Here is a 50,701-nt window from a genome sequence, read left to right on the forward strand (position 1 = left end):
GTGAGCTCAACCAATGTTGGCCAGAAGCCAAAGATGGCTTCCTCGAATAGGCCTTATACATAGATGCAACCGGGTAGCAGTGTTTAAAAAGCAGGTAGACAGTGGGGGCGAGTCCATACATAGGAGCGAGCTTGCTCGCGATGGCGGTGTGTCTGGCGGTACTTCTGTTGGATGTGCAGGCCTCATCGCGAGCAGGCTCGCTCCTACAGGGTTGCTGGGTGTGACGGGCATTTGTGTCTAACCACACATTGGTTTTGTGTTGGGCAGGCGGGTAATATGTCGGCCCTTCCCTGCAGCCTTTTCTGCACCCGCCGAATAAGCCGATCCCATGCCTTTCGAACTCAGTGTTGACCTCTCCACCCTGGCCATTCTGGCCCTTGTCGCTTTTGTTGCCGGTTTCATCGATGCCATCGCCGGTGGTGGCGGTCTGCTGACGACCCCGGCCCTGCTGACGGCCGGCCTGCCACCGCATCTGGTGCTGGGCACCAACAAGCTCAGTTCGACCTTCGGCTCAGCCATCGCCAGCTTCACGTTTTACCGCCGCAAGCTGTTCCATCCCGCGCAATGGGTTCACGCCATCGTCGGTACCTTGGTGGGTGCACTGCTCGGCGCCATCGTCGCGCATTACCTGCCGGCGGAATGGCTGAACAAGATGCTCCCGGTGATCGTCTTCGCCTGTGGCGTTTATCTGTTGTTTGGCGGCACACCCAAGGCACCGCTGGACAGCAACGCACCGATCAAGAAAAAGTGGCAATCGACCCAAGGCTTCAGCCTCGGCTTCTATGACGGCGTGGCCGGTCCGGGCACGGGCGCGTTCTGGACCGTCAGCAGCCTGCTGCTCTACCCCATCGACCTGGTGAAGGCCAGCGGCGTGGCGCGCAGCATGAACTTCGTCAGCAACGCAGCGGCGCTGTCGGTGTTCATCTTTTCCGGTCAGGTGGACTGGATCATCGGCCTGTGCATGGGCTCGTCGCTAATGGTCGGCGCATTCTTCGGCGCCCGCACCGCCATCAGTGGCGGCGCGAAGTTCATCCGCCCGGTGTTCATCACCGTGGTGCTGGCCCTGACCGTCCGTTTAGCCTGGCAGCACTGGTTCAGCGTGGCCTAAGCGCCGCGCCACATAGACGTCGATCAGGTAACGGGCAATCGAGCGTGACGCTGGCAACGGCGGCAGCGCATGTACGTTGAACCACTGGGCATCTTCGATTTCGTCTTCCTGACAGACGATCTCGCCCCCGGCGTATTCGGCATGGAAGCCGAGCATCATCGAGTGCGGAAACGGCCAGCACTGGCTGCCCAGGTATTGGATGTTCTTGACCTCGATGCTCACCTCCTCGCGAACCTCGCGGATCAGGCAATCCTCGGCCGACTCACCCGGCTCGGCAAACCCCGCCAGTGTGCTGTAGACCCCCGTGACGAAACGCGGTGAACGCGCTAGCAGGATTTCATCGCCACGGGTGACCAGCACGATCATGCTCGGCGAAATGCGTGGATAACTGCGCAAATCACACGGCTGGCAATACATCGCCCGCTCCCGCGGCACTTGCGACATGGCCTGCCCGCAATTGCCGCAGAAACGATGCTCGCGAGCCCAGGTGCCGATCTGCGCGGCGTAACCCAGCACTTTATAAACCGTGTGATCGCCGTCGAGCATGAACGCCCGCAAACCTTTCCAGTTGCAGCCCGGCACTTCGCTGTGGCTGCGCAGTTCCAGCAGGTAGACCGGCTCGCCATCCAGATGACCGATACCGTGCTCCGCCAGAATCGACAGGTCCTGACGCTTGAGCCATTCCCGCGGGAACAACGCGCCATTGTCGTCGAACAGAAAGCCTTCGGGGCTGCGTGCGACGGCCCAGCCGCCGGGTTGGTCAGTGTCCAGTACTGCGGTGGTCCAGCGAGCGATCATGGTCAATCAATCCAGGAATTCAGGTTTCTGTTTGCTCATATGGGCGGCCATGGCCACGCGCAAATCGGTGGATTGCAGCATGGCGGCGTTCCAGGTAGCGACGTATTCGAGGCCGTCATCGATGCGGTGATCGCGCATGTAGCTGATCATTTCCTTGGTGCCGGTGACGGCTATCGGCGACTTGGCGGCGATTGTGTGGGCAATGCCCATGACACCGTCGAGCAGGCTGGCGGCGTCGCTGTAGACGCGATTGACCAGGCCCATGTCCCGCGCTTCGTCGGCACCGAAGGTGCGCCCCGTGTAAGCCAATTCACGCAGCATGCCGTCCCCGATGATTCGCGGCAAGCGTTGCAGCGTCCCGACGTCGGCGGCCATGCCGATGTCGATTTCCTTGATCGAGAATTGGGCGTCCTCTGCGGCATAACGCATGTCGCAGGCGGCAATCAGATCGATTGCACCGCCCAGGCAATAACCCTGAATCGCCGCGATCACCGGTTTGCGGCAGTTATCGACGGCATTGAACGAGGCTTGCAGGTTGAGGATCTTGCGCCGCAGCAGGCGTGCGTTGCGCCCTACGTCCTTGCCGAGCTCGTTGGCCACACCGGCCAGCATCATCAGGTCGATACCCGACGAAAAATGCTTGCCCGCCCCGCTGAGGACCACCACGCGCACTTCATCGGTGTCGTCGATCCATTGGAAAATCTCGACGATCTCGCTCCAGAACGCAGCGTTCATCGCGTTGATCTTCTCCGGACGGTTGATCTGCACATGGGCGATTTTATCAACCAGCTCGACGTTGAACGCAGTGTACTGAGACATGCCAATGATCCTTTTGCGGGCAAAAATGAGGCCCGAACTATACAAGGCACCAAGGTGGGGAGTAAGGCAGTGGTTCGGCCAAATGCGGGACTCGCACGAGACGCACCATTACAGTGCATTACCGCAAAATCATGTCGCACATTTATGTGACTGCACGGTGACTTTTTGAGGCCGAAACGCAAAAAAAGCTGCACTTCGTCGGGGCGTCCGCACCGTGATCAGGCACGTTCGTACCGCCTTAAACCGATTGTCGAACAATTTTGCCATCAGCCCTCAGACGCTCTAAGTTCTGGCCTAGACTCATTTTCTCAAGATGAGACCGGTCGGTCACAAAGCGGAAAAAAAATCGAAACTTTTGCCATTCCCGATCGGTCATCTGAAAAGAAGGTGCGTTGCGACTGGTGCAATCTTTGCAATGGCTCATTCACCCCTTTTGCTTCAACGCATTGGGCAGCGCTTGCTCACTGATGCGTAGCGCGTTCGCGCCCGGCCACGGGAATTGGCCATGGAACACCGTTTGCCAGACCTAAAAATTAGATCAACAACACGGGAGATTCATATGATCAGTACGGCTTTGGAGATACAGGGAGAGCGTCCTCATCAGGTTGGCGAATCGAGCGCCGTTACTGCCGCCAATACTCAACCGATCAACGTCCCCGTCACCAAGACGTTGGCGCCGGTGGTCAGCCAGAACCCCAACCGCAAGAAAGTCCTGTTCGTCACCTCGGAAATTGCCGATCTGGTGAAGACCGGTGGCCTGGGCGACGTGTCCGCCGCACTGCCGCGCGCCTTGGCCCATCTGCACGATGTGCGGGTGTTGATTCCCGGTTATCCGCAGGTGCTGAACAGCGAAAACCCGATTCATGTCATCGGTGAGCTGGGTGGTCACGCGGCGCTGCCACCGTGCAAGGTCGGGCGCATGGACATGCCCGACGGTCTGGTCATTTACGTGTTGATCTGCCCCGAACTCTACGAGCGCGAAGGTTCTCCCTACGGCGCCAACAACGGCCGCGACTGGCCGGATAACCATATCCGCTTCGCCCGTCTGGGCCTGGCCGCTGCCGATATCGCCGCCAACCTGGCGCAAATTCACTGGTGCCCGGACCTGGTGCATGCCCATGACTGGCCGGCTGGCCTGGCCCCTGCCTATATGCACTGGCGCGGACAACGCACCCCGACGTTGTTCACCATCCATAACCTGGCGTATCAGGGCGTGACCAGTCTGGGGTCGTGCCCCGAACTGGGCATCCCGCACCACGCGCTGCAACAGGAAGGCATGGAGTTCTACGGCAAGATGTCGTTCCTCAAGGCCGGCATGGCCTATTCGAGCCACATCACCACGGTCAGCGCGACCTACGCACAGGAAATCACCACCCCGGATTTCGGCTGCGGTCTCGACGGCTTCCTCGCCGCCAAGACCCAGCAAGGTTTACTGAGCGGTATTCCCAACGGCATCGATGAGAGCTGGGATTCCGCCACCGATCCACACCTGTTCTGCCCGTTCGGCATTGGCGAATGGGAAGGCAAAGCCGTGAATGCCGCCCACGTGCGTGAGTTGTTTGGTCTGGAAGACTCCCAGGGCCCGCTGTTCGCCGTGGTGTCGCGACTGGTTTACCAGAAAGGGCTGGACCTCACCGAAGCGGTGTCCGAGTACATCGTCAAAAACGGCGGGCAGATCGCGATCATCGGCCGCGGCGAGCCGGAAGAGGAGCAGGCCATGCGTGAACTGGCCCTGCGCTTCCCTGGGCAGATCGGTGTGCGCATCGGTTTCAACGAAACCGATGCCCGCCGCATGTTCGCCGGCAGCGATTTCCTGCTGATGCCATCCCGCTACGAACCGTGCGGCCTGAGCCAGATGTACGCCCAGCGCTTCGGCTCATTGCCGGTGGCGCGCAATACCGGTGGCCTGGCCGACACCATCGAAAACGGCGTGACCGGGTTCCTGTTCGACGAATCCACGGTGGCTAGTTATCAAGAGGCGTTGAGCCGGGCGTTCAAGGTGTTTGCCTTCCCGGACCTGCTGAACGCCATGCGCTGCCGGGCAATGGCGGCGCCGTTCAACTGGTGCAAAGCGGTCGAACCCTACGCCGAACTCTACGAACAGCTTGTGGCTAAAGCGTTGGGGAAATCGAACAAACAGTAAGAGGCCAGGAAAAATGCCGTTTCGGACCCTTGAGACCTGGCCCCACGGCGCGATCATGCTGGACACAAACCACACGCAGTTTGCGTTGTGGGCGCCAGATGCGTTTTACGTCAGTGTCGAACTGGAAAATGGACAGTCCTTGCCGTTGCTGCCTCAGGCCGACGGCTGGTTCGTGATCAACACCCGATGCCCGGCGGGGACGCGTTACCGCTTCTGCATCGATGGTGAGTTGGAGGTGCCCGACCCGGCCTCCCGCGCCCAGGCGGGCGATGTTGACCGCCACAGCGTGGTGGTCGATCCGCTGGTTTATCAGTGGCGACACGCGGGATGGCGCGGGCGACCGTTGAACGAGGCCGTGATCTACGAGTTGCACGTCGGTGCGCTCGGCGGCTTCGAGGCCGTCGAGCAGCATCTGGCGCGGCTGGTTGAACTGGGTGTCACCGCGATCGAACTGATGCCCGTGGCGCAGTTCCCCGGCGAGCGCAATTGGGGCTACGACGGCGTCCTGCCCTTTGCACCTCAGGCCTCGTATGGTTCGCCGGAGCAACTCAAGCACTTGATCGACAGCGCCCATGGTCATGGTCTGGCGGTGATTCTCGACGTGGTCTACAACCACTTCGGGCCGGATGGCAACTACTTGCATCACTACGCCAAGGCCTTTTTCCGCGACGACAAGCACACGCCCTGGGGCGCAGCCATTGATTTCCGTCGTCGTGAGGTGCGGGACTTCTTTATCGAAAATGCGTTGATGTGGTTGCAGGTGTACCGTTTCGACGGTTTGCGCCTGGACGCCGTGCACGCCATCGATGACCCGAACGTGCTTCAGGAACTGGCGCAACGGATACGACAGCAGACCGATCCTGCGCGCCATATCTGGTTGATGCTGGAAAACGAGCACAACGAGTCCAGCCTGCTGGAGCAAGGTTACGACGCACAATGGAACGACGACGGGCACAACGCCTTGCACGTCTTGCTGACCGGAGAAACAGACGCCTACTACGCTGACTATGCACACAACCCTACTGAACAGCTGGCGCGCTGTCTGACCCAGGGTTTCGTGTTCCAGGGTCACCTCAACCGTCATGGTGTACCGCGTGGCGAGCCCAGCGCACACCTGCCGCCCAGTGCGTTCATTCTGTTTTTGCAGAACCACGATCAGATCGGTAACCGCGCATTCGGCGAACGCCTGCATCAACTGGCCCATCCGCAGGCGTTGCGGGCAGCCACGGTGTTGTTGCTGTTATCGCCGATGATTCCGCTGTTCTTCATGGGCGATGAATACGCAGTCGAGCAACCCTTCCTGTTTTTCACCAGCCACAACGGCGAGTTGGCGAAGCTCGTACGCGAAGGACGTCGCAACGAATTCGCCGCGCTCAGCGCGTTCGCCGATCCGCAGCAGCGCGAGCGTATTCCCGATCCCAATGCGCCACACACCTTCGAGGCCTCCCGCCCGGTGATGCCAACGACCGTTGATAGCGCGATGTACGACCTGTATCGCCAGCTGTTGCAGATCCGCCATCGACACATCACCCCGCGCCTGTCCGGCACTCAGGCGCTGGACGCCAAAGTATTGGGCGATGGCGCAGTCAGTGCGTCCTGGCGCCTGGGCGATGGCAGCTTGTTGCGCATTGACCTGAACCTCGGCGAAAAACCCGTGTTCCACGCCCCACAAGCCAGCGCTGAGCTATTGTTCGAACATCCGCCCCGATCCGCCACCTTGCTGGATCAAGGCACCCTTGCCCCCCATTGCGCGCTCGTCAGCCTTTCGGCCGCAGCCCCTTTGCTACCCCTTACGGAGAGCGTCCATGAGTGATGCGCAACTGGAAATCCTGGCCAGCCGGGCCGGCCTCGCGGTCGATTGGATCGATGCCAATGGCCGCGCACAAAAAGTCGCGCCCTCGGTACTGCGTAACGTACTGACCGGCCTCGGACACCCCGCCGGCAGCGCTCAGGAAATCGACGCCAGCCTGCTGGAACTGCAAGCGGCGCAACAGGCCTCGCACCTGCCGCCCTTGATCACCGCCGACGTCGGTGTCGGGCTGAATCTGGCGCGTTACTTTGCACCTCAGACCCCTTGCGAAATCCATCTCGAAGACGGTTCGCGCCTCAACCTGAAACTGGATGCGGACGCGGTGTTGCCGGGGCTTGTCCCTGTTGGCTATCAGCATGTCAGCATCGATGGACAAACCTTTACCCTCGCGGTGGCCCCGGCCTGTTGCTACAGCGTGGCCGACGCGGTCGACAGCCCGATCCCGCGGGCCTGGGGCCTGGGCGTGCAACTCTATAGCTTGCGTCGACAGGGCGATGGCGGTTTCGGCGACACCCAGGCGCTGGAAGACCTTGCCCGAGTGGCCGGCGAACGCGGTGCAGATGCGCTGGCAATCAGTCCGCTGCACGCGATGTTCTCCAGTGACACCCAACGCTACAGCCCTTATTCACCGTCCAGCCGTTTATTTCTCAATAGCCTCTACTGCGCACCCGGAGCGATTCTGGGTGAGCGCGCTTTGCGCACCGCCATCGATGCCACCGGCCTGGCCGATCAGTTGAAGGCGCTGGAAGACCGCCCGCTGATCGACTGGCCGACCGCCGCCGAGGCCAAACACCGGATATTGCAGGCGTTGTACGAAGGTTTCGTTCAGGGCGAGCACCCGTTGCACGCCGACTTCGGCAGTTTCCGCCATGCCGGTGGCGAAGCCCTGGAAAACCATTGCCGCTTCGAAGCCATTCAAGAAGCGCGTGCCGCCCGGGGTGAAAACCTCGACTGGCGTCAATGGCCCGAGCAGTGGCGCAATCCACGCAGCGCCGCGTTGGCCGAATTTGCCGAAGAAAACGCCGGCCGCATCGGTTTTTTTGCATTCTGCCAATGGTTGATCACCCGCTGCCTGGAGCGAGCCCAAGCCGCCGCCCGCAGCAGCGGCATGAACATTGGCTTGATCACCGATCTGGCGGTCGGCGCCGACGGTGCCGGCAGCCAGGCCTGGAGTCGCCAGGACGAACTGCTCGCCTCACTGACCGTCGGTGCACCGCCGGACATTCTCAACCGCAACGGTCAGGGCTGGGGGATTTCCGCGTTCTCCCCGGAAGGCCTGATGCGCAATGGCTTCCGCGCGTTCATCGAAATGCTGCGGGCCAACTTCGCCCATGCCGGTGGCTTGCGCATTGACCACGTCATGGGCCTGCAACGCCTGTGGGTCATTCCCAACGGCTCGCCGCCCGCCGACGGTGCCTACCTCTATTACCCGGTGGACGACTTGCTGCGTCTGTTGACCCTCGAATCCCATCGTCATCAGGCCATCGTGCTGGGTGAAGACCTCGGCACCGTGCCGGAAGGACTGCGGGAAAAACTCATCGCCCGCTCGATGCTCGGCATGCGCGTGTTGTTGTTCGAGCAAGACAACACCCACTTCAAACCGATTCTCGACTGGCCGGACAACGCCTTGGCGACCACCAGCACCCACGACCTGCCGACGCTCAACGGCTGGTGGCATGGTCGCGACATCGACTGGAATGCACGGCTCGGCATGGTCGATGCCAGTGGTGAAATTGAATGGCGCCAACACCGCGAGCGCGAGCGCGAAGGGCTGCGCCGGGCCTTGAGCCAGGACCCGCAGAATTTTCGGGAAGAGTCGCACGAGACCGATCAGATCCTCGATGCCAGCGTGCGTTTCCTCGGCCACACCCGTGCGCCGCTGGTGCTGCTGCCGCTGGAAGATGCGCTGGGCGTCGAGCAACAGGCCAACCTGCCCGGCACCATTGATGCGCACCCCAACTGGTCGCGACGGCTTGCCGGCTATAGCGAAGCCCTGCTCGACGGCCCGGACGCTGCCCGGCGCCTGGAGCTGCTCGCCTGCGCGCGCCTGCAAGCCGCCGAGCGTGATCGATGACAAAAACGCTGACCCCGACGCTTCGCGCCACCCTGCGGCTGCAATTTCACAAAGGCTTCACGCTTGACGATGCGGTGCCGCTGGTGCCGTATTTCGCCCGTCTGGGCATCAGCCATGTCTACGCCTCGCCTCTGCTGCGCGCTCGCTCGGGTTCAATGCATGGTTATGACGTGGTGGACCCGACCCGGGTCAATCCGGAACTGGGCGGTGAAGTGGCGCTGCGGCGCCTGGTCAGTGCCTTGCGCGAACACAACATGGGGCTGATCCTCGACATCGTCTCCAACCATATGGCGGTGGGCGGCGCTGATAACCCCTGGTGGCTGGACCTGTTGGAATGGGGACGGCTGAGCCCCTACGGCGAGTTCTTCGATATCCAGTGGCACTCACCCGATCCGCTGATGGAGGGCCAATTGCTCCTGCCGTTCCTTGGCAGCGATTACGGCGTCGCCCTGCAGGACGGAACCCTGCCGATACGCTTCGACGCCTGGCACGGTGCGTTCCATGTTGAACACTACGACCACCGGTTTCCGATTTGCCCCAGCGATTACGGTGAATTGCTCAGGACCGATGCGCCACTCGAGGCACCACAGGCCGAACAACTCAAGACCCTGGCCGACCGATTCAGCAGCCTGAGTTACCAGACCGATGCACACAGTCTGGCGATCCCTCTGAAAGCCGAGCTGCGGGATTTGGCCAGCGACCCGCTGATTGCCCGCGCCCTCGAAGAGCACCTCAAGCGCTACGACACCCAGACTGCCGAGGGTTTCCAGCGCCTGCACAACCTGCTGGAACGCCAGAGCTATCGCCTGGCCAGTTGGCGCACCGCCGCCGATGACATCAACTGGCGGCGTTTTTTCGACATCAACGAACTGGGTGGCCTGCGTGTTGAACGTCCGGCGGTGTTCGAAGCGACCCACGCGAAAATCTTCCAGCTGGTGGCTGAAGGGCTGATCGACGGGCTGCGCGTCGACCATATCGACGGCCTCGCCGACCCTCGGGGTTATTGCCGAAAGCTGCGTCGACGGGTCGACAGTTTGTCGGCGGGCCGGCACTTGCCCATCTACGTCGAAAAGATCCTTGGCGAAGGTGAAACCCTGCACCGCGACTGGTCGGTGGATGGCACCACCGGTTACGAGTTCATGAACCAACTCTCGCTGTTGCAACACGATCCACTCGGCGAACAGACGCTCGCCGGGCTTTGGCAGCGTGACAGTGAACGTCCCGCCGATTTTGCTCAGGAGGCTCTGCTGGCGCGACAGCAAATCCTCAACGGCTCCCTCGCCAGTGACTTTGAAAGTGTCGCCCAGGCCTTGCTGCAAGTGGCCCGGGACAACCTCATGACCCGCGACCTGACCCTCGGTGCGATTCGCCGGGCGTTGCAGGCGTTGATCGTGCATTTCCCGGTGTACCGCACCTACATCAGCGCTGAGGGTCGCTCCGGGCAGGATGAGGTGTTTTTCCGGCAGGCCATGGAAGGTGCGCGACCAACCCTTGGCGAAGGTGACTGGCCGGTGCTCGATTGCCTGGCGGGCTGGCTTGGGGGAGAGTCTTGGCGGCGACGCCCCGCCGGGCGCGAGCGCAAACGCCTCAAGCACGCCTGCGTACGCTTTCAGCAACTGACTTCACCTGCCGCAGCAAAAGCGGTGGAAGACACGGCGCTCTATCGTTCGGCGGTGCTGCTGTCGCGCAATGACGTGGGCTTCAGCACCAAGCAGTTCAGTGCGCCAGTCGAAGCCTTTCATCTGGCCTGCATCGAGCGCCGCCAAACCTTTCCCGACAATTTGCTGGCCACTGCCACTCACGATCATAAGCGCGGTGAAGACACCCGCGCGCGCTTGGCCGTGTTGAGTGAACGCAGCGTCTGGTATGCCGATCAGATCGGTTTGTGGCGCGCCCTCGCCCGCCCGCTACGCAACGACGATCAAATGCCATCGGCGGGCGATGAATTGATTCTGTATCAAGCCATTCTTGGGAGCTGGCCGTTGGAATTGCGGGCTGACGACCACGCGGCGCTGCAAGCCTATGGCAAGCGCCTGTGGCAATGGCAACGCAAAGCGCTGCGTGAAGCCAAGCTGCAAAGTAGCTGGAGTGCGCCCAACGACGCCTATGAACAAGCGACCGAAGACTTTCTCCAGCACCTGCTGCTGAGCCCGGAAGGTGAACCGCTGCGCACCGCCCTCGAAAAGGCTGTCCAATCAATCGCCACGCCCGCCGCCCTCAACGGTTTGGCGCAAACTTTGCTGCGCATGACCGTGCCTGGGGTGCCGGACCTTTATCAGGGCAATGACTTCTGGGACTTCAGCCTGGTCGATCCGGATAACCGCCAACCGGTCGATTACACCCGCCGCCAACAGGCGCTGCAGCAAACGGTTGACCTGCCCGAGCTGCGGGCGAACTGGCGTGACGGGCGCATCAAGCAGGCCTTGATTGCGCGCACGTTGAGCCTGCGTGCCGAACAGGCGCCGCTGTTTCGCCGAGGCACTTATCAGGCCTTGGAAGTGCTGGGCAGCCAGGCCCATCGCGTACTGGCGTTTGTGCGTGAACACGAAGGAACACGCGCCATCGTGATTGTGCCGATTCGTTGCGCGCCACTGCTGGGAAACAGTGCCGAACCACAGATCGACGCGCCGCTGTGGGGCGATACACGCGTCAACTTGCCATTCGCTGAGCCTGAGGAAAATCTGAAGGGACTTTTTTCGAGCGTCGCAGTCACAAAACACAGAGAGCTGATGATCAGCGCCGCGCTGGGGGATTTCCCGGTCAATCTCATTATTCAAAAGACCCACACTTGAGTTCAGTTCAGGAGCATTGCGATGAGTACCGACGATAAACGCATCCGCGAATTCGCTTATCAGATCTGGGAATCAGAAGGAAAACCCGAAGGTCAGGAAACCCGCCACTGGGAGATGGCCCGCAAGCTGGCCGAAGCCGAAGCCCTGGCCCCGAGCAAATCCCCCAAAGCCACCGGCAGCAAACCCGCCGTAAAGAAAACCGGCGACGGCAAGCTCACCGATGGCAAAGCGCTGAACGGCGCCGCACCAAAAGCCAAGGCCAAGCCTGTGGCGGCATCAAAAGTGATCCCGCCGGGGGAAAAAGCCGCCGAGAAAAAGCCCCGGGCTGCGCGAAAACCGCCCGCGGTCTGATTGACACAGCGTTGTTCCTGAATGACGCCGTGGCGGGCCCGCTCGCCACCGTGGTTACGCTCGTCCGAAAAAACCTGTAGGAGCGAGCCTGCTCGCGATCGCGGTTCAACATTCAGCCTCTGTGCAGGCTGACACACCATCGCGAGCAAGCTTGCTCCTACAGGTTAAACGTTTGCCGGAGATTTTATGACCAGCCCCAAGAAAGCCACCGCACCCGCTCCCCATGCCGAGGCCACGCGAATCCGCGAGGGTTTGCCCTTTCCGCTGGGTGCGACCTGGGATGGCCTGGGGGTCAACTTCGCGTTGTTTTCCGCCCACGCCACCAAGGTGGAATTGTGTCTGTTCGACGACACCGGCGAAGTCGAACTCGAACGCATCGAACTCCCGGAATACACCGACGAGATCTACCACGGCTACCTGCCTGACGCCCACCCGGGGCTCATCTACGGCTACCGGGTCTATGGCCCCTACGACCCGGCGAACGGCCATCGTTTCAATCACAACAAATTGCTGATCGATCCTTACGCCAAGCAACTGGTCGGCAAACTGAAATGGTCTGAAGCGCTGTTCGGCTACACCATCGGCCACCCCGACGCCGACCTCAGTTTCGACGATCGCGACAGCGCGCCCTTCGTGCCCAAATGCAAGGTGATCGACCCGGCGCACACTTGGGGCCACGACCATCGCGTCAGCGTGCCGTGGGACAAAACGATCATCTATGAAACCCATGTCCGCGGTTTCACCATGCGTCATCCGAGCGTCCCCGAGAACGTACGCGGCACGTTTGCCGGGTTGATGGTCGATGACGTGGTGGAGCACATTCGCAAGCTCGGGGTGTCGAGCGTAGAGTTGTTGCCGATTCACGCCTTCGTCAATGACCAGCACCTGCTGCACAAAGGCATGACCAATTACTGGGGCTACAACAGCATCGCCTTCTTCGCCCCCGATCCGCGCTACCTGGCCAGTGGCAAGATCGCCGAATTCAAGGAAATGGTCGCGCACCTGCACGAGGCCAATCTGGAAGTGATCCTCGACGTGGTCTACAACCACACCGCCGAGGGCAACGAGCAAGGCCCGACCCTGTCCATGCGCGGCATCGACAACGCGTCGTACTACCGCTTGATGCCCGACGACAAACGCTTCTACATCAACGATTCCGGCACCGGCAACACCCTGGACCTCAGTCACCCTTGCGTGCTGCAAATGGTCACCGACTCCCTGCGTTACTGGGCCACGGAAATGCACGTGGACGGTTTCCGTTTTGATCTGGCGACCATCCTCGGGCGCTACCACGATGGGTTCGACGAACGCCACAGCTTCCTCGTGGCCTGCCGCCAGGACCCGGTGCTGCGCCAGGTCAAATTGATTGCCGAACCCTGGGACTGCGGCCCCGGCGGCTATCAGGTCGGCGGATTTCCACCGGGCTGGGTTGAATGGAACGACAAATTCCGCGACACCGTCCGCGCGTTCTGGAAAGGCGATGACGGGCAACTGGCGGACTTCGCCAGCCGCATGACCGCCTCTGGCGAAATGTTCAACCAGCGTGGACGGCGGCCCTATTCATCCGTCAACTTCATTACCGCCCATGACGGTTTCACCCTCAACGACCTGGTGTCGTACAACGACAAGCACAACGAAGCCAACGACGAGGACAATCAGGACGGCAGCAACAACAATCTGTCGTGGAACCACGGCATCGAAGGCCCGACCGACGACCCCGAGATCAACGCCCTGCGTCACCGGCAAATGCGCAACTTCTTCGCCACCCTGCTGCTCGCCCAGGGCACGCCGATGCTGGTGGCCGGCGATGAGTTCGCGCGCACCCAGGACGGCAACAACAATGCCTATTGCCAGGACAGCGAGATCGGCTGGGTCAACTGGGACCTGAGCGAAGACGGCAAGGCATTGCTCAAGTTCGTCAAACGCCTGATCAAGTTACGCCAGACTTATCCGATCCTGCGCCGCGGGCGCTTTCTGGTGGGTAATTACAACGAGGACATCGGCGTCAAGGACGTGACCTGGCTGGCGCCGGACGGCACTGAAATGAACACCGAGCACTGGCACGATGCGCACAATCGCTGCCTGGGCATGCTGCTCGACGGGCGCGCCCAGGAAACCGGGATTCGTCGCAAAGGCGTCGACGCCACATTGATGCTGGTGGTCAACGCCCATCACGACATCGTCAACTTCCGGTTGCCGGAAGTGCCTGACGGCGGTTTCTGGACTTGCATGATCGACACCAACCAACCGTCGGTTCGCGGCCAGGAGCGCTTTGAATTCGGTCATGAATATTCGATCACCGGACGGTCGCTGCTGTTGTTTGAACTTCAGCGTGAGGAAGAAGAATAAAAGCGACCGGAGGTCCGGAAAAATGACGTCTCAGAGGGTTTCGCGACGCGACGAATAGCCATTCATGGACAATACTCGGTGACGCGGCAATCCAGGATCGGGAATGCCGTACAGGTCATCAACCAGCCTTCACGGGTCTGACGGGCAGGAGTTGAACAAGCACCGCGCATGACTTAAGGCCAAGCAGAACAAGGACGTAACCTCATGAAATCCGTATCTATCCTCGAAACCGCCGCAGCCGCCCAGATCTGGAACAGCGCGGCACAGCTGGACAACATCCCGGTCATCAATACCCAGTCCCTGGTGCCTGCCGGTGCGCGCGCCGTGTTCATTGCCCCGCACCCCGGTGATGAAGTCGTGACGTGCGGCGGCCTGCTGCAACTGCTCAGCCAACTGGGGCATCCCCTGCAATTGATCTCGATCACGGACGGCAGCGCCAGCCATCCGGGGTCTCAGCAATGGTCGGAAAAACGCCTCAGCGTTTTTCGCCCACAGGAAAGCGTCGAAGCCCTGCGGCGGTTGGGGTTGCCGATGCATAGCCTGAAGTGGATCCGCGGCGGTTTCACCGACAACGCCCTGGTTGAGCGCGAAGAACAGATCAGTCAGTTCATAGCCCGTTATTTGCGCCCCGGCGATGTGGTGTTCAGCACCTGGCGCGAAGACGGCAACGTCGACCACGACACTGTGGGTCGCGCCAGTGCAAAAGCCGCTGCCAGCATCGGCGCGTCATTCAACGAAGTTCCCGTTCGCGCCTGGCACTGGCCGGCACGGGATCGAGAACACATTCCATGGCATCGAGCGCGAAAGGTGCGTCTCGACACCTGGACCGTCGCCCGCAAAAGCCACGCCACCCACGCATACGCCAGCCAGCTCGAAGGCGAGCCCGCCCTCGGCCTTGCCCCCATGCTGCCGCGCGTGTTGCTCGAACGCATGCGTTTACCCTATGAAGTCGTCTTCATCTGAGCCCGTGTTTTGGGCGCTGGAAAACTGAACTGCCCGTCATCGCATCAGTCGCATGCATAAGCAGCCCTGAGTCAGAGGAGCCAACGTGGCCAGTCATCCGAAGCAGCAGGCAACGGAATCGTTGCCGTTGGATCCCCCCGCCGCGATTCATCGGCTGTGCGTGCTGACGGTCAATACCCACAAGGGTTTTACCGCGCTCAACCGGCGCTTCATTCTGCCGGAGCTGCGTGAAGCGGTGCGCAGCACATCGGCGGATCTGGTGTTTCTGCAGGAAGTTGTCGGTGAACACGAGCGTCACTCCTCACGCTTTAGCGACTGGCCGCAAACCTCTCAATACGAGTTCCTCGCCGACAGCATGTGGAGCGACTTTGCCTATGGCCGCAACGCCGTGTACCCCAACGGCCATCATGGCAATGCCCTGCTGTCGAAGTACCCGATCCGCGAATACCGCAATCTCGACGTGTCCATCACCGGCCCCGAACGTCGCGGCCTGCTGCATTGCGTGCTGGATGTCCCCGGCCATGCCGAAGTGCATGCGATTTGTGTGCACCTGAGCCTGCTCGAAAGTCATCGCCAACTGCAATTGCAGTTGCTCTGCCAATTGCTCGAATCCCTGCCTGAGGATGCGCCGGTGATCGTCGCCGGCGATTTTAATGACTGGCAGCTACAGGGCAACGCCACCCTCGCCCGCCACGATTACCTGCACGAAGCCTTCGAGCGCCACCACGGCCGACCCGCCAAGACTTACCCCGCGCGTTTTCCCTTGCTGCGCCTGGACCGCATCTACCTGCGCAACGCCAACAGTCATAAGCCGCGAATCCTCGGGAATAAACCCTGGACGCATCTGTCCGATCATTTGCCGTTGGCGGTGGAAGTGCATCTTTGAATTCAATGCGGCGCAGCGCAGCTGTGTTTCGTGATGCCGATACCCCATCGGCGACTCCAGCATTATCGACAGCAGCCAGCCACGGTGAACAAACGGCAACCCAGGCGTGAGGGCCCGCTGCCCATCGCGAAAAAGGCTCTAGCACGCAGTTTTTTTGACGTTTCATCTAACAAACAAGAGCTTAGAGACGCGCCGTAAATCAGTCACTTAAATGACCTGAAATACCAATACCGCTTATCGGCCATTTTCTTGACGCAGCGGGTTGGGTCTTCTTGACTTCACGTTACTACCCCGGAAGTAACATCAGGACAAGCCATCGGCGCCCGTAAAAACGGGCAGCTTATGGCGTGCCCTAATCCATTCGGTCGCCCCTCACTCGGGGTAGGAGAGACGCCATAAGCGAGATCCAGCATGCGATTGCAAGGTAGACCTCCATGAAAACCACCCTCACCCCAAAAGAGATCAAAGTCACTTTTTGCACTGTCTCGAGTTCACTCCTGCTGTGTTCGTCCATGGAAGTGCAGGCCGACCCTGCCGAAGAAGACACCCTCCCGTGGTACCAGCAGGAAATCCCGACGCTCAGCCTGTCTACCCTTGCAACCACCTACCCTCACCAGTTCAGCGCCCGTCCCGACCTGCGAAGTTCGAAACTGACCGTCGAAGACGCCGCGCCTTCGGCCTGGGACCAACTCTATGGCCAGGCTTCACGCCAGGCGCAAACCGACTACCTGTCGCTGGACTCTGCCGGCCATGGCGCCAGTGACCTCAAGGGCCCGGCGATCCTGACCCTGCAAAGCACCAGCGGGCATACCCAGCGTGTGGGACTGGTGGGTGGCACACACCAGATTCAGTTCAATGGCAACGGCGTACGAACACCTGCCGCACTGTCCGATCCCGCCAGCGACATGCTCAACCTTCAAGGCCAGAGCCTGGGCGCCTATTGGAGCTTGACCGGGCCTCAAGGCTGGCACGTCGACTTGACGGCAAGCGGTGGCCGGGTCAACGGTTTCAGCCGCAATGAACAAGGCGCCCGCCAAGCCACCGAAGGCAGCGCAGTGACGCTGTCGGTCGAAGGCGGCTTCCCGATCGGTCTGGGTGACAACTGGGTGATTGAACCCCAGGCGCAGTTGATCAATCAGCGCATCACGCTGGACACGCCCTACGCGGGCTCGGGCAACGCTTCATCCACTGACGTGACGTCCTGGAGCGGCCGGGTCGGTGCGCGTTTGAAAGGTAGTTACGACATCAGCGGTCTGCCCGTCGAACCCTACGTGCGGACCAACTTGTGGCACACGGTGTACACCGGCAACACGGTGACACTCGATGAAGTCGACAAGATCAGCAGCAGCCGCAAGTCGTCGACCGTCGAACTGGGCCTGGGCCTGGTCGCCAGGGTGACTCCGGCGGTGAGCCTGTACGTCAGCGCCGATTACAGCAGTGACGTGGATGACAATGATCTGAACGGGTTGATCGGCAGCCTGGGTGTGCGGATGCGCTGGTGAGGCTTGTATTGGCCGGGCTGACGTTATCGCGAGCAAGCTCGCGCCTGCAGGCATCACACCAAACCCTGCAGGAGCGAGCTTGCTCGCGATGAACGCAACGCGGTTTCGGATCAGTCTCCCGGCCGCAGAATCAACACCGCCAACGGCGGCAAATTCAGGGCCAGCGACAACGCCTGACCATGGCTTGGCGTCTCCTCGGCCAGAACCCCGCCTTCATTGCCGTAATTGGACCCGGCATAGGTCGCTGAATCGCTGTTCATCAATTCCTTCCAGCGCCCGGCAAACGGCACGCCTACGCGATAGGCCTCACGAGGCACCGGCGTGAAGTTGGCCACCACGAGGATCGGCTCGCCCTCCTTGCTCCAGCGCAACCACGCATAGACGCTGTTGATCGCATCGTCGCCGATCAGCCACTGGAAACCCTGCGGCACGTCATCCTGCTCGTGCAGCGCCGGCTCTTCCCGGTACAGGCGATTGAGGTCGGCGACCAGTTTCTGCACGCCTTGGTGCTCGGGGTACTGCAACAGATACCAATCCAGTTGCTGATCGTGGTTCCACTCGCGCCACTGGCCGAACTCGCAGCCCATGAACAACAGCTTCTTGCCCGGATGGGTCCACATGAAACTCAGGTAGGCCCGCAGGTTGGCGAATTTCTGCCAGCGGTCGCCGGGCATCTTGTCGATCAGCGAGTGTTTGCCGTGCACCACTTCATCATGGGAAATCGGCAAGATGAAGCGCTCGGACCAAGCATAAACCAGGCCGAAACTCAGTTCATTGTGGTGATGCGCGCGGTACACCGGGTCTTGCTGGATGTAATGCAGCGAATCGTGCATCCAGCCCATGTTCCATTTATAGGCAAAGCCCAAACCGCCCTGCTGCGTGCTCTGGCTCACGCCCGGCCACGCGGTGGACTCCTCGGCAATCACCAAGGCACCCGGCGCTTCCAGGGCGACGACGTCGTTGAGATGACGCAGGAAGTCGATGGCTTCCAGATTCTCCCGGCCGCCATGACGGTTCGGCACCCACTCACCGGCCTTGCGCGAATAGTCGCGGTACAGCATCGACGCCACGGCATCGACCCGCAGGCCGTCGACATGGAAATGCTTGAGCCAGTGCAGCGCCGACGCCAGCATGTAGCCGTGCACCTCGGTGCGGCCAAGGTTATAGATCAGCGTGTCCCAGTCCTGATGAAAACCTTCCTGGGGGTTACCGTATTCATAGAGTGCGGTTCCGTCGAACTGCGCCAGACCGTGGGTGTCGGTAGGGAAATGCGCCGGCACCCAGTCGAGGATCACGCCGAGCCCCGCCACGTGACAGGCGTTGACGAACGCCGCGAATTGATCCGGCGTGCCGTAGCGCGCACTCGGGGCGAATTGCGCCAGCAGTTGATAACCCCAGGAGCCACCAAACGGGTGCTCCATGATTGGCATCAGTTCGATATGGGTAAAACCCAGTTCCTTGACGTACGGAATCAAACGCTCGGCCAGTTCCGGCCAGGTGTACTGGCGGGCCACTTCGCCCAGATCATCCAGTTCGCATTGCCACGATCCGGCGTGCAGTTCATAGATCGACAAAGGCGCGCCAGGGTGATGGCGATCGCCTCGGGACATCATCCAGTCCTGGTCCTGCCAATCGACTTGCAGCGGCGAAGCGACTTTCGACGCTGTGTCCGGCGGCAGGGTCGTTGCCAGTGCCACGGGGTCGGCCTTCAGCGGCAGAATCCCCTGGGCGCCAAGGATCTCGTACTTGTAGGCCTCTCCCGCTTGCAGGCGCGGGATGAACAATTCCCAGACGCCGGTGGGATGGCGCAGGCGCATCGGATGACGACGCCCATCCCACACGTTGAAATCACCGACCACCGAGACCCTTCTGGCATTCGGTGCCCACACGGCGAAACGCACGCCATCGACGCCGTCGACCGACTTCAGTTGCGCGCCGAGGCAGGCACTCAGATCGCGGTGATTGCCCTCGGCAAACAGGTACAAATCCATTTCGCCCAGCAACGCGCCGAAGCTGTAAGGGTCTTCGGCCAGTTGCTCGCCACCCGCCCAGCGTGTACGCAGCAGGTAAGGCTGAGCCCGCTCGAAATGCCCGACAAACAACCCCGGCGTCTGTGTGTGCTCAAGGTCGCCAAGTTCGTCGCCGGTCGCTTTGTCCACCACCTGGACACTCAGGGCGTCAGGCAGATAAGCCCGGATAAACTGCCCGCCGGCACCATCGCCGTGGGGACCGAGAATGGAAAACGGGTCGATGTGTTCAGCGCGTACCAGCGCATCGATATCCCGCGCCCTGGGTAGCAGCGCTGCTTTGTGATCACCCTGTTCCTTGTTCGAGATACTCATGACTACTCTCCACCAAGATCGGAAAAGGGTTTAAGCCCACTCAGTAATCCATACAAACCGTGCAACGGCACAGGTAGCCAGGTCGGGCGATTCTCAGCCTCGTAGGCTACTTCATACGCCGCTTTCTCCAAACCGAACAACGCCAGCGCGGCATCTTCACTGTCCGGATCTTGCCATGCATGGCCAAGACCGGCAGCCGCTAGCCGATAAGCGTCGACGAACGACTTCCGCGCCTCCTTCAAGTAGCGCTCGGCAACCCGCACGCGTGCCGCATCGGCCACCGCGGTGTTGTCGACGCTGTGCACGTTCATCGTCATCGCCGCAGCGTAGTCGAAGGAGCGCAACACGCCGCTGACATCTTTGTAGGGGCTGTGTTTGGCCCTTCGTTCATGCAGCGGTCGTGCCGGTTCGCCCTCGAAGTCGATCAGGTACGCATCGCCCTTGATCACCAGCACCTGCCCCAAATGCAAATCGCCATGCACGCGAATCTGCAAGCCACCCGCGGTCTTTTTGCCCAATGCCTGGACATGCCCGAGGATGGCTTTTTTGTTGTCCAGCAAACGGCTGACCAGGGTTTTGTCCGCCGGGTCCAGTTCGTTTTGATGATGTTTGAGCAACGTCAACGCATGTTCGATTTGCGCCGCAACGTGCTTGGCCGAAGCCAGTGCATCTTTCTGTGTAGTGACCTGCGGAGCAAAGTCCGGGTTGGCACTCGGCGCCGCCAGCACCTGATGCATTTCCCCCAGGCGCTGGCCCAGCATGCCGGCGAAATCTTTCAATTCGCCGAGCGCGTTGTAATGCTGTGCCTGTTCGGACACAGCGTCAGCCAGTTCATCGCGCAGCGCCCGCTCGAGGTTGTTCTGCGTCCATTCCCAGGCGTCGCCCTGGTTGCTCAAATAGCCTTGGGCGATCATCAGCAAATTGTCTTCACCGGCACCATCGCGACGCACCACGGCACCCAGCAGCGGCGAAATATGCTGGAAGCCCGCTGCCGTCAGGCAGGCGCTCATTTCCAGTTCCGGGTGCACGCCGGATGCGACTTTGCGGATCAGCTTCAACACCAGGCTGTTGCCGATCACCACGGAACTGTTGGATTGCTCGGCGGACAGATAACGCACCGGCGATTCGGCGTTCAGGCCAAGTTTTTCCAGCTCGGCGGTGGCTTCGAAGCGAATGTCACCCTCGCTCGACTGCAACACCGTGCCGGCCTGAATGCCTTGCAGCACGGCGTGGACAAAGGTTTCCAGACTGAAGGCATCCGTGATCAAGCCGACCTGACGCACGCGCCGAACCCGAGACAGGGCCAATTGCTGCGGCAGCGCCGCGCCGACTTGCTCCTCCGGAATAAAGCCGAACGGCAACAGGTAACGGCTGGTCTGCCCAGCGCTGGTGACTTCGACTTCACTGAGCAACACCGGATGTTCCGAATCGCCAAAACGCACGCCGTAGGCCAGATTCACCTGTTCGATGGCCGTATCCTTGCCGGCGAACCAGCGGCGGTTCTGCAGCCAGCTCGGCAGGATCTGCTGCTCCAGCGCGGTGCGGGACGGCGCTTCGAGCAGTTCTTCCATGCGCTGTTTCAGCACCAGCGTGGTGAAGTCCGGCAGGCTTTGCGCCGGTTCCACATGCCAACTCGGCATCTGGTTTTCTGCCGCCAGGCCGAACCAGTAGAAACCGTAGGGCGGCAGCGTCAGCAGGAAACTCAACTGACCGATGGGCGGGAACGCGTTACCGCCCAGCATCTCCACCGGCACCATGCCGACGTAGGCCGACAAGTCCAGCTCTGCCGCCTGGGCACTGCGCGATACGTTGGCCACGCACAGAATGATTTCGTACTTGCCGTCCAGCCCGGTGTATTCGCGGGTGTACGCCAGAATCCGCCGATTGCTCGGCGACAGCATCTTCAATGTCCCGCGCCCGAACGCCTTGGATTGCTTGCGCACGGCGAGCAGACGCCGGGTCCAGTTCAATAGTGAATGCGGATCGCCGGCCTGGGTTTCAACGTTGACCGACAGGTAGCCGTACTGCGGGTCGAGAATCGGCGGCAACACCAGGCTGGCCGGGTCGGCACGGGAGAAACCGCCGTTGCGGTCGATCGACCACTGCATGGGTGTGCGCACCCCGTCGCGGTCGCCGAGGTAGATGTTGTCGCCCATGCCGATTTCATCGCCGTAATACAGGGTCGGCGTGCCGGGCATCGACAGCAGCAGGCTGTTGAGCAGCTCCACGCGGCGACGATCACGCTCCATCAACGGCGCGAGACGGCGGCGAATCCCCAGGTTGATTCGCGCACGACGGTCAGCGGCGTAGTAATTCCACAGGTAGTCGCGCTCCTTGTCGGTGACCATTTCCAGGGTCAGCTCATCGTGGTTGCGCAGGAAAATGGCCCACTGGCAGTTGGCAGGAATATCCGGTGTCTGGCGCAGAATGTCGGTGATCGGGAAGCGATCTTCCTGGGCCAGTGCCATGTACATGCGCGGCATCAACGGAAAATGAAACGCCATGTGGCATTCATCGCCGTTCAGGCCTTTCTTGTCGGAGTCGCCGAAATACAACTGCGTGTCTTCGGGCCATTGATTGGCCTCGGCCAGCAGCATGCGGTCGGGGTAATTGGCGTCGATTTCAGCGCGGATCTTTTTCAGGACGTCATGGGTTTCCGGCAGGTTTTCGTTGTTGGTGCCGTCGCGCTCGATCAGGTACGGAATGGCGTCCAGCCGTAGGCCGTCGATGCCCATGTCGAGCCAGTAACGCATGACCGACAGCACCGCTTTCATCACCTGCGGGTTATCGAAATTGAGGTCTGGCTGGTGGGAGTAGAAACGGTGCCAGAAGTACTGGCCGGCGACCGGGTCCCAGGTCCAGTTGGACTTCTCGGTGTCGAGAAAGATGATGCGGGTACCGTCGTACTTTTGATCGTCATCGGACCACACGTAGAAATCCCGCGCCGCCGAGCCCTTTTTGGCCTTGCGCGCTCGCTGGAACCAGGCGTGCTGGTCAGACGTGTGATTGATGACCAGTTCGGTAATCACCCGCAGGCCACGTTTATGCGCCTCGGCGATGAAGCGCTTGGCGTCGGCCATGGTCCCGTAGTCGCTGTGCACACCGCGGTATTCGGCAATGTCGTAGCCGTCATCGCGACGGGGCGACGGGTAGAACGGCAACAGCCAGATGGTGTTGACGCCCAGATCGGCGATGTAATCGAGCTTGGCGATCAGGCCGGGAAAGTCGCCGATTCCGTCGTTGTTGGAGTCGAAATAGGATTTAACGTGAACCTGATAGATCACCGCATCCTTGTACCAGAGCGGGTCCTTGATGAAGGTGGCTGCTTTGGGTTTCTTCGCCATTTGAAACTCCTGCTCAATTCAGTCGGGCAATTATGCAAGCGACGCCGGCCCTCTGTAGGAGCCGGCTTGCCGGCGATAGCGGTGTATCAGGCCTCATCCATGTAGATTGATGCGCAGCCATCGCCAGCAAGCCGGCTCCTACAGGTCTATGTTGCCCTCTCGCCACGGGTGTCTGTGATGTATTTATGAGGCGCTAATCCGCCAAATCCCGAAGGGTTGATACGCCGGGTCGATCCGCATGAACTGGTACTTGCCGTGCCACGTCCAGCGATGGCCGTTCATCAAGTCTTCGCCCTGGGTATTGGCGTCGTCGGGCAAGCCCATTTCCCACAACGGCAACTCGAAATTCGCCTCCTGGACGTTATGCGGATCAAGGCTGACCGCCACCAGAATGAAGTTGCTGCCATCGGCGCTGCGTTTGCCGAAGTAAAGAATGTTGTCATTCCAGGCGTTGTAGATTTTCAGGCCCAAATGCGTGTGCAACGCCGGGTTCTGGCGGCGGATGCGGTTGAGCTGGGCGATCTCGGCAATGATGTTGCCCGGTGCATTGAAGTCCCGGGGACGGATCTCGTACTTCTCCGAGTCGAGGTATTCCTCCTTGCCCGGTACCGGTGCGGATTCGCAGAGCTCGAAACCGGAATACATGCCCCACAGGCCCGAGCCCATGGTCGCCAGTACCGCGCGAATGAGAAAACCGGGGCGACCGGACTCGTGAAGAAAGGCCGGGTTGATGTCCGGGGTATTGACGAAAAAATTCGGCCGGTAGCATTCACGCCACGGCGATTGATTGAGTTCGGTGAAGTAGGTCGCCAGCTCGGACTTGGTGTTGCGCCAGGTGAAATAGGTGTAGCTCTGGGAATAACCGACCTTGCCCAGCCGCGCCATCATCGCCGGCGTGGTGAACGCTTCCGCGAGAAAGATCACTTCGGGGTACAGCGCACGCACATCAGCAATCAGCCACTGCCAGAACGGCAACGGCTTGGTGTGCGGGTTGTCGACGCGGAAAATTTTCACGCCTTCCTCGACCCATCCCACCACGATGTCGCGCAATTCGATCCAGAGGCTGGGAATCGCCTCGACGGCATAGAAGTCGACGTTGACGATGTCCTGGTATTTCTTCGGCGGGTTTTCCGCGTATTTGATCGTGCCGTCGGGCCGCCAGTTGAACCAGCCGGGATGTTGCTTGAGCCACGGATGATCCTGGGAACACTGAATGGCAAAATCGAGGGCGATCTCCAGGCCATGGGCCGCGGCCTCCGCGACCAGACGCCGGAAGTCTTCGCGCGAGCCCAGCTGCGAATGAATCGCCTCGTGCCCGCCCTCCTCGCTGCCTATGGCATAGGGGCTGCCCGGATCATCGGGGCCGGCGGTGAGGGAATTGTTCGGGCCTTTGCGGTAGCTGCGCCCAATGGGGTGAATCGGCGGAAAGTACAGCACGTCGAAACCCATGTCCTGGATCATCGCCAGCCGTGAGTGCACATCGTTGAAGGTGCCGTGGCGGGCCGGATCGTCAGTGATCGATCGGGGGAACAGCTCATACCAACTGGCGAATTGCGCCAATTCACGCTCAACATCCAGTGGGTATTCAGGACTCAGACTGAGGTAGGCGCGATGATCGGCCTGGGCCATCAGGCCGGCGCTACGCTGGTGCAGAAACAGCGCGACCTGCTCGGTTTCGAGCAGGCCTGAGAGTTCATGGTGCAGCGCCGCGAGTTGCTCGCTGAGCTGACCTTCCGAGCGTTCGGCGGCTTGCTGAACGTGAAGCCGGCCTTCCTGCAATTCCAGACTGACCGGCACCGCGGCGGCGTGCTTCTTTTCCAGTTCGTAACGGAAACTGGCGAACTGATCGATCCAGGCCTCGATGCAAAACAGATAACGGCCCTGCAGGGGGACACGGAATCGACCCTGCCAACCGTTATTGCCCACGTCGGCCATGACATCGCTTTGCCAGGTGTCCTCGCCTTCGGCATGCCAGCGCACCCGCACCGCCAATTTGTCGTGGCCGTCGGCAAACACCTTGGCGGTCACCACCACGTCCTGCCCCACCACGGCCTTGACTGCGAACTGCCCGCCTTCGAGGGTCGGCATGGCGTTTTCAATGACGATGCGCGGCAGCAACAACGCCTGCGACAGCGGGATGTGCGGGTTGTAGCTCAACTCCGTGGGTTTTTCGGCCGTCATCGAGCTTCTCTCCTTATTACGCCCCATGGACGCGCGTGTGGCTGTTGAACATCCCTGCCGGGCGATCCGCCCCGGGATGGACTCACTTAGATTCCGAGCAACAGGCGTCCGGAAAAGTTCAGCACAATCGGGCGGGAATCAAATCCATCGCCGGGCGGTCAACCCCTATAAGAGGCGTCATCCAACTTAAGCACGACTCACGCCATGTGCCACTGGAGGCTAAACAATGAACAATCCCTTCCCCGCTGAAACCCCCGATCCCAACATCGACAACCCGGTGATACCGCCCAGCGATCCGCAGCCGATCCCTGAAAAGGACCCGCCCGGCACCAACCCGCCACCCCGCGAAGAACCGCCACCAACAATGCCGCCGGTCATCGTGAAACCTTGACCGGTAGACCTGCCGAAGGCTGCGCCTACGGGGTGTGATCCTTTTCAAACACCTTTACGATTCGCGGCATCAGGCTGAACACTCCCAACGCCAACAACGTACTGAGCACCGCCGTGGCTTCGCGCCCTAATCCGGCCGCGACGCCAATGGCAGCGGTCATCCACAACCCTGCGGCGGTGGTCAGGCCTTTGACGTGGCCTTCATCCCCTTCGTGGTTTTTCAGAATGGTGCCGGCGCCGAGAAACCCGATCCCGGCAATAACGCCCTGTACCACCCGGCTCATGGCATCGGCCTGGGAACCTGACATCTGCGGCACCAATACAAACAGCGCCGCCCCCATCGCCACCAACATGTGGGTGCGAACACCGGCAGCCTTGCCCTGATGCTCGCGTTCAAACCCGAGAATCCCGCCCAATACCGCGGCCATCAGCAAACGCACGGTTACCCGCGTCAATTGCGAGGCGTCGCCGATGTCGGTGAACTCGGCTTGCAGGGTTACCCACACTTCATGCCACCAAGCGTTCATCGCGTTTGACCCTGTGAATGACTGTTAGAGGGTGGACCGCGCCGACCATTAATCGGTTGCATAGAACGATACCTCGCCGTTGCGGCCTGACACTTCAGGTTCCCCCGAAAAAAGGATTCCTCCATGACCGTGCGCATCGAAAACCAGACGTGCTTTTTCATCACAAACAATGGCGAAGAAATCCGACTATGCCCGGACGTCACGATCATCACCGATGCTGAAAAATCCATGTCTGCCGTGGACCTCGAAGGCCAGCGCATCTACATCACCGAAGCAGAAGCCGATGCATTGACCGTAGCAGGCGCGGTGGACGGCCGTCGGCACTTGAAAGAGACCGACAGTCATTCGGTGATTTGACCGAGCTTGATCAACACCGCCGCAAACGCTTGCGACAGATGCTTCAAGTTGACGCAGGCAGGCGCTTACAGCCCATCTGATCCGCTTTTTATTGGATTACCTGAGTCTGTTATGCAAACAGATCGCCGCGCATAGTTGCTCACGCCTGATGGAGGCTGATGAGCGAAAGACCATGAGCGAAAGAATCCCCGTCCGAACCGTAGAAACATTCGAGCCTTTACCCACGCATAAGATCAAGGCCAAATCCAGCGACAACCTGATCCACACCCGCAGCTTTACCGGTCTGTTTCGTACCCTGCGCCTGAGTGGCGCCGGCGTTCTGTTTTTGCTGTTCTTCGGCACCGTGTGGTTGAACTGGGGTGGCCGCCAGGCAGTGCTCTGGGACCTTTCCGAAAGCAAGTTCCATATTTTCGGCGCCACGTTCTGGCCGCAGGATTTCATCCTGCTGTCCGCGCTGTTGATCATCGCCGCGTTTGGTCTGTTTGCGATCACGGTGTTTGCCGGTCGTGTCTGGTGTGGTTACACCTGCCCGCAGAGCTCCTGGACGTGGATTTTCATGTGGTGCGAGAAAATCACCGAGGGCGAACGCAATCAGCGGATCAAACTGCAAGCAGCGCCCTGGAATCTGAACAAACTGATGCGCCGCTCGGCCAAGCACACGCTGTGGCTGGCAATCAGCCTGCTGACCGGCCTGACCTTCGTCGGCTACTTCACACCGATCCGGCCGCTGGCCGAAGAACTGCTGACCTTGCAAATGAGTGGGGTCAGTCTGTTCTGGGTGCTGTTTTTTACCGGCGCGACCTACATCAACGCCGGCTGGCTGCGCGAAGCGGTGTGCATGCACATGTGTCCGTATGCGCGTTTCCAGAGCGTGATGTTCGACAAAGACACCCTGACCATTTCCTACGACGTGGCGCGCGGCGAAAACCGTGGCCCGCGCAAACGCGAGGTCAAACCCGCCGACGTCGGCCTGGGCGATTGCATCGATTGCCAGCTCTGCGTGCAGGTCTGCCCGACCGGCATCGATATCCGCGATGGTTTGCAGATGGAATGCATCGGCTGTGCGGCGTGCATTGATGCCTGCGATTCGATCATGGACAAAATGGGCTACGAGCGCGGGTTGATCAGCTACACCTCGGAACATCAGTTGCAGGGTGGCAAGACACATCTGCTGCGTCCTCGGCTGATCGGCTACACCGCCGTACTGCTGGTGATGATCGCTGCGCTGGTGATTGCGCTCGTGGAACGGCCGATGGTCTCACTCGATGTCAGCAAGGACCGTGGTCTGTTCCGCGAGAACAGCCTGGGCCAGATCGAAAACATCTACAGCCTGAAGGTGATCAACAAAACTCAACAGCATCAGGACTACCGACTGTCTCTCGTCGAGGGCGACGGCTTCCAGTTGCAGGGCAAAACCGACCTGAGCCTGGCACCGGGCGAGATTGTCGATGTGCCGGTGTCAGTGGCGATGACCACCGAACGCCCGGCCAGCGGTTCGCAGAGCATCGAGTTCAAGGTTGAAGACAGCGATGAACCAGGCATTTACAGCGCAGCGAAGAGCCGGTTTGTTGCGCCGATGAATCGTTGAGCCGTTAAGATGCTGACCTTTGTGGCGAGGGAGCTTGCTCCCGTTCGGCTGCGCAGCAGACGCAAAGCGTTGAACGCGAGCTCGCCTGATACACCCTGCCAGCAGGTTTGAGGGGCGCTTCGCACCCCAGCGGGAGCAAGCTCCCTCGCCACAGAACCCGTTCGACATTCTTCCATTGCGGGCAATCGATGAAACGCTACGAAAAATTCGCCGACGACATCGCTGAACTGATCCGCTCCGGCGTTCTTGGCCCTGGTCACCGCGTACCGTCGGTGCGGTATGCCAGCCAGACTTATGGCGTCAGCCCGTCCACGGTGTTCCAGGCCTATTACCTGCTGGAGCGTCGCGGCCTGATCCGCGCCCGGCCTCGCTCCGGGTATTTCGTCAATGCGCACACGCCCAGTCAGTTTTCCGAGCCGGTGATCAGCAGCGAGGTCAACGAGTCCACCGAGGTCGATGTCAGCGAACTGGTGTTCTCGGTGCTGGACTCGATCAAGGACCCGAACACCGTACCCTTCGGCTCGGCGTTCCCCAGCCCGACCCTGTTTCCCCTGCAACGCTTGTCCCGCTCCCTGGCCAGCGCCACCCGCGAGATGGACCCTCGCATGGTCGTCACCGACATGTCGCCGGGCAACCCGCAACTGCGCCGGCAAATCGCCCTGCGCTACATGGTCGGCGGCCTGATGCTGCCCATGGAAGAACTGCTGATCACCAACGGTGCGCTCGAAGCGTTGAACCTGTGCCTGCAAGCGGTCACCGAACCCGGCGACCTGGTCGCCATCGAAGCCCCGGCGTTCTATGCCTGCCTGCAAGTATTGGAACGCCTGAAACTCAAAGCCGTGGAAATCCCCGTGCACCCGCGCGACGGCATTGACCTCGGCGTGCTCGCGCAAACCCTGGAGCGCCACCCGATCAAGGTTTGCTGGTGCATGACCAGTTTCCAGAACCCCATGGGCGCGACCATGCCCGAGGCGAAGAAACAGGCACTGGTCGAGTTGTTGCGCCGCCATGAAGTGCCGCTGATTGAAGACGATGTCTACGCCGAACTGTATTACGGCCAGCAAGCCCCGAAACCGGCCAAGGCATTTGATACCGAAGGCCTGGTGATGCACTGCGGTTCGTTCGCCAAAAGCCTAGCCCCCGGATACCGCATCGGCTGGGTCGCGGCCGGGCGCTACGCACAGAAAATCGAACGCCTGAAACTCATGACTTCGCTGTGCGCCTCAATGCCCGCCCAGGCCGCCATTGCCGATTATCTGCAACACGGCGGTTACGACCGGCACCTGCGCAAACTGCGTCACGCATTGGAAGATCAGCAAAGCGCCATGCTCGCCGCCATCGCCCGGTACTTCCCGGCGCAGACGCGCGTCAGCCAACCGGCCGGCGGCTACTTTCTGTGGCTGGAGTTGCCGGAGCAAATGGATTCGTTGAAGTTGTTTCAGATGGCGCTGGCGCAAGGCATCAGCATTGCACCGGGGCCGATCTTTTCACCGACGCAGCGCTTCAGAAACTGTATTCGGCTGAATTACGGCAGTCCGTGGACTGAGGATTCGGAGAAGGCGATGGAGACGTTGGGGCGGATTGTGCGGTCGTTCTGATAAAAGCAAGTTCGCTCCTGCAGGGTTATCTGTGAACACCACAAACCCACTGTAGGAGCGAGCATGCTCGCGATGAGGCCGGCACTGACAACACCAATCCCGGGGTTTAGCGCCCACCCCCCAAATCAACAAACGTCCCCGTCGCATAAGACGCCTTGTCCGACAACAACCAGACAATCGCTTCCGCCACTTCATCCGGCCGCCCGCCCCGCGCCATCGGAATGGCTGATTCGAGCTTGCTGACCCGATCCGGATCGCCGCTCAACGCATGGAAATCGGTGTAGATGTAGCCAGGGCGCACCGCATTGACACGAATCCCCTCACCCGCCACTTCCTTGGACAGGCCGATGGTGAAGGTGTCCAGCGCACCTTTGGAGGCGGCGTAGTCGACATATTCATTGGGTGACCCCAGGCGCGCCGCCACCGACGACACATTGACGATGCTGCCGCCCTGCCCGCCGTGTCTGGGCGACATGCGCAGGACCGCGTGCTTGGCGCACAGCATCGGCGCCAGAACGTTGGTCTTGAGGATTTTGAGAATACGGAATTCGGACATTTCCTCGACCCGGGACTTTTGTCCGACCGTGCCGGCGTTGTTCACCAGTGCCGTGACCCGCCCCAGTTCGGCGTCCACCCGGTTAAACAGCGCGATGACTTCGTCTTCAATGCTGACATCCGCGCGCACCGCGATGGCTTGCGCGCCGAGGGCGCGGACTTGCTCCAGCACAGCGTGAGCGGCCTGCTCATCGGCCAGATAGTTGATGCAGATCCGATAGCCCTTCGAGGCTGCCAACAGGGCGGTGGCAGCACCGATGCCGCGGCTGCCGCCGGTAATGACGATGACTTTATCCATGCGAGCTTTTCCCCCAGTCCAAGCGTAAGCAGTCGAGGTTCAGAATAACCGTGATTCAGAGTTTTGCATGGCCTCACATCAACACTTGACTGGCGACGAGCTGCTCTGCACGGTGGATTTCCATCATGAAGTGCTCAGCCGGCAACGGGTGGCCGAGCAAGTAGCCTTGCAGCGAATCGCACCCCAGCTGAGTCAGGAAGTCCTGCTGGACACCGGTTTCCACACCCTCGGCAACAATGCGCAACCCCAACGCCTGACCCAGCGCAACGATGGCCGAGACAATGGCCGCATCATCGCTGTCACGTTCCAGGTCACGGACAAATCCGCGATCGATCTTCAGCTCATTGGCCGGCAAGCGCTTGAGGTACATCAGGCTCGAATAACCGGTGCCAAAGTCATCGATGGACAGGTCAACGCCCATGTCCGACAGTTCCTGAAGCACGGTCATGCTGGCATCGGCGTCGTTCATGGCGGTGGTTTCGGTGATTTCCAGGGTCAGGCTGTTGGCCGGCAGATGGTGCGTGGCCAGGGCTTTGGCGACGCTCTGCACCAGACCGGCGTGACAGAACTGGATGGCCGACAGGTTCACCGCGATGCGCCAGTCGGTGTAACCCAGCACGTACCACTCGCGCATTTGTCGGCAAGCTTCATTGAGCACCCACTCGCCAATTGGAATGATCAGGCCGGTCTTTTCCGCCAGATCGATGAACTTGTCCGGCAACAGCATCCCCTGGGTCGGGTGTTGCCAGCGCAGCAGGGCCTCGGCACCGATTGGCTGGCCATTGCTGGCATCGAACTTCGGCTGGTAATACAGGCTGAACTCTCGAAGCTCCAGGGCGTTGCGCAAATCCTGCAGCAGTTGCAATTGCCGGCGCGCATTACTGTTCATCGAGACATCGAAGAAGCTATAACCGTTTTTACCCGCCCCTTTGGCGTGATACATCGCCGCGTCGGCGTTCATCAGCAAATCCTGGGCAGTTTGGCCGTTGCCCGGGAAGAGCGCGATACCGACGCTGGCGGAGATGTGCAGATCATGCTCGGTGACGCGGAAGGACCGTGCGATCAAACTGACCTGACGCGCCGCGAGGTTCAAAGCGTCGTCCTGCTCGTTCAACTGCACCAGCAACACAAACTCATCACCGCCGATCCGCGCCAGGGTGTCGTGACTGCGCAAGTCTTCACGCAGACGCGCGGCCACCTCACACAACAACAGATCACCCATGTGATGTCCGAAGGCATCATTGACCGGCTTGAACCCGTCCAGATCGATGAACATCAAGGCAAAACAGCCGCCCTCTTCCTGCACCCGTGACATGGCCTGATCGATACGGTCGGCGAGCAGTATCCGGTTCGGCAGCCCGGTCAGGGTGTCATGCAGGGCCAGTTGGGTCAGCTCACGGTTGGCTTCGGTCAGCGACAGGGCCAGGCTGGCGGTGCGGGCCTCCAGACGCGCATCGAGGATCGACGTCAGCAAGGCAATACTCAACACAGCCAGCGTGGTGATCAGCACCAGATTATCCAGGCCATTGCCGTTCAAACCATTGACCGCCGCCCCGCAAAAACTGCCGTCGGCAAAACGCGCCGCGGCCATGCCGGTGTAGTGCATGCCGACAATGGCAATGCCCATGATCACGGCGGCGCCACCACGGATCAAACGCACATGAGGCGTGTGCTGGCGCAGGTGAAAGGCGATCCACAACGCCGCACCCGAAGCGCCCACGGCGATCAGCAAGGAGGCGCCAAACAGCGTCGGGTCGTAATCGATCCCCGGCTGCATGCGCATCGCCGCCATGCCGGTGTAATGCATCGCGCTGATTCCTGCGCCCATCACCAGCGCGCCGAACCCCAATTGCCAGGCCGGCAGTTTCGGCCGGCTGACCAGCCACAGGGCGAAACCGCTGGAGAGCACACCGATCAACAAGGACAGCGACGTAAGGGCGATGTCGTACCCCAGGTCAATCGGCAGCTTGAACGCGAGCATGCCGATAAAGTGCATCGACCACACGCCGATACCCATGGCGATGGCGCCGCCCGTCGTCCATAAATGCACGGCCCGCCCCTTGGCGGTGGCAATGCGACCGGTGAGGTCCAGCGCGGTATAGGACGCGAGAATCGCTACACAGAGGGAAATGATGACCAGCGTGGGTGAATAGCTACCGATGAGCATGGAGACGTCTCGAAATCACCGCCGTATTGCGTCCGTTCTCGGGGGTGCAAATGGCACGATTGTACTGATTCCAAAAGGGAACGCACTCACAATATAAGCAAAAGGCCATTAGTCCGATGAAACGCTTGTTTTACTGCTGGAGTGACCGAGCCAGACCCCTTTGTGGCGAGGGGGCTTGCCCCCGTTCGAGCGCGAAGCGGTCGCAAAATGCTGGCTGACTGATAATTTCGAGGGCCGCTTCGCAGCCCAACGGGGGCAAGCCCCCTCGCCACAGAAAAGCAGCCTCACCCAGTGTTGTCACTTGGTGTCGCTTACATCAAGCTGCCCATCCCACCCGCCGCCCAGCGCGGCAATCAACTGCACACTGGCGATCAGTCGACTTTGCTGCAGATCCAGTGCACTGCGCTCATTGTTCAGCGCCGAAGCCTGGGTCACCACGACATCGAGGTAGGCGATCAAACCGGCCTTGTATTGGTTCTGAGTCAATCGCAGCGACTCACGGGCCGCATCCAGCGCCTGCTGGCGCACGACGGCTTCATCCTGCAACACCTTGAGTTGAACCAGGTAGTTTTCCACTTCGCGCAAACCGTCGAGCACAGTCTGGCGGTATTTGGCCACGGTCTCATCGTAGGCGGCTTCACTGCGATCGACTTCCGCCGAGCGCTGGCCACCGTCGAACAAGGTCATCGCCAGTTGCGGGCCGACCGACCAGAAGCGGTTGGGCACACTGAACAAATCTTTCGAAGTGCTGCTGCTATAGCCGCCGTTCAGGTTCAACGTAAAGTCCGGGTAGTAAGCGGCCTTCGCCACGCCGATGTTGGAGTTGGCGGCGATCACCGAGCGTTCGGCGGACGCAATGTCCGGACGCCGCTCCAGCAGCTGCGAAGGCAGGTTCAGCGGCACCTGTGGCAACTGCGGAATGTCTCGGGTTTCGGCCAGGCCGAATTCGGCCGGCGGCAAGCCGATCAACACCGCGATAGCGTTCTCGAACTGGGCGCGCTGCCAGATCAAGTCAACCAGATCAGCCTCGGTGCTCTTGAGCTGCGTTTGCGCCTGGGCCACCGCGTCCTTGCCGGAAACCCCGGCGCGATACTGGTTTTCGGTCATTTTCAGCGAACGCTGATATGCCTCGACGGTAGCTTCCAGCAAGCGTTTCTGCTCGTCGATCACGCGCAATTGCAGATAGTTCTGCACCAACTCCGACTGCTGGCTGAGGCGCATGGCCGCCAGGTCGGCGAAACTGGCCTGGGCGTTGGCGGTGTCGGCTTCCAGACCGCGACGCAATTTACCCCAGACATCCGCTTCCCAACTCACACCTGCCTCGGCGGTGTAGGTGTCACGGATACCGCTGGAAGAACTGGTCAGGCTCGAACTACTGCTGCCGGTGCCTTGGCTGGAGCGATTTTTCCCGAGCGACAGGTCCACTGTCGGGAAAAACGCCCCCCGCGCACTGCGCACCAGCGCCTGGGCCTGACGGTACTGGGCTTCGGACTGCGCCACGGTCTGGTTGGCGCTGTTGAGTTTCTCGACCAGGCCATTGAGCTGCCGGTCGCCATACAACTCCCACCACGCGCCGCGAATGAGTGCATCACTCGGATTGGCCTGGCTCCAGCCCTCGGCAGCCTTGTACTGCACGGGATCGGCGGCTTGCGGACGCTCATAGTCCGGGCCGATGGCGCAGGCACTGAGCATGACCATGCACAGTGAAAGGCTCAACAATCGCGAGCCCCGTACAGTGGCCAAATGGATAAGCGAACGGTCAGTCATAGCGGAGTTTCCAGAGCAGCATCGGTACGCACCCCACGCCAGCGGTTGAAGCGATGGCGCAGTTTGTCGAGATAGAGGTAAACCACCGGAGTGGTGTAAAGGGTCAGGACCTGGCTGAAAATCAGCCCGCCGATGATCGTCAGGCCCAGGGGCTGGCGCATCTCGGCGCCTTCGGCGCGGCTCAGCAACAACGGCAAGGCACCGAGGATCGCCGCCAGCGTGGTCATCAGAATGGGCCGCAAACGTTGCAGGCAGGCACTGCGAATCGACTCCAGCGGCTCCAGCCCTTGATGCCGTTCCAGTTGCAGCGCCAGGTCGATCATCAGAATGGCGTTTTTCTTCACCACACCAATCAGCAGGAACAACCCGAGCAACGAAATCAGGCTGAATTCGCCGCCCAGCACATAGATCGACAGCAGCGCGCCAACCCCGGCTGAAGGCAACGTCGAAAGAATGGTCAGCGGGTGGATGTAGCTTTCATACAGCACACCCAGCACCAGATACACCGCCACCAGTGCGCCGAGAATCATCCACGGCTGACTTTTCTGGGTCGCGGCGAAGGCGTCGGCCGTGCCGGCCATTTTCGCGATCACGTCTTCCGGCAGGCCGACCTTGGCAATCGCACGCTCAATGGCGGCACTGCCCTGCTCCACGGTCACGCCCGCAGCCATGTCGAAGGCAATGCTTTCCGAGGCGAACTGGCCTTCGTGGCTGACCCGGTCATTTTCCAGGCTGTTTTCGTAATGGGCGATGGTCGACAACGGAATTCGCGCACCGTCGGCGGTGATCACCTGAACCTGCTTGAGGGTGATCGGGTCCTGGGCGTACTTCGGATTGACCTCCATCACCACCTGGTACTGGTTGAGGCTGTCGTAGATCGTCGAAATCTGCCGCTGGCTGTAGGCGTTGTTCAGCACCGAGGTGACCATGTCCATGTCGACGCCCAGGCGTTTGGCTTGATCGCGATCGACAATCAGCGTCACTTGCTGGGCACCCCGCCCTTCGCGGGCATCAATCGCCGTCAGCTCCGGCAAGGCCTTGAGCGCCGTCACGACTTTCGGATACCACTCGCGCAACGCGCTCAGATCGCCACTCTGCAGGATGTAGGAGTATTGGGACGAGGTTTGCTCACGGCCACCGCCAAATTGCAGGTCCTGGTCGGCCATCAGCATCAACTGCGCACCCGGCACCTTGGGCATTTCCTTGCGCAAGCGTTCGATGACTTTCTGCGCCGAGATGCTGCGTTCCTTGATCGGTTTCAGGCGCACGAGCATGAAGGCGTTATTGGTGCCGTTGCTGCCGCCGATGAAACCGGCAACGCTTTCGACCGCCTCGTCCTTCAACACCGCACGACGGAAGATTTCCATTTTCGGCTGCATCACACTGAACGACAGACCGTCGTCACCGCGCACGAAACCGATCAGCTGTCCTGTATCTTGTTGCGGAAGAAATGTTTTAGGAACAACAACATACAGCGCGATATTAACGCCAATTGTTACGAATAGACTGAGCAACGTCAGGAGCCGGTGACGCAACACCCAGTCCAGGCTCGTGGCGTATTTACCGACCATCCACTCGTTGGCGCTCTGACTCCAGCGTTGCAGCCGGTTTTCCTGCCCCGGCGTATGCGGCTTGAGCCAGCGGGCGCAGAGCATCGGTGTCAGGGTCAGCGAAACGATCAGCGACACCACGATGGAAGCCGCGAGGGTGATGGAAAACTCGCGAAACAGACTTTCAATGATGCCGCCCATGAACAGGATCGACAGGAATACCGCCACCAGCGAGACGTTCATCGACAGCAACGTGAAACCGACTTCCTGGGCGCCGAGGTACGCGGCTTTCATCGGCGGCACGCCTTTGTCTATGTGCCGGGAGATGTTTTCCAGCACCACGATGGCATCGTCCACCACCAGCCCCGTGGCGAGGATCAGCGCCATCAGCGACAGGTTGTTCAGCGAGAAACCGTAGAGGTACATCACCGCAAAGGTACCCACCAGCGACACCGGCACCGCCAGGGTCGGGATCAGCGAGGCGCGGAAGTTACCGAGAAACAGGAACACCACCAGGATTACCAACGCCACGGCGATCAGCAGGGTCATTTCCGCTTCGTGCAGCGTGGCCTTGATCACCGGCGAGCGGTCCATGGCCAGGTTCAGTTTGACGCTGGCGGGCAGCACGGCCTGCAACGCCGGCAACTGGGCCTTGATCTCGTTGACGGTCTCGATGATGTTGGCACCGGCCTGCCGGTTGATCACCAGCAGTACCGCAGAGTCGTCGTTGAAGAAACCGCTGTTGTAACGGTCTTCGACGCCATCGCTGACCTTGGCCACATCCTTCAGACGCAGGGCCGCGCCGTCGGCGTAATGGATGATCAGCGACTCGTAGTCCTTGGCTTTTTCCAACTGGTCGTTGGCCTGCACCTGCCATAAACGCTGGCCGTCCTCCACCGAACCCTTGGGTCGGCGCACGTTGGCATTGGCGATGGTGTTGCGCACATCGTCCAGCGCCACGCCGTACTGGTTCAGCGCCTGCGGCTCGAGCTCGACGCGCACCGCCGGCAGGGAGCTGCCGCCGATCTGCACTTCGCCCACGCCCTGCACTTGCGACAGGCTCTGGGACAGGATGGTCGAGGCCAGGTCGTAGAGCTGGCCTTTTTCCAGCACGTCCGAAGTCAGCGACAGCACCATGATCGGCGCCTGGGACGGGTTGACCTTCTTGTAGGTCGGCATGCTGCGCATCCCGCTGGGCAGCAGGTTGCGCGAGGCATTGATCGCCGCCTGCACTTCCCGCGCCGCGCCGTTGATGTCGCGGTCCAGGTCGAATTGCAGGATCACCCGGGTCGAGCCCTGGCTGGAGCGGCTGCTCATGGTGTTGACCCCGGCGATGGCGCCGAAGGAACGCTCCAGCGGCGTGGCCACGGTCGACGCCATGACCTCCGGGCTCGCACCGGGCAGGCTGGCTTGCACCACGATCACCGGGAAGTCCATTTGCGGCAGCGGTGAAACTGGCAACAGGCCGAAGCTCACCCCACCCAGCAGCATGATTGCCAGGCTCAACAACATGGTCGCGACCGGGCGTTTGATGAAAGGTCCGGACAGGTTCATGGCTGCTCTACCGCTTCCACGGACTCAGGTTTGCGCCCCCAGCGGCGACCGAGGCGGTCGAAATACAGGTAGATCACCGGGGTGGTAAACAGGGTCAGCACCTGGCTCAGCAACAAGCCACCCACCATCACCAGACCCAACGGCTGACGCAGCTCCGCGCCAGAACCGGTGGCCAGCATCAACGGCACCGCACCGAACAACGCCGCCAGGGTGGTCATCAGAATCGGTCGGAAACGCAACAGCGCTGCCTGGTAGATCGCCGTTTCCGGGTCCATGCCCTGATTGCGCTCGGCGTCGAGGGCGAAGTCGATCATCATGATCGCGTTCTTTTTCACGATGCCGATCAACAGGATGATGCCGATGATCGCGATCATGCCCAGGTCGTTGCCGCTGAGGATCAACGCCAGCAGCGCACCGACCGCCGCCGATGGCAGGGTCGAGAGAATGGTGATCGGGTGGATGTAGCTCTCGTAGAGCACACCGAGCACGATGTACATGGTCACTACCGCCGCCAGAATCAGCAGCAAGGTACTCGACAACGACGCCTGGAATGCCTCGGCCGCGCCCTGGAACTGGGTCTGCACGCCAATCGGCATGCCGATGTCCTTCTGCACTTGCTCGATGATCTCCACCGCATGCCCCAATGCCACGCCGGGTGCGAGGTTGAAGGACATCATCACCGCCGGGAACTGGCCGATGTGGGTGATCGCCAGTTGTGCCTGGCGCTCTTCGATGTGCGCCAGGCTGGACAGGCGCACCTGTCCGCCATCGGTGGTCTTGACGTGGATCTGGTCAAGCGCCTGCGGGCCGATCTTTTCACCCGACTGCGATTGCAGCACCACGCGATACTGGCTGGCCTGGGTGTAGATCGTCGAAATCTGTCGCTGACCAAAAGCGTCGTACAGCGCATCGGTGATGTTCGACACCGACACCCCGACCCGCGAGGCCGCATCACGGTCGATCACCAGATAGACCTGCAAGCCCTTGTCCTGCAAATCGCTGGCGACATCGGTCAACTCCGGGCGATCTACCAGGGCGTCCACCAGACGCCCGCTCCACTGGCTCAACAGTTCTGAATCCGGCGACGACATGCTGAATTGGTACTGCGTACGGCTGACGCGATCCTCGATGGTCAGATCCTGCACCGGCTGCATGAACAGGCGGATGCCCACCAGTTTGTCCACTTCCGGTTGCAGACGAGCGATCACCTCGGGCGCCGTCAGATCGCGATTGCTGTGAGACTTGAGGTTGATCAGCAGGCGACCGCTGTTGAGTGTCGAGTTGTCGCCATCCACGCCGATGTAGGACGACAGGCTCTCGACCGCAGGGTCGGCAAGGATGACCTTGGCCAGTTCCTGCTGGCGCTCGCTCATGGCCGCAAAGGAAATCGATTGCGGCGCCTCGGAAATCCCCTGGATCACGCCGGTGTCCTGTACCGGGAAAAAGCCCTTGGGCACCACCATGTACAGGACCACCGTCAGCGCCAACGTGCCGATAGCCACCAGCAACGTCAGCGGCTGGTGCTTGAGCACCCACTGCAACTTGCGCCCGTAGGCAGCGATCATCCAGTCGATGAACGCACCGCTGGCGCGGTAGAAACGGCCCTGCTCTTCTTCCTTGGGTTCGCGCTTGAGCAAGCGTGCGCACATCATCGGGGTCAGGGTCAGGGAAACGACGAGGGAGATCAGGATCGCCACCGCCAGGGTGATCGCAAACTCACGGAACAACCGCCCGACCACATCGGCCATGAACAGCAGCGGGATCAGCACCGCAATCAGCGACAGGGTCAGGGAAATCAGGGTGAAACCGATCTGTTTGGCGCCCTTGAGCGCCGCGTTCAGCGGGCTGTCACCCTCTTCGATATAGCGGGAAATGTTCTCCAGCATGACGATTGCGTCGTCCACCACAAAACCGGTGGCGATGGTCAGCGCCATCAGGGTCAGGTTATTGACCGAAAACCCCGCCAGGTACATCACGCCGAACGTGCCGATCAACGACAACGGCACGGCGACCGACGGAATGATCGTCGCGCTGGCCCGGCGCAAAAACAGAAACGTGACCATGACCACCAGGGCAATGGCGATCAGCAATTCGTGCTGCACGTCCTTGACCGAGGCGCGGATGGTTTGGGTGCGATCGGTCAGTACCACGACGTCGAGACCAGCCGGCAGGTTGTCAGTGATGCTTGGCAACAGGGCCTTGATCCGGTCGACCACTTCGATGACGTTGGCGCCGGGCTGACGCTGGATGTTCAGCAGCACGGCCTGATTTTCATTGGCCCACGCGGCCAGTCGCTCGTTTTCGGCACCGTCGACGATTTCCGCGACGTCCTTGAGCCGCAACGGCGCGCCATTGGCGTAAGCCAGGATCAGGTTGGCGTAATCCTTCGGCGAGGTCAGTTGGTCGTTGGCATCGAGCATCGACACCCGGGTCGGGCCGTCGAAGTTGCCTTTGGGCTGGTTGACGTTGGACGCGCCGATCAGGGTGCGCACGTCCGACAGGTTCAGGCCATTGGCGGCCAGCGCCTCGGGGTTGACCTTGATCCGCACCGCCTGACGTTGACCGCCGGCAATGCTGACCATGCCGACGCCGCTGATCTGGGCGATTTTCTGCGCCATGCGCGTGTCGACCAGGTCATTGAGCTTGGGCAACAGCATAGTCTTGGAGGTGATCGCCAGGGTCAGTACCGGGGTGTCGGCCGGGTTGACCTTGTTGTACACCGGTGGCGCCGGCAAATCCTTGGGCAGCAGGTTAGTGGCCGCGTTGATCGCCGCCTGCACTTGCTGCTCGGCCACGTCCATGTTGATGTCGAGGCTGAAACGCAGGGTCAGCACCGACGCACCGCCGGAACTGGTGGATGCCATTTGCGTCAGGCCGGGCATTTGCCCGAACTGCCGCTCCAGCGGCGCGGTCACGGCGCTCGTCATGACGTCCGGACTGGCGCCGGGGTACAGCGTCATGACGCGAATGGTCGGGTAATCGACCTGAGGCAGTGCCGACACCGGCAGCAGCCGATAAGCGATGATACCGGCCAGGATAATGGCCAGCATGCTCAGGGTGGTGGCTACCGGGCGAAGAATGAACAGCCGCGAGAGATTCATGCGCCGCCCTTTTTCGCCTTGTCGGTGGTTGCCGGCTCAGGCGCAGTGGCTGCCGACTTGCCTTGCAGCTGTCCGGTTGGCGTGGCGGGTACGTCCTGGCTGTCGTTGACCACTTCGACTTCACTGCCCTCCTTCAGACGGTCAGTGCCCTCCAGCACCACGCGATCACCTGCGACCAGGCCTTCGGTGACGACGGTGTTGGTGCCGTCGCTGGCACCGATTTTCAACTGGCGAATCTTGACCTTTTTGTCACCGTCGAGGGCATAGACGAACGTGCCGTTGGTGCCAAACTGGATCGCGGCGGACGGTGCCAACACGACGTTTTTGAGCGTATCGGCCAGTAAGCGAACGTTGACGAACTGATTGGGGAACAGCGACTGATCGCGGTTCTCGTAGCGGGCCTTGAATTTCAGGGTGCCGGTGGTGACGTCGATCTGGTTGTCCAGGCTCTGCAATACGCCAGTGGCTTGCAGTTTGGTGTCACCGCGATCCCAGGCTTCGGCGGGCAGTTTGGCACCGCTGCGATAACGGGCGAGCACGGTTTCGAGGCTGTTTTCCGGCAGCGTGAAGGCCACACTGATCGGCTGGGTCTGGGTGATGATCACCAGCGCCGTGGTGTCGTTCGCCGCGACCAGATTACCCACGTCCAATTGGCGCAGGCCGACGCGTCCGGCAATGGGTGCGCGGATCTTGGTGAATTCGAGATTGAGCTTGGCGTCGTTGACCGCCGCCTGATTGGTCTTGACCGTGCCCATGTATTGACCGACCAGCGCTTCTGCGGTGTCCAGGGTTTGCTTGGCGATGCTGTCTTCGCGGTACAGGCCGCGATAGCGCTCGACATCGACCTGGGCGTTTTTCAATTGCGCCTGGTTCTGCAACAAGGTGCCTTCAGCCTGCAGCAAGGCGTTCTGGTACGGACGCGGATCGATCTCGGCGAGCAGGTCGCCAGCCTTGACCATCTGCCCCTCTTCGAAATTGATCTTCATCAGTTCACCGCCAACGCGGCTGCGCACATTGATGGTGTTCAACGCCGTGACGGTGCCCAGCGCCTTGTAGTACAGCGGGAAATCACCCTTGACCGCCGGGGCGACGCGCACCGGAACCGGCCCTGAAGCACCGCCGAACCCCGGCCGCATCCCGCCCGGCCGGCCAGTGTGCCCGGCCGTGGCTTTCTGTCCCGCCCCTTCTTTCGGGACAGCGCCATCGGGCCAGAACTTCCAGCACAGGGCGGCGATGACCAACAGGACGAGCAGGCCAAACAGCCAGCGACGGGGATTACGGGAAGCGGAGGATTGCATTGAGAGATCAACCATTGGGCGCGTGGGCTTGTTTTACATGAGGCTGAACGATAAGCACTGGCGGCTCTTAAGCAAAGCGCCTTTACCGGCAATTTACCTTCGGCTTACGTAACAGGAGTTTTCTGTAAGACACTGAAGCACAAATGAAAACGGCCTGGACAGAGCCAGGCCGTTAATAAGTGTAAAAGCTACGCTTATTTCAGAACAGCAAGTGCCGCTTCGTAGTTCGGCTCGTCAGCGATTTCGCCAACCAGCTCGCTGTGCAGCACGTTGTCGTTCTCGTCCAGTACCACAACGGCACGGGCGGTCAGGCCTTTGAGCGGGCCGTCAGCGATGGCAACACCGTAGTTTTCGATGAACTCGGCGCCGCGCAGGGTCGACAGGTTCTGTACGTTTTCCAGGCCTTCGGCGCCGCAGAAACGGGCTTGGGCGAACGGCAGGTCAGCGGAGATGCACAGCACGACAGTGTTGGCGACGTCGCCGGCCTTGGCGTTGAACTGACGCACGGAAGTGGCGCAGGTCGGGGTATCGACGCTTGGGAAGATGTTCAGCACTTTGCGCTTGCCGGCAAAGTCTTTCAGGGTGACGTCGGACAGATTGCCGGCAACCAGGGAAAAGGCTGGCGCCTTCGAGCCGGCTTGAGGCAGTTGGCCGTTGACTTGAACCGGGTTGCCTTTAAGAGTGACTTGAGCCATGAACGGAGTCCTTCTGACGTGGTGGTGGAGAGTTTTTGACGAGGCAGAAGTTAACCACGAAATTGTCCTACGACCTATGGCAAAAACAAATTGTCACGCATCGGCGACAATAATTGGATACAACTTGCCGCCCTCCTTCCTTTGAACAACACAAAACCCTGTGGGAGCGGCGGCCAAAAAATTAGCGGGCCGTGTTGTCGATTCAAGCAGGAGCCGTTCGACTATCCAGCGAATCTTCAAAAATCCAGCGGAGACACCACCATGCGATTCATGATCATCATCAAAGCCAGCCCCGATTCTGAAGCCGGCGTGATGCCCAGCCAGGAACTCCTGACCGCCATGGGCAACTACAACGAAGAACTGGTCAAGGCCGGCATCATGCTCGCGGGCGAGGGCCTGCACCCGAGCAGTAAAGGTGCCCGTGTGAAGTTCTCGGGCGAAAATCGCTCAGTGATCGACGGACCGTTCATTGAAACCAAGGAATTGATCGCCGGTTTCTGGTTGTGGAAGGTGAAGTCAAAAGAAGAAGCCATCGAATGGGTCAAGCGTTGCCCCAACCCAATGCCGGGCACCGAGGCCGAGATTGAAATTCGCCAGGTGTTTGAAGCCGAAGATTTTGGCGCTGAATTCACGCCGGAACTGAGGGAGCAGGAAGAGCGGGTTTGGGAACAGGCGAAGAAGAACTGATTCTTTGTTGCGTTCAGCCTGACTATGCAGCGTAGACAAGGATTGCTTGAGTTGAAGCAACGCTTGATCACTGGCCGGCTCGCGGCCGTAACAGGCGCACAGGAACGTTTGCAGGCGCGGGCTGAGTCGGCCGATTCCAGCCAGGCAGCGTGCCGGGCGCTGAGTCGCGCTTGCCAGGCCAGGCAGGCGCGATTTACGAGCGGGCGGGTGAACCAGACCAATGCCAACAGGGCCGGCAACAATGCCAGCCACCCGATCCATTGCCCGGAAAGGTGCAGTCGATTTTGCTGGCCGAGTTTTTCAGGTCCTCGGTGATCGAGACCCGAGCGTCCGTACTGGCCCAAGGACGACGCGGCCTTCGTCAAGGCCAACACTCCGCGCGGCGTGATCCACAGCTTCGCCAACGGCAAGATCGAAGACACCGGCGAGCGGACTCACTTATGAAATGCGAACACAACCCCTGTAGGAGCTGGCTTGCCAGCGAAGTCGTCTTTACAGTCGATATAGATACTGACTGAACCACCGCTTTCGCTGGCAAGCCAGCTCCTACAAGGTTTGTGTTTACGTCGAAATTGGCAAAAGGCAACAAATCCATGCCCTCACGTGTCGCCAGCAAGTCGTCGGCCATACCTGCCCCTGATGTCGTCTCCCCTGCGCTGCTGATGCCCGCCCTGCTGCTGTTCGTCTCCGGTGCTGCGGCGCTGGTGTACCAGGTGCTGTGGATCAAGCAGTTGTCGTTGGTGGTGGGCGTCGAGGTGTACGCCATCACCACGGGGATCAGTGCATTTTTTGCCGGGTTGGCGTTGGGCGGTTTGCTGTTTGGACGCTGGGCCGACCGGATGCAACAACCGGTGCTGTTGTACGCCGGGCTGGAAGTGCTGGTGGCCGTACTTGGCGTAGGTGCGACTTTCGCCATGAGTCTGGCGGCCAGTCCGTTTGCCTGGCTGGAACAACAGATCGGGCCGCTGGTCTGGGTGTTGCCGTTTGCGCTGGTGGGCATTCCCGCGCTGCTGATGGGCGGCACCTTGCCGGTGTTGGTTCGCTCGCTGACCAGCGACCCGCAACACCTGGGCAAGGCCGGTGGCCAACTCTATGCCGCCAATACCGCCAGGGCCGTCGCCGGGCCCCTGCTCGCGGCGGCCGGTGCCTTGTGGTTCCAGCGTCAGCGCCAGGCTCCAGTTGAAATTCCGTTCAAGCATCACGCAGAGCAAACGACCGATCGCCTGGCCCTGTGGCTGTACTCCATCGCCGGTGGCGTCGCGCTGGGTTATGAAGTGAATGGCTGGAGGCCAATGGCCGTGGTCAGGACGCTCAGGCGTTGCTGGCGCAAAGCCTCAAGGACCATCCCGACGCTGCCCTGCTGCAACACACCCAGGGTTTGTCACTGGTGCGGGCTGGCAAATCGGATCAGGCCATGCCTTTCCTGCGCAAAGCCGCACAACTGGAGCCACAAAGCGCCCAGTTCGGTTACGTGCTGGCGGTGGCGCTGCATGACAGTGGCAAGGTCGATCAGGCCTGCGAGGAACTGGAAAGATTGCTCAAAGTGCAACCGGCCAACCGCAATGCGCGGTTGTCGCTGATCCAGTGCTACCCCGACAACGGCCAGGAACCGAAAGCCCAGCTGCTGTTGCAAGGCTGGAAGAAAATGAACATGGGTGATCCGGCGTTGAAGTGAGCCGGGGCCCGCTACCTGTAGAAGCGGGCGCAGCGCTCATCTCTGGAACAGTCAAATGCGGTTGCGGGGAATCAAGCCTTGCAACTGCTGCGCCAGAAAATTCGCATCGAACTCGAAGACATCCGGATCTTTCAAACCATTGGTCTTGCGCCATTGCCAACTATTGGCCGGTGGTTGGCAAACCAGTGAAACGCTGCCAAGGCGCGCAGCCGTCAAGCCCGCGATCCCCAAAGCAACCTGGCCGCCCGTGCCCATCACTTCCGGAACAAATTCCACCGGTTTACCGGTAATCACGATGGACAGTTTCTCGGTCTTGAAGGTCGATGTCTCAACCGGAATGCTGGGGCCCGAGGCGACATACGCGTCGCGTTTCACCTCCAGCAGACTCGGCGCCTGCACCGGCGCCAGCCATTGCTCGATCTGATCGAACAGCTCGCTGATGCGCGCCGCCCAAACCGCCGACTGAGACTCGAACAATTGCTTTTTATGCGCTTCACTTTCTGCGTAGTGGCGCAGCATTTCACCCAGTTGCTGTACATCGTCCATTGCGGTGTTCCTTTGATTGGAGCGGTGCTACGGAGGTTGAGCATGGCAGATGCGCGCCGCACGCGTACGACTAAACGCGTGAGCGGCACCTCCGGCTGAATGCCCAAGGCAAACCTCGCACCAGGCGTTTGACTCAAACCGCCTGTGGCTTGTGACGCAGGCGTGCCATGCTAAAGGTGTCCACCAGCACGCCATCGCGCACGGCGTAGTCACGAAACAGGCCTTCAGTTTCGAAGCCAAACTTTCGATACAGCGCGATGGCCGCTTCATTGTCCGCATACACCGAAAGCTCGACCCGGTGCAGGTTCATCCAGTTGTCGGCGATATCCAGCGCCGCCGCCAGCAACTTCGAACCGACACCCTTGCCCTGCCACGCGACGGCGACGCCCATACCGAAACTGCCGGCATGGCTACGACGACTGCGCGAATACTGTTCCAGGCCGATGTTGCCGATCACGGTCCCTTGATGCAGGGCCACAACTTTCACCAACCGCTCGTGATCCTGAGCCAGGCGTTTACGCCAGAGTTCGGTGGATTGAAACGGCATTTGCAGGGTTTGACGACCTATCAACGGATCGTTGTAAAGCGCGGTAATACCCTCGATGTGCGATTCGCTGAAGCGTTCGAGGGTGATGACGGGATCGGTGGTGGGCATGAGTGATTCAATCCTTGATACAGACATGGCTGTTCACTCTATACCGCTATCTAATGTTGTGGCGATTATAAAAATCTGGGGGCGAGCTTGCTCCCACAGGTTTGATTGGCCTCAATTTTCAGACCGGCAATCAGGCCATTACGCGACGCAACTTCTGGACAACACACGGATGAGGGTAATCTGGTGCGACGCACACGCGCCTCAATTGCTCCGGAGCTTGGCGGTATGGAACTACATGTTGTCATCAATGGCCGCAAAGACCTCGCCGGCCAGTTGTACAACCAACTGCGCAGCGCCATCGAGACCGGTCGCCTGGCAGCCGGGGCGCAACTGCCGCCCAGTCGCCTGTTGGCCGAACAACTGGGCATTTCGCGCAAGACCATTTCCGACACCTACGCACAACTGACCTACGAAAACTTCCTCACCGGCGTGGTGGGCAAAGGCACCTACGTCAACGCACGGACGTCGAAAGTGCAGCACAAGCAGAGTCACTCGGAGCTGGCCGGTTGTGAGGTGATCGAATCCTGGCGCAACCTGCCGGTGTTTTTGCGCCACCCGACGCTGGAGGGCTCGCTGCGTTACGACTTCATTGGCGGCGCCACCACCAAGGGGCAGTTTCCCCACGATGACTGGCGACGCTGCACCGCCCATGCATTGCGCCAGATTGCGGCATCAAAAGGCTATTACAGCCTGCCCGAAGGCTTGCCGGCGCTGCGCAACGCCATCGCACAGCACATCGCGTTCTCTCGCGGGGTCATTTGCCAGGACGAAGACGTGGTGGTGTGCAACGGCGCGCAGCAAGCGCTGGACCTGATTGCCCGGGTGTTGATCCGTCCGGGCAGCATCGTCGCCATGGAAGACCCCGGTTATCCGCCGGCACGCCTGTTGTTCGGCACCCATGGCGCCACGGTGATCGGCGTTCCGGTGGATGCCCAAGGCATTGTGGTCGACAAAATCCCCCTCGGCACTCGGCTGATCTATGTCACCCCGTCCCACCAGTTTCCGCTCGGCATGCCCATGAGCCAGGCGCGCCGGGTGGCGTTGCTCGCCAAGGCTCAGGAACTGGGCGCGATCATTATCGAAGACGATTACGACAGCGAATTCCGTTATGAAGGACGGCCCACCGACTCGCTGCAAAGCATGGATGAATGCGGGATCGTTGCGTACGTCGGCACGTTCTCCAAAACCCTGCTGCCAGAACTGCGGCTGGGCTACACGATCCTGCCGCCGGCCATCCTCGAAGCCGTGGTGCGGGCCAAACAGCTCACCGATTTGCACACGTCCACCCTGCCGCAATGGGCTTTGGCCAAGTTCATCGCCGAGGGTTGCCTGCTCAAACACATTCGACGCTGCCATACGATCTATGCCGGTCGCCGCGACCGCATCCTGACGCGCATGGCTGGCGACCTCTCGCCCTGGCTTGAGGCGGTGCCGAGCACGGCGGGTTTCCACATGGTGGTGATGTGCAAAGTGCCGATGGATATTCCCTTGGTGATCGAACTGGCGAAAAAAAACGAAGTCAGCCTGTACTCCATCGACAGCTTTTTCTATCAGGAAGCACCACGGGCCGGGCTTTTCTTCGGGTTTGGCGCCATCGAAACCCTTGATATCGACATTGCCCTGGACCGTCTGCGCGACATCCTGCAGCAGGTGGCCTGAACGATTCGCCTGCGGCTTTATCCGGCGATTGGCTATTGGCGGTCCCCAGGTGCGGGCCTATTCTGGATAGGCGTGATCCCTCAATGAGCAGGATTCGTCCGGCCTGATTCAGGAGTGAGAACAATGGCCCATGAAGTGATCAATACCGTACAGGTGCAGGCCGCCGCCGGCCGCTCGGACGAACTGGGTAAGCAACTGCAAAAGATTGTCGACACCCTGCGTGAACTGCCGGGCTGTGATTCTTATATGGTCGACCGCTGCCCCGAGGACACCAACCGCTGGACCGTCAGCGCCCGCTGGCAGTCGGAAGAAGCCATGCATGCGCACTTCGATCGCCCTGAAGTGCAGGGTTTTATCAGTCTGATCGACAGCCAGTTGGCCAATGCCGTGGACTTCAATAGTTTTCCGATCGTTTAAAAAAAACACCTGTGGCGAGGGAGCTTGCTCCCGTTCGTCTGCGCAGCAGACGCAAATCAAGCAACCGCGTGCCTGACCCTGCGCATCTGCTGGACTTGGGGCCGCTGCGCAGCCCAGCGGGAGCAAGCTCCCTCGCCACAGTTGATCCCCTTAGCCCTATCATTGGTCCCCTCTCCTTCCCGAATATTGGCTGTTTAACGGCTACCGCTTGCGCACTACTGTGGTTTGCAACGACCAACCCTCGCAGGTGATGAACCATGAACGTTGTCCTCTTTTGTGCTGCCCCTCTTGCCGCCCTGGCCCTAATGGTTTCTGCCTCGGTGTTTGCCCATGAGCCTTCGGAAAAGGTCACGGTGCTGAAAGACGAATTGCTGAAAAACGCCAGCGCGACCCAACCTGCCAGGTTGCTGGTGTTCATGGTATTGGCGCCGGACGAAAAAGTGCTGATCCCACTGGAAAACTGATGACCGCCCCTGCCCCCCTGTAGGAGCGAGCCTGCTCGCGATGAGGCCCGATCAAACACCACAAAACCTGCAGGCAAAAAAAACCCGCATCTCTCGATGCGGGTTTTTTCATTCAGCGCCTGATCAGGCCGCCGGTTCCAGCTCAGCAGCGACAGCGGCAGGTACAACCGCCTGCCCGCTCAACGCCAGGTCCAGCAGTTCGCGGTTGGCGACCGCGTACATGGCGTAATCGGTGCCGCTGGCGGCACGGATTTCCACCAGCATGGTGCGCCAGCGCTCGATCATGCTCGCGTGCTGCTCCATCCACAGCGCCAGGCGTGCTTCCACGTCCTGGGTGCCGTCGCCCTGTTGCAGGACCGAGATGGTGATCGCACGTTGCTGCCAGTCGACGTCATCACGGAACGCTTCACGGGCCAGGGCCTGCCAGTTGTTTTCAACCGGCAGAGCGCTGATCTGTTGCAGGTACCAAGTGATGTCCAGCGCGCTGCCCACGGCGAAGTAAGCCTTCGCTACGTCGGCGGCGTTCTGGCCGGTCACGTCGGAAGCCTCGATGATTGGCAGCAAGGTGTACAGGTGAGTCGTACCTGCAACCATGCGCGCCAGCAACTCAGGCACGCCAGCCGCGACGTAAGCCTGGTAACGGGTCTGCCAGCCTTCGCGGGTCGGGCCTTCCAGCAGTTCGTCGAGCTTGAGGCCCAGCGCTGCCAGATGCGGACCGAAGTGCGCGACGTCACGGGCAGCGTTCTGCTCGTTGCGACGGGTGCGCAGGAACCAGCGCGTGGCGCGACGGCCCAGACGCATCAGCTCGTCCATCAGCTCCAGTTGCACGTCGGCGGAGACCTGGTAGTCCAGGGCTTCGATCTGACGGAACCAGTGCGGGAGATGGAAAATGTCACGCACGATTACATAAGCGCCAGCCACGTTCGCCGGGCTCATGCCGGTCGACTCTTTGAGTCGCTGAACGAAGGTGATGCCCATGTGGTTGACCAGGTCGTTGGCGATCTGGGTGCTGACGATTTCGCGCTTCAGACGGTGACGGCGCATGGCCGCGGAGAACTTGCTCACCAGCGTCGGCGGGAAAGCGGTTTCCATGTCGCGGGTCAGGTAGTCGTCGTCCGGCACCAGGGAGCCCAGCAACTGCTCCTTGAGGTCGATCTTGCTGTAGGAGATCAACACCGACAACTCGGCACGGGTCAGGCCATGGCCTTCAGCGATGCGTTCGTTGATGGCCTCTTCAGCCGGCAGGAACTCGATGGCGCGATCCAGCTTGCCGCGGCCTTCCAGATCGTTCATCAGACGCTTGTATTCGGCAATCCGCGGCAATGCGCGGCGGGCTGCCAACGACAGGGCCTGAGTCTGCTTGTAGTTGTTGCCCAGCACCAGACCACCGACTTCGTCGGTCATGCTCGCCAGCAACTCATTACGTTGCTTGTCGGTCATGTCGCCAGCCTGAACCACTTCGTTCAGCAGGATCTTGATGTTCACTTCGTGGTCGGAGCAGTCCACGCCACCGGCGTTGTCGATGAAGTCGGTGTTGGAACCGCCGCCATTGAGACCGAATTCCACACGACCCAGTTGGGTCATGCCGAGGTTACCGCCCTCGCCCACGACTTTGCAGCGCAGTTCGTTGCCGTTCACGCGCAGTGCATCGTTGGCCTTGTCGCCGACATCGGCGTGGCTTTCGGTGCTGG

At 60.6% G+C, this 50,701-nt stretch carries 34 protein-coding genes and 3 pseudogenes; 20 read left to right on the forward strand and 17 right to left on the reverse strand.

From position 1 onward, the window contains the following. Nucleotides 1–328 precede the first annotated feature (328 nt). Entirely contained in the window at nt 329–1,108 is a 780-nt protein-coding gene (locus tag CKW15_RS24450) for a TSUP family transporter (protein ID WP_095060106.1), read from the forward strand. Here the strand turns inward: CKW15_RS24450 and nudC are convergent. Beyond that, the gene (gene nudC, locus CKW15_RS24455; protein WP_095060108.1) at nt 1,076–1,906 is read right to left on the reverse strand and encodes an NAD(+) diphosphatase; all 831 of its coding nucleotides are present in this window, start codon (nt 1,904–1,906) and stop codon (nt 1,076–1,078) included. The genes CKW15_RS24450 and nudC overlap by 33 nt on opposite strands. Before the next feature lie 6 nt (nt 1,907–1,912). Continuing rightward, nucleotides 1,913–2,725, reverse strand: a complete 813-nt coding sequence (locus CKW15_RS24460; RefSeq protein ID WP_095060110.1) for a crotonase/enoyl-CoA hydratase family protein — start codon at nt 2,723–2,725, stop codon at nt 1,913–1,915. 559 nt (nt 2,726–3,284) lie between these two features. Between CKW15_RS24460 and glgA the strand changes: the two genes are divergently transcribed. The 9 genes from glgA (at nt 3,285) to CKW15_RS24505 (ending at nt 17,595) form a co-directional block, all read left to right on the forward strand. Further along, entirely contained in the window at nt 3,285–4,868 is a 1,584-nt protein-coding gene (gene glgA, locus CKW15_RS24465) for a glycogen synthase GlgA (protein WP_095060112.1), read from the forward strand. Nucleotides 4,869–4,881: 13 nt separating this feature from the next. After that, on the forward strand, nt 4,882–6,681 hold the full coding sequence (gene treZ, locus CKW15_RS24470) for a malto-oligosyltrehalose trehalohydrolase (RefSeq protein WP_095060114.1): 1,800 nt from the start codon (nt 4,882–4,884) through the stop codon (nt 6,679–6,681). Then, nucleotides 6,674–8,752: a 4-alpha-glucanotransferase gene (gene malQ, locus CKW15_RS24475; protein WP_095060116.1), complete on the forward strand. Its 2,079-nt coding sequence runs from the start codon at nt 6,674–6,676 to the stop codon at nt 8,750–8,752. The genes treZ and malQ overlap by 8 nt, the downstream gene beginning before the upstream one ends. Further along, nucleotides 8,749–11,544, forward strand: coding sequence for a malto-oligosyltrehalose synthase (locus CKW15_RS24480; protein ID WP_095060118.1), 2,796 nt, complete (start codon nt 8,749–8,751; stop codon nt 11,542–11,544). The genes malQ and CKW15_RS24480 overlap by 4 nt, the downstream gene beginning before the upstream one ends. 21 nt (nt 11,545–11,565) lie before the next feature. Continuing rightward, a complete protein-coding gene (locus tag CKW15_RS24485; RefSeq protein WP_095060120.1) occupies nt 11,566–11,895 on the forward strand; it encodes a DUF2934 domain-containing protein in 330 nt (109 codons plus the stop codon). Nucleotides 11,896–12,081: 186 nt separating this feature from the next. Then, complete coding sequence (gene glgX, locus CKW15_RS24490) at nt 12,082–14,244, forward strand: glycogen debranching protein GlgX (RefSeq protein ID WP_095060122.1); 2,163 nt, start codon at nt 12,082–12,084, stop codon at nt 14,242–14,244. A 204-nt stretch (nt 14,245–14,448) separates the two neighbouring features. After that, nucleotides 14,449–15,207: a PIG-L deacetylase family protein gene (locus tag CKW15_RS24495; RefSeq protein WP_095060160.1), complete on the forward strand. Its 759-nt coding sequence runs from the start codon at nt 14,449–14,451 to the stop codon at nt 15,205–15,207. An 85-nt stretch (nt 15,208–15,292) separates the two neighbouring features. Next, nucleotides 15,293–16,093 carry an endonuclease/exonuclease/phosphatase family protein gene (locus CKW15_RS24500; protein WP_095060124.1) on the forward strand — a complete coding sequence of 267 codons (801 nt, stop codon included), beginning with the start codon at nt 15,293–15,295 and terminating at the stop codon, nt 16,091–16,093. A 434-nt stretch (nt 16,094–16,527) separates the two neighbouring features. After that, nucleotides 16,528–17,595 carry an autotransporter outer membrane beta-barrel domain-containing protein gene (locus tag CKW15_RS24505; protein ID WP_095060126.1) on the forward strand — a complete coding sequence of 356 codons (1,068 nt, stop codon included), beginning with the start codon at nt 16,528–16,530 and terminating at the stop codon, nt 17,593–17,595. A 110-nt stretch (nt 17,596–17,705) separates the two neighbouring features. On the opposite strand, the gene glgB is transcribed toward CKW15_RS24505, so the two are convergent. The 3 genes from glgB to CKW15_RS24520 all read right to left on the reverse strand — a co-directional run bounded on the left by glgB (nt 17,706) and on the right by CKW15_RS24520 (nt 25,462). Beyond that, entirely contained in the window at nt 17,706–19,937 is a 2,232-nt protein-coding gene (gene glgB / locus CKW15_RS24510; RefSeq protein ID WP_095060127.1) for a 1,4-alpha-glucan branching protein GlgB, read from the reverse strand. A 2-nt stretch (nt 19,938–19,939) separates the two neighbouring features. Then, nucleotides 19,940–23,281: a maltose alpha-D-glucosyltransferase gene (gene treS / locus CKW15_RS24515; RefSeq protein WP_095060128.1), complete on the reverse strand. Its 3,342-nt coding sequence runs from the start codon at nt 23,279–23,281 to the stop codon at nt 19,940–19,942. Nucleotides 23,282–23,464: 183 nt separating this feature from the next. Then, on the reverse strand, nt 23,465–25,462 hold the full coding sequence (locus CKW15_RS24520) for an alpha-1,4-glucan--maltose-1-phosphate maltosyltransferase (RefSeq protein ID WP_095060129.1): 1,998 nt from the start codon (nt 25,460–25,462) through the stop codon (nt 23,465–23,467). A 226-nt stretch (nt 25,463–25,688) separates the two neighbouring features. On the opposite strand from CKW15_RS24520, the gene CKW15_RS28540 reads away from it, so the two are divergent. Next, nucleotides 25,689–25,853 (forward strand): hypothetical protein, encoded by a 165-nt coding sequence (locus CKW15_RS28540; protein WP_177408846.1) that lies wholly within the window; start codon nt 25,689–25,691, stop codon nt 25,851–25,853. 25 nt (nt 25,854–25,878) lie between these two features. On the opposite strand, the gene CKW15_RS24525 is transcribed toward CKW15_RS28540, so the two are convergent. After that, nucleotides 25,879–26,379 (reverse strand): MgtC/SapB family protein, encoded by a 501-nt coding sequence (locus tag CKW15_RS24525; protein WP_095060131.1) that lies wholly within the window; start codon nt 26,377–26,379, stop codon nt 25,879–25,881. A 123-nt stretch (nt 26,380–26,502) separates the two neighbouring features. Here CKW15_RS24525 and CKW15_RS24530 point away from each other — a divergent pair, with 123 nt between their 5' ends. The 3 genes from CKW15_RS24530 to mapR all read left to right on the forward strand — a co-directional run bounded on the left by CKW15_RS24530 (nt 26,503) and on the right by mapR (nt 29,922). Then, entirely contained in the window at nt 26,503–26,736 is a 234-nt protein-coding gene (locus CKW15_RS24530; protein WP_095060133.1) for a DUF3203 family protein, read from the forward strand. Between the two features lie 172 nt (nt 26,737–26,908). Further along, nucleotides 26,909–28,324 (forward strand): cytochrome c oxidase accessory protein CcoG, encoded by a 1,416-nt coding sequence (gene ccoG, locus CKW15_RS24535; RefSeq protein WP_095060135.1) that lies wholly within the window; start codon nt 26,909–26,911, stop codon nt 28,322–28,324. Nucleotides 28,325–28,512: 188 nt separating this feature from the next. Next, a complete protein-coding gene (mapR, locus tag CKW15_RS24540) occupies nt 28,513–29,922 on the forward strand; it encodes a GntR family transcriptional regulator MpaR (RefSeq protein ID WP_095060136.1) in 1,410 nt (469 codons plus the stop codon). A 106-nt stretch (nt 29,923–30,028) separates the two neighbouring features. Here the strand turns inward: mapR and CKW15_RS24545 are convergent, their stop codons facing one another. The 7 genes from CKW15_RS24545 to tpx form a co-directional block, all read right to left on the reverse strand. Then, nucleotides 30,029–30,775: an SDR family oxidoreductase gene (locus tag CKW15_RS24545; RefSeq protein ID WP_095060137.1), complete on the reverse strand. Its 747-nt coding sequence runs from the start codon at nt 30,773–30,775 to the stop codon at nt 30,029–30,031. A gap of 73 nt (nt 30,776–30,848) precedes the next feature. Then, nucleotides 30,849–32,942, reverse strand: a complete 2,094-nt coding sequence (locus CKW15_RS24550; RefSeq protein WP_095060138.1) for a bifunctional diguanylate cyclase/phosphodiesterase — start codon at nt 32,940–32,942, stop codon at nt 30,849–30,851. A gap of 297 nt (nt 32,943–33,239) precedes the next feature. Beyond that, on the reverse strand, nt 33,240–34,709 hold the full coding sequence (locus CKW15_RS24555; RefSeq protein WP_095152836.1) for an efflux transporter outer membrane subunit: 1,470 nt from the start codon (nt 34,707–34,709) through the stop codon (nt 33,240–33,242). Beyond that, a complete protein-coding gene (locus CKW15_RS24560) occupies nt 34,706–37,813 on the reverse strand; it encodes an efflux RND transporter permease subunit (protein ID WP_095060140.1) in 3,108 nt (1,035 codons plus the stop codon). Before CKW15_RS24560 ends, CKW15_RS24555 begins: the two co-directional genes overlap by 4 nt. Continuing rightward, nucleotides 37,810–40,914: an MdtB/MuxB family multidrug efflux RND transporter permease subunit gene (locus CKW15_RS24565; protein ID WP_095060141.1), complete on the reverse strand. Its 3,105-nt coding sequence runs from the start codon at nt 40,912–40,914 to the stop codon at nt 37,810–37,812. The genes CKW15_RS24560 and CKW15_RS24565 overlap by 4 nt, the downstream gene beginning before the upstream one ends. After that, complete coding sequence (locus tag CKW15_RS24570) at nt 40,911–42,227, reverse strand: MdtA/MuxA family multidrug efflux RND transporter periplasmic adaptor subunit (RefSeq protein ID WP_095060142.1); 1,317 nt, start codon at nt 42,225–42,227, stop codon at nt 40,911–40,913. The genes CKW15_RS24565 and CKW15_RS24570 overlap by 4 nt, the downstream gene beginning before the upstream one ends. Nucleotides 42,228–42,406: 179 nt before the next feature. Next, nucleotides 42,407–42,907 (reverse strand): thiol peroxidase, encoded by a 501-nt coding sequence (gene tpx, locus CKW15_RS24575; RefSeq protein ID WP_095060144.1) that lies wholly within the window; start codon nt 42,905–42,907, stop codon nt 42,407–42,409. Between the two features lie 261 nt (nt 42,908–43,168). Between tpx and CKW15_RS24580 the strand changes: the two genes are divergently transcribed. Beyond that, nucleotides 43,169–43,594 carry a YciI family protein gene (locus tag CKW15_RS24580; RefSeq protein WP_095060146.1) on the forward strand — a complete coding sequence of 142 codons (426 nt, stop codon included), beginning with the start codon at nt 43,169–43,171 and terminating at the stop codon, nt 43,592–43,594. Here the strand turns inward: CKW15_RS24580 and CKW15_RS28885 are convergent. Then, nucleotides 43,562–43,913: pseudogene (locus tag CKW15_RS28885) on the reverse strand (hypothetical protein); the annotation flags it as partial. The gene CKW15_RS24580 and the pseudogene CKW15_RS28885 sit on opposite strands and share 33 nt — an antisense overlap. A 274-nt stretch (nt 43,914–44,187) precedes the next feature. Between CKW15_RS28885 and CKW15_RS24590 the strand changes: the two are divergent. Further along, nucleotides 44,188–44,871, forward strand: a pseudogene (locus CKW15_RS24590) (spermidine synthase); the annotation flags it as partial. Further along, nucleotides 44,871–45,269 (forward strand): annotated as a pseudogene (locus tag CKW15_RS24595) (tetratricopeptide repeat protein); the annotation flags it as partial. The pseudogenes CKW15_RS24590 and CKW15_RS24595, both read left to right, overlap by 1 nt. 51 nt (nt 45,270–45,320) lie before the next feature. On the opposite strand, the gene CKW15_RS24600 reads toward CKW15_RS24595, so the two are convergent. Together CKW15_RS24600 and CKW15_RS24605 are read right to left on the reverse strand one after the other, a co-directional pair. Continuing rightward, nucleotides 45,321–45,815: a hypothetical protein gene (locus CKW15_RS24600; protein ID WP_095060148.1), complete on the reverse strand. Its 495-nt coding sequence runs from the start codon at nt 45,813–45,815 to the stop codon at nt 45,321–45,323. 133 nt (nt 45,816–45,948) lie between these two features. Then, nucleotides 45,949–46,470: a GNAT family N-acetyltransferase gene (locus tag CKW15_RS24605; protein ID WP_095060150.1), complete on the reverse strand. Its 522-nt coding sequence runs from the start codon at nt 46,468–46,470 to the stop codon at nt 45,949–45,951. Between the two features lie 225 nt (nt 46,471–46,695). Between CKW15_RS24605 and CKW15_RS24610 the strand changes: the two genes are divergently transcribed. From CKW15_RS24610 to CKW15_RS24620, 3 genes are all read left to right on the forward strand, one after another. Further along, nucleotides 46,696–48,129 carry a PLP-dependent aminotransferase family protein gene (locus tag CKW15_RS24610; RefSeq protein WP_095152837.1) on the forward strand — a complete coding sequence of 478 codons (1,434 nt, stop codon included), beginning with the start codon at nt 46,696–46,698 and terminating at the stop codon, nt 48,127–48,129. Nucleotides 48,130–48,252: 123 nt separating this feature from the next. Beyond that, nucleotides 48,253–48,546 carry a putative quinol monooxygenase gene (locus tag CKW15_RS24615; RefSeq protein ID WP_095060154.1) on the forward strand — a complete coding sequence of 98 codons (294 nt, stop codon included), beginning with the start codon at nt 48,253–48,255 and terminating at the stop codon, nt 48,544–48,546. 257 nt (nt 48,547–48,803) lie between these two features. Next, nucleotides 48,804–49,010: a hypothetical protein gene (locus CKW15_RS24620; protein WP_095060156.1), complete on the forward strand. Its 207-nt coding sequence runs from the start codon at nt 48,804–48,806 to the stop codon at nt 49,008–49,010. Between the two features lie 123 nt (nt 49,011–49,133). Here CKW15_RS24620 and CKW15_RS24625 read toward each other — a convergent pair. After that, nucleotides 49,134–50,701: NAD-glutamate dehydrogenase domain-containing protein (locus CKW15_RS24625; RefSeq protein ID WP_143498512.1), on the reverse strand; the 1,568-nt coding region annotated here is incomplete at its 5' end.

The organism is Pseudomonas sp. Irchel s3b5 (assembly GCF_900187435.1).
Taxonomy (GTDB): Bacteria; Pseudomonadota; Gammaproteobacteria; order Pseudomonadales; family Pseudomonadaceae; genus Aquipseudomonas.

What these genes read in the sequence shown, in the direction of transcription:
- ccoG (WP_095060135.1), top strand. Translation starts at nt 26,909, where the DNA reads ATGAGCGAAAGAATCCCCGTCCGAACCGTAGAAACATTCGAGCCTTTA.
- CKW15_RS24450 (WP_095060106.1), top strand. Translation starts at nt 329, where the DNA reads ATGCCTTTCGAACTCAGTGTTGACCTCTCCACCCTGGCCATTCTGGCC.
- CKW15_RS24495 (WP_095060160.1), top strand. Translation starts at nt 14,449, where the DNA reads ATGAAATCCGTATCTATCCTCGAAACCGCCGCAGCCGCCCAGATCTGG.
- CKW15_RS24615 (WP_095060154.1), top strand. Translation starts at nt 48,253, where the DNA reads ATGGCCCATGAAGTGATCAATACCGTACAGGTGCAGGCCGCCGCCGGC.
- glgB (WP_095060127.1), bottom strand. Translation starts at nt 19,937, where the DNA reads ATGAGTATCTCGAACAAGGAACAGGGTGATCACAAAGCAGCGCTGCTA.
- CKW15_RS24550 (WP_095060138.1), bottom strand. Translation starts at nt 32,942, where the DNA reads ATGCTCATCGGTAGCTATTCACCCACGCTGGTCATCATTTCCCTCTGT.
- treS (WP_095060128.1), bottom strand. Translation starts at nt 23,281, where the DNA reads ATGGCGAAGAAACCCAAAGCAGCCACCTTCATCAAGGACCCGCTCTGG.
- CKW15_RS24600 (WP_095060148.1), bottom strand. Translation starts at nt 45,815, where the DNA reads ATGGACGATGTACAGCAACTGGGTGAAATGCTGCGCCACTACGCAGAA.
- CKW15_RS24545 (WP_095060137.1), bottom strand. Translation starts at nt 30,775, where the DNA reads ATGGATAAAGTCATCGTCATTACCGGCGGCAGCCGCGGCATCGGTGCT.
- CKW15_RS24565 (WP_095060141.1), bottom strand. Translation starts at nt 40,914, where the DNA reads ATGAATCTCTCGCGGCTGTTCATTCTTCGCCCGGTAGCCACCACCCTG.
- CKW15_RS24505 (WP_095060126.1), top strand. Translation starts at nt 16,528, where the DNA reads ATGAAAACCACCCTCACCCCAAAAGAGATCAAAGTCACTTTTTGCACT.
- CKW15_RS24530 (WP_095060133.1), top strand. Translation starts at nt 26,503, where the DNA reads ATGACCGTGCGCATCGAAAACCAGACGTGCTTTTTCATCACAAACAAT.
- glgA (WP_095060112.1), top strand. Translation starts at nt 3,285, where the DNA reads ATGATCAGTACGGCTTTGGAGATACAGGGAGAGCGTCCTCATCAGGTT.
- CKW15_RS24620 (WP_095060156.1), top strand. Translation starts at nt 48,804, where the DNA reads ATGAACGTTGTCCTCTTTTGTGCTGCCCCTCTTGCCGCCCTGGCCCTA.
- tpx (WP_095060144.1), bottom strand. Translation starts at nt 42,907, where the DNA reads ATGGCTCAAGTCACTCTTAAAGGCAACCCGGTTCAAGTCAACGGCCAA.
- CKW15_RS24570 (WP_095060142.1), bottom strand. Translation starts at nt 42,227, where the DNA reads ATGGTTGATCTCTCAATGCAATCCTCCGCTTCCCGTAATCCCCGTCGC.
- mapR (WP_095060136.1), top strand. Translation starts at nt 28,513, where the DNA reads ATGAAACGCTACGAAAAATTCGCCGACGACATCGCTGAACTGATCCGC.
- CKW15_RS24605 (WP_095060150.1), bottom strand. Translation starts at nt 46,470, where the DNA reads ATGCCCACCACCGATCCCGTCATCACCCTCGAACGCTTCAGCGAATCG.
- treZ (WP_095060114.1), top strand. Translation starts at nt 4,882, where the DNA reads ATGCCGTTTCGGACCCTTGAGACCTGGCCCCACGGCGCGATCATGCTG.
- CKW15_RS24525 (WP_095060131.1), bottom strand. Translation starts at nt 26,379, where the DNA reads ATGAACGCTTGGTGGCATGAAGTGTGGGTAACCCTGCAAGCCGAGTTC.
- malQ (WP_095060116.1), top strand. Translation starts at nt 6,674, where the DNA reads ATGAGTGATGCGCAACTGGAAATCCTGGCCAGCCGGGCCGGCCTCGCG.
- glgX (WP_095060122.1), top strand. Translation starts at nt 12,082, where the DNA reads ATGACCAGCCCCAAGAAAGCCACCGCACCCGCTCCCCATGCCGAGGCC.
- CKW15_RS24480 (WP_095060118.1), top strand. Translation starts at nt 8,749, where the DNA reads ATGACAAAAACGCTGACCCCGACGCTTCGCGCCACCCTGCGGCTGCAA.
- CKW15_RS24580 (WP_095060146.1), top strand. Translation starts at nt 43,169, where the DNA reads ATGCGATTCATGATCATCATCAAAGCCAGCCCCGATTCTGAAGCCGGC.
- CKW15_RS24610 (WP_095152837.1), top strand. Translation starts at nt 46,696, where the DNA reads ATGGAACTACATGTTGTCATCAATGGCCGCAAAGACCTCGCCGGCCAG.
- CKW15_RS28540 (WP_177408846.1), top strand. Translation starts at nt 25,689, where the DNA reads ATGAACAATCCCTTCCCCGCTGAAACCCCCGATCCCAACATCGACAAC.
- CKW15_RS24460 (WP_095060110.1), bottom strand. Translation starts at nt 2,725, where the DNA reads ATGTCTCAGTACACTGCGTTCAACGTCGAGCTGGTTGATAAAATCGCC.
- CKW15_RS24485 (WP_095060120.1), top strand. Translation starts at nt 11,566, where the DNA reads ATGAGTACCGACGATAAACGCATCCGCGAATTCGCTTATCAGATCTGG.
- CKW15_RS24555 (WP_095152836.1), bottom strand. Translation starts at nt 34,709, where the DNA reads ATGACTGACCGTTCGCTTATCCATTTGGCCACTGTACGGGGCTCGCGA.
- CKW15_RS24520 (WP_095060129.1), bottom strand. Translation starts at nt 25,462, where the DNA reads ATGACGGCCGAAAAACCCACGGAGTTGAGCTACAACCCGCACATCCCG.
- CKW15_RS24560 (WP_095060140.1), bottom strand. Translation starts at nt 37,813, where the DNA reads ATGAACCTGTCCGGACCTTTCATCAAACGCCCGGTCGCGACCATGTTG.
- nudC (WP_095060108.1), bottom strand. Translation starts at nt 1,906, where the DNA reads ATGATCGCTCGCTGGACCACCGCAGTACTGGACACTGACCAACCCGGC.